The following is a 57,671-nucleotide window of genomic DNA, read 5'->3' as shown; positions in this document are numbered from 1 at the left end:
CGGCGTTGGCACAAGAGACGGACAGCGCGGTTCTCGAAGAAGTGGTCGTCACGGCCGATCGTGAACAGGTCGAAGCAGAGGGCTACCGGACTCGGCGGTCAGCGAGCGCCACCAAGACGGATACGCCGCTGGAGGAGGTTCCGCAGGCGGTCAGCGTCATCCCCGCCACGGTGCTCGAGGACCTGGACAGCCCGCGTATCGAAAAAGCCCTGGACTATGCAGGCGGCGTGGCTCGTCAGAACGACTTCGGCGGCTTGACCATGTACGAGTACAGCATTCGTGGGCTGACGACCTCGGAGTTCTACAAGGACGGCTTCAGCGTCAACCGCGGCTACATGAACCCGCAAGACCCATCCAACGTAGAGCGTATCGACGTGCTCAAGGGGCCGGCGTCCAGTCTGTATGGTCGCGGTGACCCGGGTGGCACCCTCAACATCGTCAGCAAGCGCCCGCAAAACGACCAGTTCGCTCGTCTTGACCTGAGCGCGGGCCGCTGGGATCGCTATCGCAGCAGCTTGGACGTCAACACGCCGCTGGATGACGAGGGCACGATGCTCTATCGCATGAATCTGGCAGTGGAGGACAACAAGAGTTTCCGTGATAACCGCGCCAGTGAACGGCAGTTCTTCGCACCGGCGTTCAGCTGGGAACTGACGCCTCAGACGCGCCTGCTGGTACAGGCCGATGTCATCCGCAGCAGCCAGGTATTCGACCGTGGTGTGGTGGCGCCGAACGATCACCTGGGCAGCGTCTCGCGTTCCGACTTTTTCGGAGAACCTCGGGACGGTGAAATCGACAACAACAACGAAAGCCTGCAGGCCGAGCTCGAGCATGACCTCAACGCCAGCTGGACCGTCCGCCTGGCCAGTCACTACAAGCAAGGGCGCCTAAGCGGTGGCGCGACCGAGGCGAGCACCCTTGCGGCGGACGCCCGAACCCTCAATCGCGAGTACCGCTACCGCGATTACGAGTGGCAGGACAGCATCACCCAGCTGGAGCTGCGCGGCCTGGTCTACACCGGCGACATCGAGCACAACCTGCTGATCGGAACCGAATACGAGCGCTATGCCAAGACTGAAGAAGTGCTGCGTACCCGGCCCATTTCTCAGATCGATATCTACGAACCCGTTTACGGTCAACCACGCCCGCCCTTCAGCATTGGCCCGGGCGGGCGTAGCACCGATCGCCACGAGTTGATCCACTCCAGATCGCTGAATCTGCAGGATCAGATGCGTTTCAGCGAAAAACTCTTCGGCGTCATCGGCGCGCGCTACGACCATTACGAGCAACGGCTGGATAACGAAGTAGCCGGCACGCGCGTGGAGCAGACCCATGAAAAGGTCACGCCGCGCATTGGGGCGTTGTATCAGCTGACACCTCAAGTCGGCGTCTTCGCCAATGCCTCGCAGTCATTCAAGCCCAATAGCGGCGCTGATGCTTCAGGCACGGCATTCGATCCAGAGGAAGGCGTCGGCTACGAAGCGGGCTTCAAATTCGACCTGCTCGACAGCCGCGTGGGCATGACCATCGCTGCGTTTCATCTCACCAAAGAAAACGTACTCACCGTCGATCCGGTCGACTCCGCGTACCAGATCGCCGCTGGCGAAGTGCGCAGCCGCGGCGTCGACCTGCAGCTGACGGGGCAGCTGACCGACGCAATCCGTGTGATCGGCGCCTACGCCTATGTCGATGCGGAAGTCACGGAAGACAACACGCTGGGGCGCGGCAGCCGCCTGCTCAACGTGCCCGAGCACAGCGGCAGCCTGCTGGGCGTTTACGAGTTTCTTGATGGCTCCCTGCAGGGCCTGGAACTGGGCGGCGGAGTCAATTACGTCGGCGAACGCTCCGGCAACGTGGCGGACAGCGGCTTCGAATTGCCGGGCTACACCACCGTGGACCTGCTGGCGCGGTACAAGGCCACGCCGGACCTGACGCTGGGCCTGAACCTCAATAACGCGTTCGACCGCGCCTACTACGAGCGCTCGTACAGCAACGTCTGGGTGATGCCTGGCGAGCCGCGCAACCTCAGCCTGAGCCTTTCGCTGAATCTGTAACGCATAGCCGGTTCGCCTCGGGCAGGCTCAATACTCCTCGATCCAAAGGATGAAAGATGAACAAGCACCACGCGAAATACGCCATGGCTTTGGTGGCTGCGTTGATGGCCGGTCAGGCCAGTGCCCACGGTATGTGGACTGAAGAGCGTCGCGGCAACATCGAAGTGATCTACGGTCACGGCGCCGAAGACGACGCCTTCGATCCGAAGAAGATCTCCGGCGCCTGGGCGACGGATCATCATGGCAGCCGAATCCCGGTCACCGTCGAGCGGCTCGAGGACCTTGCACGCCTCAAGCCGCTGGAGTCCGCGGCGGTGCTCAGCGTCGCGCTGGATAACGGCTACTGGACTCAGGCGCCGGACAAGCAATGGCTCAACGTTGGCGAAACGATGGTCCCCGGCGCGCTGGATTCCGGGCACTACTACAAGTACAGCCTGGCGGTGCTGCATGAGGGTGCGCAACTGCCCGCGCTGGACAAGTTGAAGCTGGTCATCGTGCCGCAGCGTGATCCCTTGGTGGTTGAAGTAGGCCAGGCGCTGGAGGTGCAGGTCCTGGTCGATGGCAAACCGGCCGCCAACGTCGAGTTGATCGCCGATTACGTGAACAACCCGGACGAGGTGGCTGCTACCACCGACAAGCACGGCAAGGCGAAGATAATCGTGCGTAACCACGGCCTCAACGTCATCGCCGCCTCCACCACCGTTCCGAGCGATGATCCGGATGCGCGCGTGCGCGGCATGTTCTCGTCACTGAGTTTCGTCAGCGCCAAGCACGAGCATTGAGGGCATCGTCCTCTCGCCAACCGAGACCGCGCGAACTCAGTCGTTGCGGATAACGTGGTGGTTCGTGACAGGGGCCGGGTAGCGCACGCACCCGTCAGCAAGCCTGCCCCGAAGCAGAAAGCCCCGGAGGCTTATCCGGGGCTTTTGCTTATGACAATGCCCTCAGGGGCGGGCGCGTTCATCGCCAACCCTTGTCACGACATTTTTCGGGCAACCTCTTCGGCCCTGCGCTGACGCTGACATTCACCGAATGAAACAATTATCGGTGGGCCGTCGCTCGGCGAAGCGGCTAGCGTGCCGGAAGCTGGCCGCCGGCCTTCGGTTCGATCAAAGGGAAGTCGGGATCGAACGTTTCCATCAGACCCAGCAGTTCGACCACCTTCTTGACGTCGCCTTCGACATGAATTTCGCCGTTTCGCAAAGCCTTCGGAAAGCTGCTTTCGCCTAGCAGGATGCTGTCGAGCGTCTGGCGCGTCAGCGTCAGCGCGGCGTCCGGGCTGCTGGCCTGGCGGTCGGCGAGCCAGGTCAACGCACTGTTTTGCAGATTGAGCCGAAAGCGCTCGTCCGTATCGGTGAATACCCAGTTGATCACGATGTGCTTGCCTTCCGCCTTGGGCCCGTTCAGGCGCACACCGAGCAGGTCGAAGAACATGCCCGTGTCCAGGGAGCGGAGCAGGTCGGCCCGCAGCTCGGGATCGCTGGGCGGGGTTTCGCGTGGTGCGCGCAGGTCCTGCGCTCCGGAGAGGTAAACGTCACGCCAGGGGCCGGCTTCCGCTTGGTAACCCAATTGTTCGAGCGCATCGGCCTGCAGCTGCCGGGCTGCGCGGTTGTCCGGCTCGGCGAATACGGCCTGGCTCATTACCGACGCCACCCAGCGATATTTGCCTGCGGCATAATCGGCGCGGGCTCGCTCGAGTACCGCCTCGATGCCGCCCATGTACTCGATGGTCTTGCGTGCCGCATCGACCGGCGCAGGGGGATCCAGATTGGCCGGGTTGCCGTCGTACCAGCCCAGATACCGCTGGTAGACCCCGCGTGCGTTGTGGCGAAGGGTGCCGTAGTAGCCACGGGCATACCAACGGTGGGCCTGGCTCGCAGGCAGTTGCAGCGTCTCGGCGATTTCCCCGGGGCGGTACCCTTGGTTCATCAGGCGCACTGTCTGGTCATGTATGAACTTGTAGAGGTCGCGCTGTCCAGCGAGGAATTCTTGAGCACGCGCGCTATCCCAGACCGGCCAATGGTGCTGCGCAATGACGACATCGCTGATCGGTCCGAAGCGATCCAGCGTCTCGTCGATATAGCGCGACCATTGGCTGGCATTCCGCACCTCGGCGCCCCGTAACGTATAGATGTTGTGCATCTGCTGAGAGGTGAGCTCGGCGGTATTCAGCACTCGCTGCGCTGGGAAATACATCATCATCTCGGCCGGGGCCTCGCTATCCGGGACGAGCTGGAAGTTGATGTCGACGCCGTCGATCCGGCGGGCACCGCTTTCGCTGATCAGGTCGGTCGGCTGGATGAGCGTCAAAGGACCGCGCGCGAGCCCCTTGCCGAGCCCCGTATCGATGTGGCCTTGCGGGTCTATCGGCAGGTCGGTGCCATACATGTAGCGAGCCCGACGGGTCATCGCGTTCCCTGCAATGACGTTCTCGCTGACTGCATGCTCCATGAACCGGTCGGCGCGTAGATGCGCACCGCGCCGGCATCCACTTCAGCCTGACTGACTACGCCCTTGACGCCCCCGAAGTGGTCTACGTGGCTATGCGTATAGATGACGGCGACCACCGGACGGTCCGGTCGGTGTTGGCGGTACAGCGCCAGCGCCGCCCGTGCTGTGGCGGGGGTGAGCAGCGGGTCGATGATGATCAGACCGGTTTTGCCCTCGACGATGGTCATGTTGGCCAGGTCGATCCCGCGTATCTGATAGATGTCGTCGGTGATGCGAAACAGGCCGTGAATGGCATTGAGTCGCGCTTGCCGCCAGAGACTCGGATTGACGCTGGGTGGCGTCTGCTCTTCGTTCAGAAAGGCGTACGGCTTGTTGCTCCAGGCGCGTTGTCCATTTTCATCGATCACCTCGGCGTCTGGCAGAGCGGCAATGAAGCCACGGTGGGCATCTTCGAAGGCTTGCTGGTCGCTGAAGTCCAGCTGGCGAGAAACGGCGGCGTTCGATTCGCGGGTAGCGTCCGTCGCGGGACCGGGACTGGCTTCGGCATGGATGACCGCCGCGAACGAAACGATTGCCGCGAGGCTACTGATGAGACACGTGGACATGGCAGCTCCTGAGGCAATGGAGATCAGGCCGATAGGCCTCGCTTGACGTTGTCACTGTGCCGAGGAGCTGTTGATAATTCCAATGCAATCAAAGACAGACTTCAATGCAGGAAGCGCATGAACGATCTTCGCCAACTGCGCCATTTCGTGGCGCTTGTGGACCATGGACACTTCTCCCGCGCCGCTGACGCCCTCCACTTGAGCCAGCCTGCGCTCAGTCGCAGCATTCAGGCACTGGAAGCTTCGCTTGGCTGTTCACTGTTGAACCGGCATAGCCGCGGGATCAGCCTGACGGCCCAGGGACGCTTGGTCGAGGCCCATGCCCGACGTCTTTTGCTGGGCAGCCGCGCCCTGATCGAGGCGGTGCAGCAGATCGACAACCTCGAAGCAGGGCAGCTACGGCTTGGCGCGGGCCCTTTCCCTGCGTCGCGCCTGGTGCCCGAAGCCCTCGCCAGGCTGGTCGACAGGCATCCTCGGCTGGCAGTCACCGTTACCGTCGGCGATTGGCGGACGCTGCGAGAAGCCTTGGTCGATGAACGAATCGAGCTGTTCGTGGCCGACATTCGCGAGCTGCACAGCGATCCGGCGTTGGAAATTGTGCCGCTGCCTATCCATCCGGGCACGCTGGTCTGCCGGCCGGGACACGCATTGCTTACCCAGCGCCAGGTCAGGTTCGAAGACCTCGCGCGCTACCCGCTGGCGGGCTCCCAATTGCCGGAACCCGTGGAACAGGCGGTTCTGGCTGAAACCGGACGCGAGATGCTCAGCATCCAGTGCGACAACTTCCTGCTCTTGATGAAGATGACCGAGCAGAGCGATGCAATTTGCTTGGCGCCACGCGATGTCGTTCAGGAGGCACTCGACGAAGGACGCCTGATAAAACTCGACCCGCTCAGCGATCGCTTGAGCCATCACTCCGCATACGGGCTGGTATACAGACGCGGTCATCAACTGTCGCCGGCGGGCGACGCGTTACGTGCGGAGATTTTGCGTGGCCGGTGAGCGGCAGATTTTAGGGTCGCTCAAGGACCAAGGCGCGCAACGCATCAGACGGTAGCGCATCGAGCTAGGCCGTTGTGGAGGGCGGTAGGGCAGCGATCTTCATAGCGGCGGGTGCCTTTTGCTGGCACCGGGGGCGACATGCGAGTCGTTTTGACAAACCCGGATGATCGAAAGGTGGCGCACCAGGCGGGATTCGAACCCACGACCCCTGCCTTCGGAGGGCAGTACTCTATCCAGCTGAGCTACTGGTGCGTTGCGGGGCGCAATCATACGCATGTCGTCTGCGGTCGTCCATGGCGCTTCGGCAGCTGCTCAGCGCGCGGCGCTATTGTTCTGATAGCCGATCGCGGCGCCATCAGGCCTGGTTATGGCGCGTTAATTTTTCCGAACAGGGTGTTGCCCGATATCAGCCGACAGGCCTAGCATGCGTTCGATATCTCAAACGCTTCCGTTAGCAGGAGGAACCCAGAGGTCGTCCCTCGCTCTGACTAAGTTCGAGCAGTTCCACTGCCAATCGCCTTTTCCAATCGGCCAGATGGCCTCGGTCCAATACCCGGCACCCTGCCGGCTCTCAGGAGACTGCCATGCAACTCAAAGACACCAAGCTGTTCCGCCAGCAGGCTTATATCGACGGCGCCTGGCAGGACGCGGACAGCGGCCAGACCATCAAGGTCAACAACCCGGCCAGCAACGAGATCCTGGGCAGCGTGCCGAAAATGGGCGCTGCGGAAACTCGTCGCGCCATCGAAGCTGCCGAGCGCGCATTGCCAGCCTGGCGTGATCTCACCGCCAAGGAGCGCTCGCAAAAGCTACGCCGCTGGTTCGAGCTGATGATGGAGAACCAGGACGACCTGGGTCGGCTGATGACACTGGAGCAGGGCAAGCCGCTGGCCGAGTCCAAGGGCGAGATCGCCTATGCCGCGTCCTTTATCGAGTGGTTCGCCGAAGAAGCCAAGCGCGTCTATGGCGACACCATCCCGGGCCATCAGAAAGACAAGCGCATCATCGTCATCAAGCAGCCGATTGGTGTCACGGCGGCCATTACCCCGTGGAATTTCCCGGCAGCGATGATTACCCGCAAGGCTGGCCCGGCGCTGGCGGCGGGTTGCACCATGGTGCTCAAACCCGCGAGCCAGACGCCCTTCTCCGCGCTGGCGCTGGCCGAGCTGGCGGAACGCGCAGGTATCCCGAAAGGTGTCTTCAGTGTTGTCACCGGTTCAGCAGGTGACATTGGCAACGAGCTGACCGCGAACCCGACGGTGCGCAAGCTTAGCTTCACCGGTTCAACCGAAGTGGGCGCGAAGCTGATGGAGCAGTGTGCCGCAGGCATCAAGAAGGTGTCGCTGGAGCTGGGCGGCAATGCGCCGTTCCTGGTGTTCGATGACGCGGACCTTGACGACGCAGTCAAAGGCGCCATGCAGTCCAAGTACCGCAACGCCGGCCAAACCTGCGTCTGCGTTAACCGCATCTATGTACAGAACGGCGTGTACGACGAGTTTGCGAAGAAATTCCAGGCTGCGGTCGAAAAACTGAAGGTTGGCAACGGACTCGACGAAGGCACCGACATCGGCCCGCTGATCGACGACCGCGCGGCGGCCAAGGTCAAAGAGCACATCGAGGACGCCGTCGCCAATGGTGCACAGGTACTCACCGGCGGTAAGGCGCACCAGATGGGCGGCAGCTATTTCGAGCCAACGCTGATGGTCAACGTGCCGCACAACGCCAAGGTGGCGAAAGAGGAAACCTTCGGGCCGTTGGCGCCGCTGTTCCGTTTCGAAGACGAGGCCGAGGGTATCGCCCTGGCCAACGACACCGAGTTCGGGCTGGCGGCCTATTTCTATGCGCGCGATCTGGGGCGGGTGTTTCGGGTGGCCGAGGCCATCGAGTCAGGAATGATCGGCATCAACACCGGGATGATTTCGACCGAAGTGGCCCCCTTCGGTGGGGTGAAGTCGTCCGGTCTGGGCCGCGAGGGCTCGAAGTACGGCATGGACGACTACCTGGAAATCAAATACCTCTGTTTGGGTCTGTAAAGCTCCCGTTCAGCTGCCTGGGGTGATGCATTCACCCCAGGGTTGCGGGTGCCGCGGCTGATTGCTGGGCTGTTACCTCTTATACCCTCCCAGGGCCGGGTGCCCAGCAGCCTGGAGCGACCGATCGTCAGGGAGCGCCGAGGGCATCGCGCAAGCGATTCGTCGCGGCGACGCTCCTTTACCGCTCTCTGTTCCCTGCCACCTCAATGGTGAGCCGCTTCCCACCTCCCATCCCATCTCGTTGCATTTTCTCCAATGAGCGTCGCCCCAGATCTCACTTATGTTTCGAGCGCTGTCGCGGTTATGGCGGTTGCCAGTCGAAGCGATTATTGACAGTCTCTCGACATGCGGAAATGACTCGACTATTCTGCTGTGCGAAACATGATTCCGTGAAATAACAAGTCCAATCATTCATTTCACAAGCGGAGGCCAGCCATGACGGACGTCGTACGGCTCGAAACTCAGGGTGACATCGCCCTGATCACGGTCAACAACCCACCGGTCAATGCGCTCGGGCACGCCGTGCGCGAAGGCTTGCTGCAGGCCTTTCAGAACGCCGAGGCGGACACGCAGGTGCGCGCCGTGGTGCTGGTCTGCGAGGGCAATACCTTTATTGCCGGCGCCGACATCAAGGAGTTTGGCAAGCCGCCGCAGGCGCCGAGCCTGCCGGAAGTGATCGAGGTTATCGAGGGCAGCAGCAAGCCGAGCGTCGCCGTCATCCATGGCACCGCTCTGGGTGGTGGGTTGGAAGTCGCGTTGGGCTGTCATTACCGCATCGCTCGTAAAGACGCGAAAGTCGGCCTGCCGGAAGTGAAGCTGGGGCTGTTGCCCGGCGCCGGCGGCACGCAGCGACTGCCGCGTCTGGCAGGCGTCACGAAGGCGCTGGACATGATCGTCAGCGGCACGCCGATCAGCGCGGCCGAGGCGGTCGAGCACAACATCGTCGATGAGTTGTTTGACGGCGAGTTGGCCGAGGCGGGTATCAGCTTTGCGCGCCGCCTGCTCAATGCCGACCGTGGGCCCCGTCGCAGTGGCGAGCAGACCCTCGGTCTGGAAGGCTCCGACAACGAAGCGCTGATCCGCGCCAAGCACGCCGAAGTCGCCAAGCGCATGCCGGGGTTGTTCTCGCCGCTGCGCTGCATTGCGGCCGTCGAAGCGGCAACCCAGCTGCCGCTCGCCGAAGGCCTCAAGCGCGAGCGTGAGCTGTTCGCCGAATGCCTGAACTCGCCGCAGCGGGGCGCGCTGATCCATTCCTTCTTTGCCGAGCGCCAGGCCGGCAAGATCAACGACCTGCCCGCCGATGTGAAGCCGCGTGCGATCAACTCCGCCGCCGTGATTGGCGGCGGCACCATGGGCGTCGGTATCGCGTTGAGCTTCGCCAATGCCGGGGTGCCGGTGAAGCTGCTGGAGATCAATGAGGGAGCCCTGCAACGCGGCCTGCAGCGCGCCCGTGACGCCTACGCGGCGAGCGTCAAGCGCGGCAGCCTGACCGAGGACGCGATGGAAAAGCGCCTCGTGCTGCTCACCGGTGCCACTGATTACGGGGCGCTGGCCGACGCCGACGTGGTGGTCGAAGCGGTGTTCGAGGAAATGGGCGTCAAGCAGCAGGTCTTCGAGCAGCTGGACGCGGTGTGCAAGCCGGGTGCGATTCTCGCCTCCAACACTTCGTCACTCGATTTGAACGCCATCGCCGCCTTCACCAAACGTCCCGAGGACGTGGTCGGCCTGCATTTCTTCAGCCCGGCCAACGTCATGCGCCTGCTGGAAGTAGTGCGCGGCGAGAAGACCAGCAATGAAGTGCTCGCCACCGCCATGGCCATCGGCAAGCAGTTGAAGAAGGTGTCGGTGGTGGTTGGCGTCTGCGACGGCTTCGTCGGCAACCGCATGGTCTTCCAGTACGGCCGCGAAGCGGAATTCCTCTTGGAGGAGGGCGCCACGCCACAACAGGTCGACGGCGCCCTGCGCAACTTCGGTATGGCCATGGGGCCGTTTGCCATGCGCGACCTGTCCGGCCTCGACATCGGCCAGGCGATCCGCAAGCGCCAGCGCGCGACGCTGCCGGCACACCTGGATTTCCCCACCGTCTCCGACAAGCTGTGCGAAGCCGGGATGCTCGGCCAGAAGACCGGCGCCGGCTACTACCGCTACGAACCCGGCAACCGCACCCCGCAGGAGAACCCCGACCTTGCGCCTATGCTGGAAGCAGCATCGCAAGAGAAAGGCATCGAGCGGCAGACGCTGGACGAGCAGTACATCGTCGAGCGCTGCATCTTCGCGCTGGTCAACGAGGGCGCGAAGATTCTCAAAGAGGGCATCGCCCAGCGCTCCAGTGACATCGACGTCATTTACCTGAACGGCTACGGCTTCCCGGCCTTCCGCGGCGGTCCGATGTTCTATGCCGACAGCGTCGGTCTGGACACTGTGCTGGCACGGGTCAAAGAACTGCACGCACGTTGCGGCGACTGGTGGAAGCCAGCGCCGCTGCTGGAAAAACTGGCCGCTGAAGGCCGCACTTTCACTGATTGGCAGGCCGGGCAATGAGCATCGTCCGCCGACAATCCGAACGCACCATGAGGACCTTCCCATGAACGTGAACTACACGGCCGAAGAGCTCGCCTTCCGCGACGAAGTGCGCGCCTTTCTGACCAATGAGCTGCCGGCGGACATCGCCGAAAAGGTGAAGCTCGGCAAGCACATGTCCAAACAAGACCACGAGCGCTGGCAGCAGATTCTGGTCAAGCGCGGCTGGTATGCGCCGGGCTGGCCGGTGGAGTTGGGTGGCACCACCTGGGGACCGGTGGAAAAGCACATCTTCGACGAGGAGTGTGCGGCCTTCGGCGCGCCGCGCAGCGTGCCCTTCGGCGTCAACATGGTCGCCCCGGTGATCATCAAGTTCGGCACCCAGCAGCAGAAGGATCATTACCTGCCGCGCATCCTCTCGGGTGAAGACTGGTGGTGCCAGGGCTACTCCGAACCGGGCGCCGGTTCCGACCTGGCGAGCCTGAAGACCCGCGCCGTGCGTGATGGCGACCACTACGTGGTCAATGGCCAGAAAACCTGGACCACCCTCGGCCAGCACGCCAACATGATCTTCTGCCTGGTGCGCACCGACCCCGAGGCCCAGCAACAGCGCGGCATAAGCTTCCTGCTGATCGACATGAGCACGCCGGGCATCAGCGTGCGGCCGATCATCACCCTCGACGGCGATCACGAGGTCAACGAAGTCTTCTTCGACAACGTCCGCGTGCCGGTGGAGAACCTCGTCGGCGAAGAAAATCAGGGCTGGACCTGCGCCAAATACCTGCTGACCCATGAGCGCACTGGCCTGGCCGGCATCGGCGCCTCGAAGGCAGCACTGGCACACCTCAAACGCATCGCCATGAAGGAAGTCTGCGAAGGCAAGCCGATGCTCGAAGACCCGCTGTTCCGCGCTCAGGTCGCCGAAGTGGAAATGCAGCTGATGGCCATCGAAATGAGCACCCTGCGCATCCTCGCCGCGGCGAAGGAGGGCGGCGTGCCCGGTGCCGAGTCCTCGATCCTCAAGGTCAAGGGCACCGAGATCCGCCAGGCGATCACTCACCTCTTACGCAAGGTTATCGGCCCCTACGCGTTGCCGTTCCTTGAAGAGGAGATGCAGCTGGACTACGACGGTGAGCTTTTGCACGCCGACTACAGCGCTTCGCTGGCCGGCGACTACTTCAACATGCGCAAGCTGTCGATCTTCGGCGGCTCCAACGAAATCCAGAAGAATATCGTCTCGAAGATGATTCTCGAGCTGTAAGGGGGCACCGCTATGGACTTCAAACTGACTGAAGAGCAGCAAATGCTGCAAGATACCGCGGCGCGCCTGGTGCGCGACGCCTACCCGTTCGAGCAGCGCGAGAAATTCAGCGAGTCGGAACTGGGCTTCTCCGCCGAGTTCTGGTCGCAACTGGGTGAGCTGGGCCTGACCGCCGTGCCGTTTTCCGAAGAGATCGGCGGCTTCGGCGGCGGCGGCGTGGAAACCATGCTGGTCATGACCGAGCTGGGTCGTGGCCTGACGCTGGAACCCTATCTGCAATCGGTGATCTTTGGCGGCGGACTGTTGAATCAGCTGGGCAGTGATGCGCAGAAAGAGGATCTGCTGCCGCAAGTGGCAGCCGGCTCGCTGCAGCTGGCCGTGGCGCTCGACGAGCCGCAGAGCCACTACAACCTCAACGACGTGCAGACCAAGGCCGAGGCGGCGGACGGTGGTTATCGTTTGAACGGTCGTAAAGCTGTGGTGATCGGCGGGCACAGCGCCGGGCAGATCATCGTCTCTGCGCGCACGGCCGGCGACAGCCGTGACGAAGCGGGCATCAGCCTGTTCCTGGTCGATCCGAGCGCTCAGGGCGTCAGCCGCCGCGTCTACCCGACCATTGATGGGCGTAAGGGCTGCGAGCTGTTCCTCGACAACGTGCAGGTGGGCGCTGACGCCGTGCTCGGCGAAGTCGGCAACGCGCTCCCAGCACTGCGTTACCAGCAGGGCCGTGCCATTGCCGCGCAGTGTGCCGACGCCCTGGGCAGCATGGATGAGGCCTGCAAGCTGACCCTCGACTACCTGAAGACCCGCAAGCAGTTCGGTGTACCGATCGGCAAGTTCCAGGTTCTGCAGCATCGCATGGTCGACATGCAGACCGAGCTGGAACAGGCCACCAGCATGTCGATCCTCGCCGCGACCTTTGCCGATGGCGAAGACAACGACGACCGCCGTCGCATCCTCGCCGCCGCCAAATACATCTGCGCGCGCGCCGCCCGCAAAGTGGCTGAGGAAGCGATCCAGCTGCACGGCGGCATCGGCATGACCTGGGAATACAACCTCGCCCACCACGCCAAGCGCCTGGTGATGATCGCCCACCAGTTCGGTGACGATGATCATCATCTGAAGGCGTACGCGAAGTTGATGCAGGTGGCGTGATCGCCCGAGATCAGCTGCAGTTGAACCCGCTCTCAGGAGCGGGTTTTTTTTTGTCGATGCAAGAGGCCGGTAAAGGCGGGCATTCGGCAGGGCGGATGGCGTCTTTTAAATCCGCGCGGATTGATTAGCACCGCGCTGCGGTGGGGCGTTAAAGCGTGATCCACCCTACGATTGCCGGCGTGACGCAAGCGGATCGCGGCTATCCTGGTGCGCCGGGCGGCGAAGCGGTTAGGTCGCCGTTGCCTGCGCAACAGCCTTGATCGGATGGTCCTGCTCCAGCGCCGGCAGCAGGTGCTCCGACCAGAGCGTTGACTTGAACGCATCGCGGAAGAAGCCGAAATGGCCGATGCGTTCCGCGCCGACTTCACTGGGCGCAATCCGTCGCATGGTTTTTGGCGAGGCGGTATAGAAGTCGTGGAGCGATTCGGTGTTGCGTGCCGACATCATCTCGTCATCGGTGAAGGACAGCGATATCAGCGGCGTCCGCACCGCCGAGAAGGCCTGGCGCATCGGCTCGCCTTCAACGCCGACTAGATAGTCGGGGTGCAAACACCAACGCCGCCACTGGCGAATGACACCGGCTGGCAGGTCGCCCACGGCGCCGATGCGGTCCCCCGGAAAGTACCCGGCGATGGCCGTGAGCGCTGGCGCCAGGCCGTGCCAGAGCAACCACGCCTTGCGCCGGATTTGCGGGCTGTTCTCGCGCCAGTAGCCGCTGCCCGCGGCGATGGTGACGATACGGCTCAACCGTTCATGACCTTCGACCAGTGGCAGGATCTGTGCGCCGACGCTGTGACCGACCCAGTAGATCGGCAGTTCGCCAGCGGCGCCGGCCACAGCACCGAGCACCGCGCTGCAGTCGTGGCGCGCCCAGTCGAGGATATCCACTTGAAGCTTGCGCAAGGGAATGCGGCGGGAGCGGCCCATGCCCAGATAGTCGAAGGTGACGACAATATAGCCCTGGTTGGCGAGCCAGCTGGCGAACGTTGCGTAGAAACCTTGCCTCACCCCCATCGCCGGTGCGATTACCACCGCGCCGCGTGACGCTCCGCTCGGTGGGTACCAGTAGCTGGAAAGCAGGTGACCGTTGCCGTTGTCGATTGAGCGCTCTTCGGCCTGTATTGTCGCCATCTGTTGTTCTCCGCTCTTTTGGGTTAGCCGCTGGCAAGGCAGTATACGAACAGTGGAAGATAATTCTAGAAAAATATTCTAGTAAACTTTGGGGGTCGAATGGCTCGCAGTAGCCGTAAACAGGAAATTCTGCAGGCCGCGCTCGCCTGTTTCACCGAGTGTGGGGTCGAGGCGACCACCATCGAGATGATTCGTGACCGCTCCGGCGCGAGCATCGGCAGCCTGTATCACCACTTCGGCAATCGCGAGCGGATCATCGCGGCGCTGTATCTGGAAGGCATCGGTGAATACGCCGCGTTGCTGGAGGCTGGGCTGATCGAGACGCTGGATGCCGAGGCGTGCGTGCGGCTGTTCGTGACCTGTTACATCGACTGGGTGGTGGCAAACCCCGACTGGGCGCGCTTCGTGCTGCACAACCGCGGCAGGGTTGAGGCCGGCGAGATGGGGGAGCGGCTGCGCGAGGTCAATCAGGCCCATGGCGAGCGGGTCAGCGCGATCTTGCGCAGGCACAGGGAAAGCGGGGCCTTTCGTCGAATGCCGGGCGACTGCTTTCTGGCCGTGGTGATCGGACCCTGCCACGACATGGCCCGCAATTGGCTGGCCGGGCGTTCGCGTACGGCGTTGGCCGATTGCCGCGAACTCCTTGCGGACATTGCGTGGGCCAGCGTCAGGGCCCAGTGATGTGTCACGAGGCTGCTGTAACTCGTTCACTGTTTACGCTAGAGGGCCTGGGGGGCTCGGACGCTCACTTTGACCTGGCTGGGCTGGCGATCAGACGCCCAGGCTCTCGATGTCGCGCGCGAGCATTTCCAACTGATGCGCCAGCGAACCGCGCAAGGTTTCTTCGCTGAGCTGGAAAGAGGGTGCGCCGCAAGTCAGCGCCATGATGCTGCCATCAGCCAAGTGCAGGGGTACTCCAGCGGCCATCACGTTACGGTCCCAGTCCCCAAGCGACAGGCAGAAGCCGTGCTGGCGGAACTCAGCGAAGGAGCCGTCCAGAGACTGCTTCATGTTTGCCCAGTCGTCTCCGTATTTGTTTTCCAGCGCCCCCATCAGGTGTTCGCGCTCCTTGTCCGGGGTTGCGGCGAGGAAGGCGCGGCCTGCCGCCGTGGTGGCCAGGGGCAGGCGTACACCGGCGTCCATGCGCAGCGTTGAAACCTCGGCCGGCCGGCAGTTTTCGATATAGATCATCGACAACCGGTCACGGCAGGTGAGCCCCACCGAGGTGTTGGTGCGACGCGAGAACTCGTCCATATACGGTTTGGCCAGCTGGCGCACGCGCAAGTTGGAGACGTAGGCATAACCGAGCGCCAGTACGCCTGAGTCGAGCTGATACTTTTCCAGCTGCGGTGAGTAGCTCAGGTAACCGAGCTTGGTCAGGGTATAGGTCATGCGCGACACCGTCGGCTTCGGCAGCCCGGTGATGCGTGCAATATCCTGGTTGCCCATGACCACCGAGCCGTGAGTGAAGGCACGCAGCACATCCAGTCCACGCGAAAGCGCTTCGACGAATTTGCGGTCCTTGGGAGTATCGGTGTCTTCGATGTTGCTCATGGTGGTGTCGGTCTGTCTGGTGGTAGGACGGCGGCGCGCACGATAGCAGATCGCCCATTGCTCGGCGGGCGGACTTTGCCAAGCGCGCAGGCCAGCCTTGGAAGCCGACTACGGCTAGGAGGTAAACGCCAACTTGGTCATGATAGCCGAAATTAACGGTCCTGCATTCCGCACAGTAAAACGTTGGTTCGCTTATGGTGAGATAATTAGCTGAAACTTGCTTTATCTAACACATTGCATACGGATAGGATTTGGCTTCAAACGGCCGCGACCCGTACGTATACGGAGCGGCGCTCGTGTGGACTTGGTCGTTCTGACAGTGATCCTATATCAGGGCGGGCAAGCACGCAGGCGACGAACGGTTTCTTCCGTCGAGCCTCGCCAGGCGTGGGGCGGGGGAGGAGTAGAGTCAGGAGCGGCCGACGCCGAAAAGTCACACCGCGCTTGTTGCTCAGGGGGCTTTCTGATATAAAGCAGCGCTCTTTTCTAGGGGCCCGGTTTCTTCGCTTGCCGCGTAGCCGGTAAGACCCCAATGAAACGTGGCGCTGAGCGCCAAATGACAATTGAATTCAAGCGGCCAACCCATGCCGGGTTGGGCATGTGGTTTTAGAGGGCTGAGGCATGTCGAGAGTCTGTCAAGTTACCGGTAAGGGTCCGGTAACCGGGAACAACATTTCCCACGCGAACAACAAAACCCGTCGTCGTTTTCTGCCGAACCTGCAGCATCACCGCTTCTGGGTCGAGTCCGAGAACCGCTTCGTACGTCTGCGCCTGACTGCCAAAGGCATGCGCGTTATCGACAAGCGCGGCATCGACGCCGTTCTGGCTGAACTCCGCGCTCGCGGCGAAAAGGTTTAAGGAGAACTATCATGCGTGACCTGATCCGTTTGGTGTCTAGCGCCGGTACCGGCCATTTCTACACCACCGACAAGAACAAGCGCACCACCCCCGACAAGATCGAAATCAAGAAGTACGATCCTGTCGTGCGTAAGCACGTGATGTACAAGGAAGCCAAGATCAAGTAATTGATCGGCCCTTGAAGAAAAACCCGCCACTTGGCGGGTTTTTTCGTTTTACAGCGCGATGGTCTGGCCTGGGTGCTCGGTTGCGAGTCTGTCTGTAAAGCCAGAGAAAGGAGCGCATCGTTCGGCCATGCGCCTTGCAGGACGAACGATTATGCCTCCGGCCAGCGCTTTATCAGCTGGCCTTGCGGATCGCGCCAGCCAGGCGCTCGATCATCGCGTCGATGTGTTCGCGCTCGACGATCAATGCCGGCGACAAGGCAATGGTGTCGCCGCTGGCGCGGGCCAGCAGGCCATCTTCGAAACACTGGCGGAACACCTCGTAACCGCGCTTTCCAGCGCCGTCGGCGTGCGCTGCGAACTGAATGCCGACGACCAGCCCGACCGTGCGAATATCGGTCACGTTCGGCAGCCCCTGCAGGCTGAACAGGGCGTCCTGCCAGTAACCTTCGATCTCGATGGCTTTCTGGAACAGATTCTCCCGCTGGTAGATTTCCTGAGTCGCCAGAGCGGCTGCGCAGGCCACCGGATGGCCGGAATAGGTGTAGCCGTGGAAGAACTCAATGGCGCTTTCCGGGCCCTGCATGAAGGCCTCGTGAATCTTCTCGTCGACCATCACCGCGCCCATGGGTATCGCGCCATTGGTCAGGCCCTTGGCACAGGTGAGGATGTCCGGCGTCACGCCCCAGCGCTGCGCGGCGAAGGCCTCGCCAACCCGCCCGAAACCGGTGATCACTTCATCGAAGATCAAGAGAATCCCGTGCTTGCGAGTGATCTCGCGCAAGCGTTGCAAGTAGCCAACCGGCGGCAGAATAACACCGGCCGAACCGGACATAGGCTCGACGATCACGGCGGCGATGTTTTCAGCACCATGCAAGGTGACCAGGCGTTCCAGCTCGTCGGCCCTTTCCACCCCATGCTCGGGCAAGCCGCGGCTGAACGCGTTGCGCTGCAGATCGAGCGTATGTGGCAGGTGATCGACGCCCGGCAGCAGTGTGCCAAAGGCCTTGCGGTTGTTGGTCATGCCGCCCACGGAGATGCCGCCAAAACCGACGCCGTGATAGGCCAGCTCCCGGCCGATCAGGCGGGTGCGGCTGCCCTGGCCGATCGCACGCTGGTAGGCCAGGGCAATCTTCAATGCCGTGTCGGCTGATTCCGATCCCGAGTTGGTGAAGAACACCCGGTTGAGTCCGGCGGGACTGATCTGTGCGAGCCGTTCGGCCAGTTCGAAGGGCAACGGGTGGCCCATCTGAAAGGTAGGGGCAAAATCCATATGGGCAATTTGCCGGCTGACGGCCTCGCTGATCTCGCGTCGCCCATGGCCTGCATTGCAACACCAAAGTCCCGCAGTGCCATCGATCACCTGGCGGCCATCGGTGTCTGTGTAGTACATGCCCTCGGCGCGCTCCAGCAGGCGCGGCCTGCCCTTGAACTGACGGTTGGCAGTGAAGGGCATCCAGAAATGTTCGGCAGATGTGGTGGGCTCGTGGGCCATGACTTGCTCCGGCAGGGCGACGGGTTCGACGGCTATGCTGTAGCGCGACATCACCCGAGCGCCCAGCGGTTTTGGCGAGTCTATGTTTAATAAAACGAACAAAACAAGGCTGGAAAAGGCTGCCGCGTAAAAAATATTGATAGGCCTGGTGCCGCTGGTTTAGGGTGCCTTTCTGATTATTCGACAGATTACTGAGGACGCCCCATGACCACCCTGACACTTGCTGACTGGCAACAGCGCGCCCGCGACCTGCGTATCGAAGGCCGGGCCTTCATCCAGGGCGAATACACGGCGCCCAGCGCCGGCGCCAGCTTCGACTGCATCAGCCCGGTCGACGGGCGGGTGCTGGCTCAGGTGGCGAGCTGTGACGAGGCCGATGCTGATCGCGCCGTGATCAGTGCGCGCATGGCCTTCGAGTCTGGCGTCTGGTCCCGGATGGCACCGGCCAAGCGCAAGGCCACTATGATTCGCTTCGCCAACCTGATCCAAGCCAACGCCGAAGAGCTCGCGTTGCTGGAAACCCTGGACATGGGTAAGCCGATCGGCGATTCGCTGAATGTCGACATGCCGGGCTCGGCCAATGCGCTGCGCTGGTCGGGCGAGGCGATCGACAAGATTTACGACGAAGTCGCAGCCACCCCCCATGATCAACTGGGCCTGGTGACGCGCGAACCGGTGGGCGTGGTGGCGGCCATCGTGCCGTGGAATTTCCCGCTGATGATGGCCTGCTGGAAATTGGGCCCGGCGCTGGCCACAGGCAACTCCGTGGTGCTCAAGCCCTCCGAGAAGTCGCCGCTCACCGCCATCCGCGTTGCGCAGCTAGCCATCGAGGCAGGCATCCCGGCGGGTGTCTTCAACGTGTTGCCCGGCTACGGTCACACGGTCGGCAAGGCGCTGGCCCTGCATATGGATGTCGATACGCTGGTGTTCACCGGTTCCACCCGGGTTGCCAAGCAACTGATGATCTACGCCGGCGAGTCGAACATGAAGCGCGTCTGGCTGGAGGCCGGCGGCAAGAGTCCGAACATCGTCTTTGCCGACGCCCCAGATCTGGCGGCTGCGGCCAAATCCGCTGCGAGCGCCATCGCCTTCAATCAGGGTGAGGTTTGCACCGCGGGTTCACGGCTGCTGGTCGAGAGTTCGGTCAAGGAGCGCTTCCTGCCGATGGTGGTCGAGGCGCTTAAAGGCTGGAAGCCCGGCAACCCGCTGGATCCGGCCACCAACGTCGGCGCACTGGTCGACACCCAGCAGCTCGATACGGTGCTTGGCTACATCGAAGCCGGTCGCAACGATGGCGCCAAGGTGCTGATCGGTGGCCAGCGGACCATGCAGGAGACTGGTGGGCTTTACGTCGAGCCGACCATCTTCGACGGCGTCAGCAATGCAATGAAAATTGCCCGTGAAGAGATTTTCGGGCCGGTGCTGTCGGTGATCACCTTCGATACGGCGGCTGAAGCGGTGGCCATCGCCAATGACACGCCCTACGGTCTTGCTGCCGCGGTCTGGACGGCTGATCTGTCTAAGGCGCATCTGACGGCCAAGGCGCTGCGAGCGGGTAGCGTGTGGGTCAATCAGTATGACGGCGGCGACATGACTGCGCCGTTTGGCGGCTTCAAGCAGTCCGGCAATGGCCGAGACAAATCACTGCATGCCTTCGACAAGTACACTGAACTGAAGGCGACCTGGATCAAGCTGTAAGGCCATCCGCAGGGTGGATGTCGCTTTTTACATCCACCTTGTTGCACCGCAAGGGTAGATCGATAAAGCGTGATCCACGCTGCGGTTTTTCAGTGTTCAGCTAGCTTTGCCCCCACTGCCCGCTACGACGCATGGCGCCCCACTGATGCTTGCGCCGTGAAAACCATTGCCAAAGCCCACGGCAGCGCCAAAGGGTGTTCAGTTGGCGGTATCCAAAGTTCTCCAGCACGGCCATGAGAAACAGCCGCAGCATGTCGCGGCGCCGGTCGTAGACGCGGAATGACAGGGTTTCCAACAGCAGGCCGTTAACCGAGAGCAGGATGCCCATGCCGATGGCGACCAGCAGAAAGGCGGTTAGCGCTGTGTAGGACACCACGCCAAAGATGAACCCGCCGATCATGAAGCCATAACCCACCAGCTCGATCAGCGGGCCCAACCATTCGAACAAGGCCATGAAGGGCCAGGCCAACCAGCCGGGGGTGCCACCGCGCAGGCTAAACGCGAGACGGGCGTGTCGGCCCAGGCTCTCGGCAAGCCCGCGTTGCCAGCGGCTGCGCTGACGGCCAAGGGTGCCGAGGTCTTCCGGGCATTCGGTCCAGCAGATCGGGTCGGGCAAGTAGCGGATGCGGTAGGGAATGCGCTTTTGCCGGTGATAGCGGTGCAGCCGCACCACCAGCTCCATGTCCTCGCCCACCGTGTCGGTGCGATAACCGCCGACGGCCATGACCCGCTCTTTGTCGAACAGGCCGAAGGCGCCGGAGATGATCAGCACGGCGTTCATCGGCGACCAGCCGAGCCGACCGAACAGAAAGGCTCGCAGGTATTCGACGATCTGAAAGCGGGCCAGCCAGTTGCGCGGCAATCCGGCGCGGATCAGGAAACCACCACGTACCTCTGAGCCATTGGCGATGCGCACCGTACCGCCCGCCGCCACGGTGCGTTCGTCTTCGAGGAACGGCTGGACGACGCGCAACAAGCTGTCGCGCTGCAGAATCGAATCGGCATCCACTCCGCAAAACAAGCCGTGCCGTGCGGCGTTGATTCCAGCATTCAGTGCGTCGGCCTTGCCGCCATTCGCCTTGTCGATCACCCGCAGATTGGCGTAACGCCGTGAACGGTAAATCGCCTGCACGGGTTGATGGGCCACGGCCTGGCGCAGCGGCTCGGGATGCGGAACGAGTTCGAACTCCTCGATAAGCACGGCAAGGGTGTTGTCCTTGGAGCCGTCGTTGATCACCAGCACTTCAAATTCGGGGTACTGCAACTGCAGCATCGAGCGCACCGAGGTGCGGATCGTAGCCTCTTCGTTGAACGCGGGCATCAGCACCGAGACCGGTGGCTCTACCCCGAGATAGGGTGCGATCTCACCGGTTTCGGCGCGCTGGCGGATATAGCCCATCAGGCTGATCATCGATAGCACGTTGAGCAGCAGATACATGCCGTTAAGCAGCAGGAAATAAACGATGAAGCCCAGTTGCAGCCACCACAGCCACTCGACAGTCACCGGCTGACCTCCGCCATGGCGCGACGCAAGGCGTCTTGCCCATAGCGATCCTGCACGTCATCGAGCATTGCCTGTAGCCCCTGGGAGGTGATCCCCGGCAAGGTAGCCAGGCTATCCGCGGCAGCCTGGCGTACCCACCAGCTGTGATCGCCCAGCAGGGGCAGGAACACTTGGCTGTCCTCGTTTCGAGCCTGCTTGTGCAAAGCCTGTAGCGCGGCAAGACGCACGTCCGCGTGCTCGTGATGAAGCGCCTTGAGCAGGCGTGCCCTGTCGCGCGGGTCGCCAAGCTCGGACAAGCAGCGTAGCGCCACCTGCAGCTGCTCTGGCGCGGCGTTCTCATCCAGCCGGGCGCGCGCCCAGGGCGCCGCATGGCGCGGATCTCCATGCACCAGCAGTGGAATCAGGCGCTCGCGGCGCGGGTCTTCGGAGCCGGTCAGGGCGATCAGCAGGGGCAGCGTCACCGCCTGTTCACCGGCCTGCTGGCAAAGATTGGCCAGGCGCGGGAGGGCCCAATCGGGCCGTATGACCGCCGCGGGTAGGATCAGCTGCATGGCACGTAGCGCGTCCATGGCGATCAGCGTCTGGGCAGCGGCCAGCGAGACCACCAGGTTGCGGTTCATCAGCAGCGGTTGCACGGCCTCCCAGTGATCAGGACTCGCCAGGTGGCGCAGGCAGGTCAGCCCGATCAGCTTGCTGCGCACCCGGCCGCGCAGCAGGGCTAGCGCCTGGCGATCCATGCCAAGGGCGATCAGGGCGTGGTTCATTCGCTCCCGGGCAGCACCGCGCAGTTGCAGCTGGGTGCGGTTCCATTGCAGGAGAAACCACAGCTGCCGGCCACGCGGAAGGAGCGGCGCCGGCACCGGTAGTTCGTCGCCAAGGCTGCACAGGGCGAAGAATGGTCGCCACTGGTCGTTGAACTGCTGGCGGCGCGTGGCGCGCCGGCGGGCGACCTCACCGAGCAGCATGACCTGCAGCATCACTAGCAGCGTTAGCATGCCCAGCCCCAGCGCACAGTACAGGGCCAGCTGCAGCATGGCGTCGTCCGGCCAGATCGACAGCCAGACCTGGCGCGGTGTCTCGCACAGCCAGGATGGGCAGGTTGGCAATCGCTCAGAAAGCATGCCGCAGGCCGATCTGCAGCCAGCGACGCGTGTAGTAATCGCCCTGGCGGTGGTGGCCGATTTCCCAACCCAGCGCCCAGCGCCTGGCGAACCAGTGACGGCCCTGCAGGCTGATGGCGTGCACGTCGCTGGTGATCACGCGTTGCTCCTCGACGGATTCTTCCTCGCCGACGGTCAGGCGCAGGCCGGCGTAACTCAAACCGTTGTAGAAATAGTCCAGCGCCAGGTCATGGCCGACCGGCGTACCGGCATTGGCCACGTCCGTGATGTTGAGGGTGTAGCCGGCGCGCCAGGCGCCCCAGTATCGCTCGCCACTGAGAGCCAGGCGGTCGACGCGCGTGCTGTCGTATTCGGTGCGGCGCACACTGGCAGCACCGAGAAAACCCGCCGGCAACCGCCGTTGCAGGCGTAGGTCAGCATGCCATTTGGGAAGAAAGTAGGACGACGGCTGGAAACCGACCTCGGGTTGCAGCGTCCAGTTTGTGGCCAGCGGGATCACCGCGCCGGCCTCGACGCCTTCGTCCCATTCGCCGAAGCGCTGTTCGCGTAGCAATGCTCCGTACCAGCCGAGGCCCTCTGGCTGGGTGGAAGTGTAGTCCAGGCGTTGGCTGCGCCAGTTGTCAAAGCCACTGTCCAGCCAGTCCTGGCGGGTTGAGAGCTCGAGCTCGTGGCGGCGCTGGGCCGGCGCGGCGGTGACCGGTGTGGTACCGGTCACCGGCGAGGTCAGCGCGGCACGTGCCTGCTGGATCACCTGCTTCACCTCGGTGTAGTCAGGGGCGAGCGTCGCGGCGCGCTCCAGCGAAACCAGCGCGGTCTGAGGCCGTCCGGCCCAGAGCAGCGCCTGGCCCTGACCGAAGAGGTAGTCGGCGTTGTCCGGCTCCTGTTGCAGCAGACGCTCATAGAGCGGTAACGCCTGCTCGGGACGGCCCTGCCAGGCGCGTACCCGGGCGAGCAGGAACTGGGCCTCGCGATCGTCCGGCTGCGCAGCGAGATGTGCGATGAGTGTGGTTTCGGCGGCGTCGAGTTGTTGCGCCTCAACCTGCCGCTGCGCCGCCGCTATGTCGGCGTGGGCCAGCGAGGGAGTGCAGACAACGGGGAGCGCCAGTACCAGGGCGCGCAGCCAGCTCATCGGGGTTTCCTCAACAGGCGGCGGATACGCGCCAGCAACTCCTCCGGCTGGAAGGGTTTGGTCACGTAGTCGTCCGCGCCCAGCTCCAGGGCGCGGACGATGTCCACCTCGCGCGCCTTGGCGGTGAGCATCAGCACCGGCACGGCTTCCCAACCGGGTTGAGCGCGCAGCCTTTCGATCAACTCAAGGCCGTCGTGGTAGGGCAGCATGATGTCCATCAGCGTCAGCGCCGGCGGGCTGGAGCTGGTGATCTGCTCGATGGCTTGGCGGCCGTCGGCGGCGTGGTCGACGACGAAGCCGTGCCGCTCGAGCATGAAGCGGATGAGAAAGGCGATGTCCTCCTCGTCTTCCACCATCAGGATGCGCGGGTTGGCGGGCTCGCTCATGTATTCGCCTCTTCAATGGAATGAGCCTGGCCGGGCGGCCAGTGTTGCAGCAGTTGCTGGATCAGTGCGGCCAGTTCGCTGCCGTTGTGTCGTGACTTGACCAACTGACGCAAGGCCAAACGGCTGTCGTGCACCGGCGCGTCCAGCGCGGAAAAGATGATTACCGGCGGCGGAGGCTCGCGCCGAGCCAGTTCGTCGAACAGCTCGCTGCCGTCGCCGTCGGGCAGCATCAGGTCGATGATCGCAAGGTCGAAGTGCTGCTGCTCAAGCAGTGCACGTGCCTCGGCCAGGCTACCGGCGCCGTCCAGGTCGATCTCCAGCGGTGCGACCAGCCGCGCCAGCAGCGCCTGCAGGTCTTCGTCATCCTCGACGTGGAGGATGCGTGGGCGCGCGCCGCGACTGACGAGGCAGGTGCGCACCACGTCCATGACCCGCGACGGGTCGATCGGCTTGTGCAGCCAGTCGATCACCCCGACCGCGCCCCCGCGCAGCATGCCATCGTCGTTGTCGCGGCGCTGCGGCTGCAGGCTGACGATGAGCACCGGCAGGCGGCGAAAAGCGCTCTGGCTGCGCAGGTTCTGCAAGAAGGCGATGCTGTCTTCGTCGCTCAGCACGGGGCTGAGGGTTAGCGCTTGGATGCTGAACTCGGCCAGCAACTCACGCGCTGCCGCCGCGGTGTCGGCGATAAGGGTCTGATAGCCCTGATGCTGCAGTGCAGTAGCCAACTGGTCGGCCGCTAAGGCGTCGGGTTCGAGCACGAGGATGCGTGCCCGCGACGACGGTTGCGCCACGCCGGGTTGCGCCTTGGCTGCAGGGGAGGCGTCAGCTTGCTGGTGGGCCAGCGGCAATCGCAGCCAGAACCGCGCGCCCCGGCCTTCCTCGGACTCGAAGCCGATTCGTCCGTGCATCTGCTCCACGAGCGAGCGGGTGATTGCCAACCCCAGCCCGGTGCCGCCGCGCTTGCGAGCATCGGAGGAGTCGGCCTGGGCAAAGCGCTCGAAAATCCGCGCGCGGAAGTTCTCCGGGATGCCCGGCCCCTGGTCTTGGACACTGATCTCCAGCCCGTCGCCGGGGTTGCTCAAGACCACGCTGACATTGCCGCCGGCGGGCGAGTGCTTGATAGCATTGGATAGCAGGTTGGCCAGTACCTGAGTGAAACGATCCGGGTCGAGGTTGACCTCGGTACGCGTGGGCCCGTCCGCGACATGCCATTCGAGGCGGACGCCGTGTTCATCGGCATAGGGCTTGAGGTCGACCAGCGCCTGCTCGGTCAGCGTCTGAGCATCGCAGCGGGCGAAGTGGAACGACAGGCGCCCGGCTTCGAGCTTCTCGATGTCGAGGATGTCGTTGATCAGGCGCACCAGACGCTCGCTGTTCTTGTGTGCGATGTCCAGCAGTGGGCGTGCGCCGTCGTCGATCACCCCAGCAACGCCGCCGACCAGCATGCCCAGCGCACCGCGAATGGCGGTCAGGGGCGTGCGCAGCTCATGGCTGACGGTGGAGATGAACTCGGTCTTCATTTGTTCCATGCGTCGGCGCAGCGACATGTCCACCGCGACCGTGACCACATGGCAGGCGCCGTTGAGCATGGTCATTGGCCGCTTGACCACTTGCAGCCAGCGCTCGTCACCCTGGCTGTCGACCAGTCCTACTTCGTTGAGCCGCAGTTCGCCGCTCCCGCACAGCAGCTCGGCCTCGCCCTGCAGCAACGGCAAGAGCCGCTCGGCGCCGGCGATGTCTTCGCTGCGCCGGCCCTCGATGGCACCTGGCGGGCAGTCGAGCAGGGCGGCGAAGGCGCTGTTGCAGAGCAGGAAGCGACCCTGTTCATCGCGTACAAAAATGACGTTTTCGTCTGTGTCGACAACCCGTCGCAGGAACACTTGCTGGTCCTCAAGGCTGTCACGGCTGCGCTGCAACTCGGTAATGTCACGGGCGATGGCCAGGTGATCGCCCAACCCGGTCGGTGCCAAGCGGACCTCGAAGGTGCGTCGATGGTCCAGCTCGCACCAGGTGGTCTGGCTGCGCCGTTGCGCCTGGTCGGCTTGCTGGACCAGCTCGGCCAGCAGCGGCTCGATGGCCGCGGGCGCCGGTCCCCGGCTATCGCTTGGGTGGGTCAGGGCCGAGACCTGTCGCTGGTTGTCCACGGCGTAAAGGGTATCTGGAATCGCCTGCAGCAGCGCACCCAGTCGGGCTTCGCCAGCCTGTGCCTGCTGCGCCAGCGCCTGGCGGATCTGCAGGTTGCGGCGGATGGCCCAGAGCGAGGCGAGGAACAGCAACGCGACGAGCAGCCCGCCGACCACGACCAGCTGGCGGCTATGTGTCAGGGTGTCCGCCACAGCGCGATTGGCGGCAGCCAATTGCTGGCGCTCGTAGCCTTCGGCGGCGGCCAGCAGCGCTCGCAGACGGTCCATGATTTCCTTGCCGCCGGCCTGCTCTAGGTGCTCGGCGGCCCCGTCCAGACCAAGGTCTCGGCGAGCCTGGATGTTACCGGCGGCAATCACCAGGCGTTCGGCGACGTTGCGGTCGAGTTGCGCGAACCAGCGCTGGTCGGGAAACGCCCGACCATCGAGCAGTGCTTGCAGTTCGCGGCGCTGTTTCTCGATGGCGCGCAGGCCGAATTCGTAGGGCTCCAGGTAGGCCCGCTTGCCAGTAAGCACGAAACCGCGCGAGCCGGTCTCAATGTCCTGCAGCGAGGACAGCATCGATTGGGTCGCGGTGATGATCTGTAGGCTGCGGCTGACCGATAGATTGCTGTCCAGCACCGCTTGTTGCGTCCGCTGGCCCTGCCAGCCAAGGGCGACGAGCAGGGTGAAGGCGATCAGCAGGGCGAACCAGTGCCAGTTGACCTGTGTTCTTGAGGGCAAACCGGTACTCCTTTCGCCGGTTGACGGAATGGGCGACGACACTGGCATGGCGAAGCAGGCCGGACAAGCGCTCGTCGACGTGTCGCAGTGTAGTTGGAGTCCACCGGCCTGCGGCGGTTCGTTTGTTCTTTCCGGGGTGCCGTTCGTCAGGCCTGTGCGGCGACCTGCACCTGGTTACGGCCCTGATGCTTGGCCAGGTAGAGGCCCTGGTCGGCGCGTTCGAGCAGCTCGCCGCCGCCGGCCCTGCCATCGGTCTGGCTGATCCCGGCGCTAAGCGAGACGCTAAAGGTGCGCCCGGCGGCATGAAAGCTGAGGGCGGCGAAGCGCTGGCGGATTTCATCGAAAATCCGCTCCGCCTGCTCGGCGGGGCAGTCGGGTAGCACTGCGACGAATTCCTCTCCGCCGTAGCGGCCGATGCTGTCGATGCGGCGCAGACGCTGGCGCATGAGATTGGCCAGTGCACGGATCACGTTGTCCCCGGCGGCGTGGCCGTAGCGATCGTTGACCTGCTTGAAATGGTCGAGGTCGAGCATCACCACGCTGGTGGGCTTGCCACTGCGTTGCGCGCGCTCCACTTCCAGCGCCACCTGTTCCTTGATGTCGGCGTGCTTGAGCAGACCGGTCAGGCTGTCTCGCGACAGCGCCATGCTCAGCGCTCGCGCACGCTGAACCCGAGAGAACACCGCGGCGGTCAGTGCGTTGTCGCTGATCGGCTTGGTGATGAAGTCATCACCCGCCTTGAGCAGGGCGGCCATCTGCCGGTTGATATCAGTTTCGGCCGAGAGGTAGATGATCGGCACGCGCAGCCACTCGTCGTTCAGGCGGATCATCTGCGCCAGCTCGATGCCGGTGAAGTCTGGCATATTCATGTCGAGCAGGACGATTTCCGGGTCGAAGCTGCGCATCACCTCGAACAGCTGGCGCGGGTTGCTGAGGGTCTGTACCTGCATCTGCGAGTTGCGCAGCACCAAGCTGTAGCGTGCGGCGAGGTCTTCGTCGTCGTCGACGATCAGCACCCGGTAGGGTTCGCTCAACTGCAGGTTGAGCACGTTCTCCAGGGTATTTTCCAGCTGCGTGATATCCAGTGGGCGAACAAAGAAACCCTTGGCGCCGGCACGCACCGCCGCCAGCTGGCTGTCGAAGTCGGCGCGGTGGGCGATCACGAACAGCGGCAGCGGCGATTCCAACCCCTGTTGCAACGTGCTCACGGCCTCCAGTTCGCCGTCATGCTGGCTGATGATCAGCGCGTCGGGCTGCAGGCCCGTGATCGCTGCCTGCAACAGTCCCAGTTCGGGAAACAGCAGCACTTCGTAGCCAAAGGTGCCCAATGTCTGGCGCATCTGCTCGCCGACCTCAATGTCGCATTCGAGCAGGTAGACGCGGCTGCCCGCAGGGAGCGATTCTTGAGCCGGGGCCGCAATGCCCGGTTCGGACCGACCGCTGCGCTCGGTGGCGACCATCTGACGAATCGCCCGGGTAACGGCGGCCAGCGCCTGGCTGCTTGGCTGGGCTGCTTCAAGCCAGCGCTCGGCTCGCTGCTCCAGCAGGCGCGCCTGTTCGCCGAGCACGTTAAAGCCGAACGTGCCGGCGGTCCCGGCCAGACGATGCAGGCGCTGGTGCAGATCGAGCATCAGGTGGCGGCGATGCTCCTGATCGCGGCTCTGTTGCAACTGTTCGGTTCCCTGTTCGAGGGCAGTCAGCTCATCGGCCAGGCGCTCGGCAAACTTTTCGTTGAGGGCTCGCAATTGGCTCTGCAGCGCATCGTTGGCGCCTTCATTCATGCTCGGTAATCCATAGGTCGTTCAGTTGCGTTGCCAATTGCAGCGGGTCGAAGGGTTTGTGCAGCAGTTTGCGCACTCCCAGCCGGCGCAGCTCTTCGGGCGAGGCCGGGTCGTCCGGTTGGCCGGTCAGGAGCACCACCAGGGTCTGCTGCAGGTCAAGCTGCGGTGCGAGGCGCCGAAGCAGCTCGATCCCCCCCATCTGCGGCAGCATCACGTCGAGCAGGATCAGGTCCGGTTTGAAGCCCGGCGCCTGCTCCAGCGCGGCCTGGGCAGACGAACAGCTGAGGACCTGGAAACCGCCGAGCTTTTCCAGCGCGATGCGCGTTACCACTTGGATCGATGGGACGTCTTCGACATGCAGGATACGCTGCAATGGCCTCATGCGTGGCCCTCGTGCAGCGGTGTGCAAGGCAGCTCGAACCAGAAGCAGGCCCCGGCGCCGGGCGTCGAGTCGAAGCCGATCACGCCGCCCATATGCTCGACCAGCTCTTTGCTGATCGCCAGGCCCAGGCCGGTGCCGCCCTGCTGGCGTGTATCGGAGGAGTCAGCCTGGGCGAACTTGCTGAAAATGCGTTCACGAAAGGCCTCGGCGACTCCCGGGCCACGGTCGCAGACGCTGACCCGTATCCGCTGCGGTTCTACCAGACTTGCACCGAGGGCGATGCGCTCGCCGCGCGGCGAGTATTTCGCCGCGTTGGACAGCAGGTTGCTCAGCACCTGCTCCAGACGCATCGTGTCTATCGTGATCGCCACCTCCGGGCAGGTGCCCAGCTCGATGCTGACGGCATAGCTTTCGGCATAGCCCTGGTTGCTGCGCACGGCCTGCTCGAGCAGCGGTTGCAGCGGCTGCTGGCGCATCTCGAAGCGCATCTTGCCGGCGTAAAGCTTGTCGATGTCGAGCAAGTCGTCGATCAGCGCGCTCAGGCGCTTGCTGTTCAGCTGGGCGATGTCCAGCAGCTCCTGCAGGTGCTCGGGGACCTCGCCCATCACGCCGCCGCAGATCAGCCCCAGCGAGGCGGTGATGGACGTCAGCGGCGTACGCAGTTCGTGGCTCACCGTGGAGACGAAGTCGCGCTGCAGGATCTCGATCTGCTTGCGCTCGGTGATGTCGTGCAGCACCACCACCGCGCCGTTCTGCTGACCGTTAGAGGCGAACATCGGATCGGCGTTGGCCAGCACATAGCGCGGCGTGCCATGCAGCACGATGGCCATCTCCAGGTTACGGATGTGCTCGCCACGCAAGGCGCGTATCAACGGAAGCTCATCCATCACCATCGGTGTAGCGCCGTCCGCATGATAGAGATGATAGGCATCCGGCCACTGCTCTGGCGCAATCTGCTCGGCATCAAGGCCGTGCCAGCGGCGGGCGGTGTGGTTGAACAAGGTGAGGTTGCAGTCAGCGTCGCAGGCCACCACCCCTTCGGACAGGGCCTCGAGCAGACGTCGATTGATTTCCTGTTGCTTGTCCAGTTCCAGCTGCGCGGCCTTGCGCTCGGTGACATCGGTCACCAGCCCGTGCCAAAGCACCGAACCGTCCGCTTGACGCATGGGCGTGGCGCGGGCTTCGACCCAGATTATGCCTTTGCGAGGATGGTCGATCCGGTGCTCGAAGTGCCAAGGCGTCAGGGTCGAAGCGGCTTGGCGGATGCTCGCCAGTACATGCTCGCGGTCCTCGGGGTGCACTCGCTCGTAGATCGGCCCGATGCTGGGCGCCATTTCCGCGGCGCTCAGGCCGTAGATGTCTTCGACCCCTTCACTGAGGTAAGGGAACGAACTGTTGCCGTCGGGTCGCCAGCAGAACTGGAACAGCATGCCGGGAACCTGCGCCGCGATCTGTTGCAGGCGCAGTTGCAGGTGTTCCTGGTGGGCCAGGTCATAGGCACTGACGATGTAGCCGCGCAACAGCTCGCGCTCATCGTGGATCGCCGAGACATTCAGCAGCACCGGCACGCCACTGCCGTTGCGATGCAGCAGACGCCACTCGCGCATTTCGCGGCGGCCTTCGAGCAGCGGTGCGGTGAGCACGGCGAATCCCGGTTCGATGGGTTCGCCCAGCGCATTGCCGAGAATGGTCGCGCGGCGCTGCAGCGCTTCCTGCGGGAACAGCACTGAGGTCAGCGGCTGGCCGATCAGCATCTGTTCGGGATAACCGAACAGGCGCTCGGCGGTGGGGTTGACGCCCGATATGTGTCCGTCGTCTGTGGTTACCAGCATCGCGCTCGCGGCGCTGTTGAGCAGAGCCTGTTGCAGCGCCGCTTGCTCGGCGTAGCGGTGGGCCTGCAGGCGTTCTTCGAACAGCCGCATGATCTGTCTACTGAGGCGTACCAATGCCCCGCGTTGCGCTTCGCTGAGCTGTCGCGGCTGACGGTCGATGACGCAAAGGGTGCCGAGGTTGTAGCCGTCCGGTGAGATTAGCGGCGCACCGGCATAGAAGCGGATGTGCGGGTCGCCGGTGACCAGCGGGTTATCACAAAAACGCGTGTCCCGATGCGCATCCTCGACTTCGAAGACGCCCTCGCCTTCGATGGTGTAGGTGCAGAACGAGAGCTCTCGCGGGGTTTCGCTGACATCGAGGCCGAGGCGACTCTTGAACCACTGGCGATGGTCGTCGACCAGCGAGATCAGCGCGATGGGGGTGTCACAGATGTAGGCAGCCAGCTCGGTGAAATCATCAAAAGCGGTTTCATCAGGCGTGTCGAGAATCTCGTAGCGTAGCAGCGCGGCGAGTCTGGACAGCTCGCGGGGCGGGGAGGGGGCGGGTATCGCTTTCGATGACTCCATCTGGCTGGGCTCTCTCGGACTCAGGGCCAACGGCTTACTTGCCGCCCGCCTCCCAGATGGCCTGGATCTGGCTGGCCAGGCGCATCGGATCGAAGGGTTTGACGATCACATCGCAGGCACCGAGGTTGCGCAGGTGCTCAATCTCGCTTGGCTGTACCTTGGCGGTCATGAACACCACCGGGACCTGTGTCAGATCGATCCGCTCGCTGAGCCGGGTGAGGGTTTCGGGGCCGCCCATTCCGGGCATCATCACGTCTAGCAGGACGAACTGTGGGGCGAAGGCTTCCACCTCTTCAAGCGCCTGGTGGCCGGACGAGCACGACTGCACCTGATAGCCCCCGATCGCTTCCAGAGAGACTTTGACCACCGCCTGAATGGACGGATCGTCCTCGACATGCAGAATCCGTTTCAGCTCGCCCATGCGAGACCTCCAACAAAAGCGTGCCTGGCGCGCTCGAAAGTGAACAGTTTGCCAGCTTGCTCATCGGCTGACGCGGCACACTAGAAAAATAGTCGCTTAACGGGCTTCCTGCATTGGCAGCTCGAACCAGAAGCGTGCGCCCTTTTCCCGCTCCGAGTCGAAACCGATGCACCCGTTCATGTGCTCGATCAGCTCCTTGCTGATGGCCAGGCCGAGGCCGGTACCGCCCTTTTGGCGGGTATCAGACGAGTCGGCCTGGGAAAACTTCTGAAAAATTCGCTGCCGGAAGCTCAGGGGAACGCCGGGGCCGGCGTCGTCAACGATTACGCGGATGTGATCACCATGGCGCTGGCTGCTTAAGGTTACGACTGCGCCTGACGGGGAGAATTTCGCCGCGTTGGACAGCAGGTTTGCCAGGACCTGCTGCAGGCGGTGCGCGTCCACGCTAACGGTTGCTGCGGCTTGCTCGCCCAGCTCGATACGCACTCCGAGCTGTTCGGCATAGGCCTGATTCGAGTGCAATGCCTCTTCCAGAATCGGCGCGAGAGGCTGCGGCTGAAGCTGAAAACTCATCTGGCCAGCAATCAGCTTTTCCATATCCAGCAGATCGCCGATGAGTAATCCGAGGCGTTGGCTGTTCTGTTGCGCGATGCCGAGCATTTGCCCCATGGCCGGCGGAACCTCGCCAACGGCGCCGCCAAGGATCAGGCCCAGTGCCCCGGAAATCGACGTCAGCGGCGTGCGCAGCTCATGACTGACAATGGATACGAATTCGCTCTTCATGAGATCGACGCGCTTACGCTCGGTGATGTCGCGCACCAGCCCAATGAACTTACGCTCACCGCGATGGCTGATCTCCGAAACACGCAGCTCGATGGTGAACAGTTCGCCATTACGGCGAACCGCCTGCAATTCGCGGTTCTGCTCCAGGCTGCGGCCTTCCCCACGTCGTTCATAGGCCTGTAGGTAACCATCATGGGCCGCACGGTGGGGCTCGGGCATGAGAATCGACAGGTTACGCCCAAGCACTTCCTCCTCGCTGTAGCCGAAGGTGCGTTCCGCGGCGTGGTTGAAGGTTTCGATCAAGCCGCGCTGGTTGATGATGATGATCGCGTCGATGACATTGGCGATCAGTAGGCGTACGTAGCTCTCGCGCTCATGGGCTTCGCGTTCGGCCAGTGCGCGGGCGGTGACGTCGCCGATGAAGCCGTCGTACCACTGCACCCGGCCATCGGCATCGCGCAGCGCGCGACGGTTCTCTTGCACCCAGAGTGTTTCGCCCTGGGCGTTGATCAGCCGGTAGGTGCGCTCGAACGGGTCCGCGCCATCGTCCTCTAGACTCACGCAGTCTTCTGGGTGGATCAGGCTGCTGTACTGCCGTGTGCCTGGCGCGACGAAGTCACTGGCGGGGTAGCCGGTCAGGCGCTCGATGCCGTCGCTCAGATAGCTGAACGTGCGTTCGGTATCGACGCCGCGGCGGTAGACCACGCCCGGCAAATTGCTGACCATGCTGCGGAAGCGGCTTTCGCTCTCACGCAAGGCGAGCGTCGCGCTCATCAGCGGGGTGATGTCAGCGATGAAGCCATGCCAGAGGACGGACCCGTCGCGCAGTCGCTCGGCGTTTGCGCGCACTTCGACCCAGATCAGTCCCTTGCTTGGATTTTTGATGCGGTAGCGCGTAGCACCACTGCCCAAAGTGACTACCGAGCGTTCGATCGCGGCTCTGAGATTGGGGCGGTCAGCGTCATACACGGCGGCAAAGGCAATATCCGCGTTTTCGACCAGCTGATCCGGGCTGATTCCGTACAGTTCGCGTGCACCTTCACTGGCATAAAGGAAGCTGTAGCTGCCGTCGCCGGAGCGCTTCAGTTGGTAGACCATGCCCGGCAGCAGGCTGGTGATTTTCTGGCCACGTTCGAGCAGGCGACGGCGGGCGCGCTCCTGCTGTGTGGAACGGATTTGATGAACGCGCTGCACGATGCCGCGGCGGTGCAGCATGAACCCCAGCATGAGCAGCAGTGCTTCGGCGATGAGCCACGCCAGGCCCCATTTCAAGAGCAGGCGGCGTTCGGCCTGTTGCTGCTCACGAAGTGCCAGGGTGATGTCGCGCCAGACCAGCGCAACCGCCATGGGCAAGCGACCGGGACTGTACTGGGCCCGGACGTCATGCAGTGGAATCTGGTTGAGCAAAAAGCTGCGACCGTTTGATTCAAGCATGCGCAGCGCTTGCCCTGCTTCGGGTGCCGGGAGCGACTGCTGCTGCGCCCATTGCAGGATCTGGGGTGCCGAGTAGGTATCGAGCAACCAACCGCTTAAGCCCTCAAGTTGGATGCCGACGGGGCGCGCCCAGAGCACTTCTTCCAGTTCGGCACGGTTGACCAGCAGACCCAGACCGGCATTCAGCTGATCGCCAAGTTCGGTTAGATCCGGAAGAATCTCGAACCCCACCTCCAGCGCGCCGATTACTTCGCTTTCCAGGCTGCTGCTGGCGCGTATTGGAACGATCGCGCGGTTACCGGCGCTGTGTTGGCCGATGTCCAGCCCAGAGACGATCTGTCCCTGGGACAGGGCCTTGTAGAGCAGCGGCCGGCGGTCGGCCACCGCGTCACCAAAGGCGTCCAGGTCCTGCATGCGCAGCAGGGCGATCCCTGCCTCGCCCCAGTAGAGCTGCAGTTGACGGGCACCGTGGGCCTGCATCGCCGTCCAGGTGGGCATCAGCGACTGGATCAATTGCTGGCGTATGCGCGCCATGCGCGGGCCGTGCCATTGGGCCCCCGCTGTGATGGCCCGGTCTGCCTGGCGCACCAGGCGCAAGGTTTCGGGATTGGCACTCAGTGTTCGGGCAATCAGCCGGGCCTGTTTTTCCAGGCCTTGCTGGGCGCTGCGCAAGGCCATCGCCTGCAGCTCGCCCTGTTGCGCCGTTTGCAACGACCAGAGGGTGTCCCGGGCCTGAAAATCATTGAAGGCCAGGCCGCCGAAGAGCACGGCCAACAGCAGGCTGCCGATGCCAAGTAACCATCGAGGACGGGTGGAAAGCGGGTGGGGGCTCATGGTTCTGTTCTGGGCAAAGATCGGTGCGCCCACGCGGCTTAGCGTAGGACAGGCGTCCGAGCGGACTGAAATAAAGTGATGGCGATATGACATCGCGTAAGCGCAGTCCATTGCTCTTGCGTATCGGCCGCGCGGGCTTTTTCTGTCAGACCCTGAAACGAAAAAGAAACGCTGAACGACAGGCGGCGGCTAATCCAGGCAGGCAGGGTGGATAATGCAGCCAGGTCCGCGTTTGCGGATCGGTTTTTCTACACCGCGAGGCAGCGACACTATGTGGTACACCGGTTTTCTCGACCTTTCCGCCTGGCAGGTGGTTGCGACCACTCTCATTCTTACCCATGTCACCATCGTTGCGGTCACCGTTTATCTGCATCGTTACTCCGCTCACCGCTCACTCGAACTGAATGCGGTGCTCAAGCATTTTTTCCGCTTCTGGTTGTGGCTGACCACGGCGATGAATACCCGCGAATGGACTGCTATCCATCGCAAGCATCACGCCAAATGCGAAACCCCGGATGATCCGCACAGCCCGGTGCAGAAGGGCCTGGGCACCGTATTGCGTCGCGGCGCCGAGTTGTACATGGAAGAGGCGAAGAATGAGGAGACCCTGCGGATTTACGGGAAGAATTGCCCGGACGATTGGATCGAGCGCAACCTGTATTCGCGCTTCCCCAACCTCGGCATCGTGCTGATGCTCGGCCTCGACCTGGCGCTGTTCGGCGTGATCGGACTGACCGTATGGGCCGTGCAGATGATCTGGATTCCGCTGTGGGCCGCGGGTGTCGTGAACGGGTTGGGGCATGCGGTGGGCTATCGCAATTTCGAATGCCGCGATGCCGCGACCAATCTGGTGCCCTGGGGCATCCTCATCGGTGGAGAGGAGCTGCACAACAACCATCACACCTACCCGAACTCGGCCAAGCTCTCGGTGCGCAAGTGGGAGTTCGACATGGGCTGGGCCTGGATCAAGCTCTTCAGTTTGTTCGGTCTGGCCAAGGTTAACCGCACCGCACCCATCGCCCACCGCGTTACGCCCAAGCATCAGCTGGACATGGACAGCGCCATGGCCATTCTCAACAACCGTTTCCAGATCATGGCGCAGTACCGCAAGCTGGTGATCAAGCCGCTGGTACAACTCGAACTGCAGCGCGCCGATGCCTCCGTGCGGCATCAGTTCCGCCGCGCCAAGCGGTTGCTTTCGCGTGAGCCGAGCCTGCTGCAGCATGATCAGCAGGTGCGTATCGAGGTGATTTTGGAACAAAGCCAGCCGCTGCGGGAAATCTATGAGCAGCGCCTGGCCCTGCAACAGATCTGGAGCCGCACCAGTGCCAACGGCCACGACATGCTGGCCGCGATCAAACAGTGGGTACAGGACGCCGAAGCCAGCGGTATCCAGTCCTTGCGTGAATTCGCGGGGCACCTGAGAACCTACTCGCTGAGACCGGCTGTCGTCCAAGCTTGACCTCTGATCGGCGCGACCTGTGACTGGCGCGCCGGCCGGAACTTTGCCTTCTTGCCACTCTCTCAACTGCATTCTGGTGTTATCGCGACAGTGACCCAGCGGGTCTCCGCCGGTGCCTGACGCCAATATTTGGAAGCAGGTATGAATCTGGTGAAGCAGCGAAGCGACACGGGTGTCGGGATTCTTCCGCCGACCGAGGCGCAAACTCTTTTGGCATTGATGCACGCGCGTGCCCAGGTCGAGCGCTTGAGCGAACGCGAGCAGTTGTTCAGCACCCTGATGAGCGGGGTCAATGCTGTGCTCTGGGCGTTCGACTGGCAGGCTCAGCAGATGATCTACGTCAGCCCTGCCTATGAGCAGATCTTCGGCCGCTCGGCCGCGTTATTGCTGTCCGATTTCGGCGAGTGGCGCAACAGCATCTACCCAGACGATCTGGATTACGCCCAGCAGAGCATGCTCGATGTACTCGACAAGGGCGCGGTCGAAGAGCGTGAGTACCGCATCATTCGCACCGATGGGCAGCTGCGCTGGCTCAGCGACAAATGCTTCATTGCGCGCAATGCAGACAGCACGCATGGACCGATCATCGTCGGGATCGCCGAAGACATCACTGAAAAGAAGCAACTTGAAGGCGAGCTGCAGCGTCTGGCTACGATCGACGTGCTGACGCAGAGCAGCAACCGGCGGTACTTCTTCGAATGCGCCCAGCGCGAGTTCGATCTTGCCCGGCAGTACGCCACGCCCCTGGCGTTCCAGCTACTGGATATAGATGATTTCAAGCGCATTAACGACACCCATGGCCATCAGATGGGCGATCAGGTGTTGCAGCGGGTCGCCCAGTGCGGTTCGTCGGTGCTGCGCCGCGGTGATCTGTTTGGCCGGATCGGCGGTGAGGAGTTTGCTTTGCTGCTTCCAGGCTGTCAGCCGGACCTGGCCGAGCAGATTGCCGAACGCTTGCAGCGAGAAATCCAGCGATTGGTCTTCACCAGCCCAGACGGGCAGCGTTTCGGCGTCACCATTAGCCTGGGCGTTACCTACCTCAGAGCCAGCGACCCCGATCTCAGCGCCATGTTCACCCGAGCCGATGCTGCCATGTACACCGCCAAACGCCTTGGTAAGAACCAGGTAATCGTCGGCTGAAGCGATTGCGCTGCAAAAAAAAACCGCTGCGTAGCCTAGGGCTGGCAGCGGTTTTTAGTTTCGCCGGAGTTCAGCCTTTGTGTGTCAGCGTCGCGATTGGCTGTTGCTGGGTGATGCAGTGGATGTTGCCGCCACCCAACAGGATTTCACGACCGGGCACCATGACCACCTGATGTTGCGGAAACAGCCTGGACAGGATGGTTTCGGCTTCGGCGTCCAGCGGATCATCAAAGGAGGGCGCGATGATGCCGCCATTGACGATCAGAAAGTTCACATAGCTGCCGGCCAGGCGAATCGACGGGTCGCGCGGCTGACTGCCAACCAGCGGAGCCACGCCAGCGCATTCCGCGTCCGTGGCATGCAGTGGCCCTGGAATCGGCATTTTGTGCACGATCAGCTGACGGCCCCAGGCGTCGGTCGCCGTCTTCAGCACTTGCATGGCGGCCTGACAGCGCTCGTAGTTGGGATTGTCGCGGTCGTCGGTCCAGGCCAGCAGCACTTCGCCTGGGCGAACGAAGCAGCAGAAGTTGTCCACGTGTCCGTCGGTTTCATCGTTGAACAGACCATGCGGCAGCCAGATCACCTTGTCGATGGCCAGGTAGTCGGCCAGCACCGCTTCGATGTCACCGCGTGACAGGTGCGGGTTGCGGTTGCGATTGAGCAGGCATTCTTCAGTGGTAATCAGCGTGCCTTCGCCGTCGACGTGAATCGAGCCGCCTTCCAGCACGAAACCTTCGGTGCGGTAGCGATCGCAGCGTTCGAGTTCGAGAATCTTCTGCGCCACCTCATCATCGCGCTGCCATTCGCTGTACAGCCCGCCGTCGAGGCCGCCCCAGGCGTTGAAAGTCCAGTCGACGCCGCGTAGCCCGCCCTTGCCATTGATCAGGAAGGTCGGTCCTGTATCGCGCACCCAGGCGTCGTCGGTGCTCATCTCCACCACGCGTATGCGCGGATCGTCCAGCTGCGCACGGGCGGCGAGGAAGTGCTGGGCTGTCGCGCAGACGGTGACCGGCTCGAAGCGAGCAATCGCTTTGGCGACCGCTGTAAAGGCCGCCTGCGCTGGCGTGGCCTGCTCGCGCCAGTTGTCCGGGCGCTGCGGCCAGACCATCCAGGTCTGACTGTGTGGCGCCCACTCGGCAGGCATGTGGAAATCGTCGGCACGCGGTGTCGTGGTCAGAGTGGTCATCGGTTTACCTAGGGGCGGCAATCTATCGTGGCCGGTTGCGAACGGCCGTTCATTAGCGGCGATATATCTGACCACGGCGGACGACGTTCAGCCGCAACGCGTGGTGCGACTGAACGCTTTGCCGATCAAAGGCCAGACTCAGGACTCCAGCGAGCCGTCCAGCGTTTTGATCGGGCTATACAGGTTTGGACGGCGATCACGGAACACGCCCCAGGCGCTGCGGATGTGCTCGAGTTTATCCAGATCAAACTGATGGACCAGCACGCCCTCGCTGGTTTCGTCCAACTCCTCGACCTTGGCGCCAAACTGGTCGGCAATGAAGGATGAGCCGTAGAAGGTAATGTCGTAGCCGTCCTGCTCTTCGCGGCCTATGCGGTTGCTGGCGATCAGCGGCATCAGGTTGGCGCCGGCATGGCCTTGTTGCACACGCTGCCAGTGATCGCGCGAGGTGATGCTCGAATCGTGCGGCTCGCTGCCAATTGCCGTCGGGTAGAACAGCAGCTCAGCACCCATCAGCGCCATGCTGCGCGCAGTTTCGGGGAACCACTGGTCCCAGCAGATGGCCACGCCGATCTTGGCGTAACGGGTATTCCAGACCTTGAAGCCGGTGTCCCCCGGGTTGAAGTAATACTTCTCGTGGTAACCAGGGCCGTCCGGGATATGGCTCTTGCGATAGACGCCCAACACCTTGCCGTCAGCATCGATGATGGCGATCGAGTTGAAGCGCGCACGTCCGGACAGCTCGAAGAAGCTCACCGGCAGCACCACTTGCAGCTCCGCCGCGACCTTTTGGAAATGCTGGACGGCCGGGTTGTCTTCAACCGAAGTGGCCAGCTGCAGGTATTCAGGATTCGGCTTCTGGCAGAAATACGGCGTCTCGAACAGCTCCTGAATCAGGATGACCTGTGCGCCCTTGGCTGCAGCCTCGCGGACCAGCTTCTCGGCATTGGCGATATTCGCTTCGCGATCCCAGGAACAGGCCATCTGGGTGGCGGCAACGGTGACGATACGGGACATGGAAAACCTCGCGGATGCTGGCGTAAGGGCGGCCCAGGTCGGGCATGGCGAAACTTATTCGATAGTTATCCGGAATAAAAGCACTTAATGCAGGTATGGCGCATAAATAATTGAATTAATCAGATTAATATCGGTTAAATCGATGCGGCGCGCTTCGGCAGGAATGCTGGCAGGTACAGCCCGAGGTACGCGTCGAATACCCGCATGCCTTCTTCGGCCATGCGTGGCGTGATGGCGCCATGCAGGTGCACCGAACGCGCATAGACCCGATCGCCAAGTTCCATTGCCAAGGCGAACACATCCACTTCGCTGGGCAGCACCGGCAGTTCGAAGTGCCGTTCAAAAAGGACCTGCATCAACCCGGCGAGTTCGATGTCGTGTTGACGGTCAGCCTGGGTGACTTCCGCCAGGCCATGCTGCGCCAGGATCAGCTGGCGAGCCGCAGCGTCGTCCTGATAGATGGCCAGCATGCGTTGCTCGATCAGCCGCGAGAGGTCATGCCAGCTCCTGAGAGCGTTGTGGTCCACTGGCTCCTGCAGGCTGGCACGGAAGGCTGCATGGATATCTGCAGTGAGCGCCTCGAGCAGGGCCGGCACGCTGGCAAAGAAGTGATACACCGAAGAGGGGGGTATTGCCGCCCGCTCAGCCACGCTGTAAATAGACAGCCCGCCGACGCCCTGTTCGGTCAGCAACGCGCGGGCGGCGGCGAGAATCTGCGCGATGCGCGCCTGACTGCTTGCGCGCGGTCGGCGCGCGGTTGTGGGTTTGCTATCGTCATGTTTGGTGGTCATGGCGGCCATTGGAAGCCATGGCGCAGTCTGATGCAATCACCTGTTTGGATGCCGCCGCGACGAGCGGTCCGGACTATTCGAAGCCGATTTGTCCGAGGGGTATCAGTCACGGCGCGTGAGCGATTCGCGCTGAGCGATGGTCACAGTATCGACAGGTATGCCGTGTGCGGCACTGATAATCAGCAGGGAGAACGTTTGCATTGACGTCCGAGTCGCCTTTGTCCGTTGCTGTGGATTGTGCTCAGGAGCCTATCCATATCCCGGGGACCATCCAGCCGCACGGGCTTTTGCTGGCGTGCACGCTGCCGGATTGGAACATCGCTCATGTGTCGGCGAACGTCGCGACCTTTCTGGCAGGCGCTGATCCGCAGGCGCTGCTGGGCCGACCATTGGATCATGTGCTGCCAATCGAAACCGTGCATTCGCTGCGTAACCAGCTGCAGACCGCCATGCTGTCCGGCACGGCCGAACGGCTGGATTGCCTTTCGCTCGACAACGGCGCTCAGCGCTATGACCTGACGGTGCACATGGTGGCTAGCCTCGCGGTGATCGAGGCCGCGCCCGCTGTGATGGGGGCTGGCGCTCATGGGGTGACCTTGTTGCGAGGACTTGCGGGCCGTCTGCGGCGGGCTACCACCGTGACGCGGCTGCTGACCCTCGCGGCGCAACAGGTGCGGGCCGTCACCGGCTATGACCGTGTGATGATCTATCGCTTTCTTCCCGATGAGTCGGGCGAGGTCGTGGCCGAAGCCGTCAGGCCTGGTACCGAGTCCTACCTGGGGCTGCGCTATCCGGCCACCGACATTCCGGCCCAGGCTCGTGCGTTGTATCGCCGCCAGCCACTGCGGCTGATTCCCGACATCGACTACGAACCGGTCCCTTTGCTTCCTACGCGCGGCCCCGACGGGCTGCCGCTGGACCTGAGCCTGGCCTCGCTGCGCAGCGTATCGCCGGTACACATACAGTACCTGCGCAATATGGACGTACGTGCAACCTTGACCGTGAGTCTGATGCGCGGCGATCACCTCTGGGGCTTGATCGCCTGCCATCATATGGAGCCGCATTACCTGAGTGGCGCGCTGTGCTCGGCCGCCGAGCTATTTGGGCAAATGCTGTCGTTACAGATTGACGTGCGCGAGCAGCAGCAGGAACAGCAGCGGGTCTCCGATGCCCAGCATGCGCACGATCAACTGCTGGCCGCCATGTCCCCTCGGGACACTGTCTTCGAGGACCTGAGCCGGTACTCCGACATGCTCAACAGTATGATCGGCTGCGACGGGATGGCCGTCTGGTCCAATGGCCAGCTTCGTGGCCAGGGCGTATTGCCGCCCGAGTCGGCGGTCACAGAGCTGATTGCGTACCTTGAGCAGAAGCCGGTCGATCAGATCTATGCCACGGCGTCGCTGAGTGAGCATTTTGCGCCGGCCGCCAGCTTTGCCGAAACGGCCAGTGGTGTGCTGGCGATCCCCATTTCCCGTATGGCGAAAGACTATTTGCTGTTCTTTCGCCGCGAGCTGATTCAGACGGTCACCTGGGGCGGCAATCCCGACAAGGCTGTCCAGCGCGATCCGAGTACCGGGCAGCTCCACCCAAGGAGCAGCTTCGCCGCTTGGTGCGAAACGGTGCGAGGCCACGCGAAGCCTTGGACGAGCGGTGAGCTGCGGGTCGCCGAAACGCTTCGTGTCGCGTTGCTGGAAGTCGTGCTGCGGCGCTCCGAGCTGATCGCCTCCGAGCGGCAGGTTGCGCAGGAAAGCCAGTCACTGCTTATCGCGGAACTCAACCACCGGGTTAAAAATGTGCTCAGCCTGGTACTCGCCACAACTCGTCAGAGTGCGCAACAGGCTACATCGGTAGAGTCTTTCACGGCCGAGCTTGAACGTCGCATCCGCGCATTGGCAACCGCGCACGATCAGATCAACGCGCCGACAGGAGGCTCGACCTACTTGCGCGCCTTGCTTGAGTCCGAAGCACGGGCCTGGCAAGGCCAGAATGACACTGACGGGCGCATCCAGCTCAATGGTCCCACCATCCTGCTCGATGTACGCAGCTATCAGACCCTCGCGTTGGTCTTTCATGAACTGATGACCAACGCGGCCAAGTACGGTGCGCTCAGTGTCGCGACTGGCGTGTTGACGGTCAGTTGGCGGATGGACGCTGAATATGGGTTGAGAATCGAGTGGAACGAGAGCGGCGGTCCTGAGGTGCAGGCTCCCACCCGGCGTGGTTTCGGCAGCATCGTCACGGAGCGAACCATTCCTTTTGAGCTGCAGGGCGAAGCGGGGGTGGAGTATCGCCCGGAAGGTCTCTTCGCCTGGTTCCGGGTGCCCCATGAGCACGTGTCGCCTGGCCCCGAGCCACTCCAGCGGCCTGTCGCCGAACAGCAACGCAACATCAGCTCTGTTGCCGGGCTGCGGCTGTTGCTGGTGGAGGACAGCATGATGATCGCCCTGGATGCCCAGGCCATGCTCGAGGAGGCCGGGGTGCAGGTGGAGATTGCCGGTTCGCTGGAGGACGCGCGGCGTGCCTTGCGGCTAGACACCTTCGATCTGGTGGTGCTGGACGTCAATTTGGCTGGTGAAACCAGTCTAGGTATGGCGCAGGAACTTGAAGCCGAACAGTATCCTTTCCTGTTCGCCACCGGGTATGGCGCCCGGACGGCGATTCCGGAGCGCTTTGATCAGGTGCCAGTGGTAACCAAGCCTTACAACCTCAGTGCACTGGGTTACGCCATCGGGCAGCTGCCCGGGATCGATAGGCGGCGTTCGTCTTTGCATTAGCGATCATGCTGATGGGCCCCGCATGCCGTGCGGGGCCGTCGTTCAGACCGTATGCAGGTACCAGTTGTACTCGAGGTCGGAGATCGAGTGCTCGAACTCCTCCAGCTCGCTCTCCTTGCAGGCCACGAAGATGTCGGTGTACTGCGGGCTGATGTAGCGCGCCATGATCTCGCTGTCGTCCAGCTCGCGCAGCGCATCACGCAGGTTGGAGGGCAGGCTTGGCTCGACCTGCTCGTAGGAGTTGCCCTCGATCGGTTCATCCGGCGCGATCTTGTTGGTCAGGCCGTGGTGAATACCGGCCAGAACGCTGGCGAGCAGCAGGTAGGGGTTGGCGTCGGCACCGGCGACGCGGTGCTCGATGCGCACGGCATCGGGGCTGTCAGTGGGGACGCGCAGCGCCACGGTGCGGTTGTCCAGGCCCCAGCAGGGCGCGTTCGGCACATAGAACTGGGCACCGAAGCGGCGATAAGAGTTCACGTTGGGACAGAGGAAGGCCATCGACGCCGCCATGGTCTGCTGGATGCCGCCAATGGCATGGCGCAGCGTTTCGCTTTCCAGCGGGTTGCCGGTGGCAAAAATATTGTTGCCGTTCTTGTCCAGCAGTGAGATATGCACGTGCAGACCGTTGCCGGCCTGGCCCGGGTAGGGCTTGGCCATAAAGGTCGTGTCCATCTCATGGTCGTAGGCGATGTTCTTGATCAGCCGTTTGAGCAACACCGCATAGTCGCAGGCCTTGATCGGATCGGCGACGTGATGGAGATTGACCTCGAACTGCGCCGGGGCGCTTTCCTTGACGATGGCATCGGCGGGAATGCCCTGTTCCTTCGCACCTTCGAGAACGTCCTGCAGGCAGTCGACGTATTCGTCCAGATCATCGATCAGGTAGACCTGGGTCGAATGCGGTCGCTTGCCCGAGATCGGTGAGCGTGGTGGTTGCGGGCGACCGTTTACGTTCTCCTGATCGATCAGGTAGAACTCCAGCTCAAATGCGGCGCAGATGGTCAGGCCCAGCTCATCGAACTTGCTCACGACCTGGCGCAGCACTTCCCGTGGATCGGCGAAGAATGGCGAGCCGTCACGCTCGTGCATGGTCATCAACAGCTGGGCGGTGGGGCGTTTCTGCCAAGGCTCGTTGCTGAGCGTGTTGGGAATGGGGAAACAGGTCCTGTCGGAGTCACCGATGTCCATCCCCAGGCCGGAGCTCTCCACAGTGATGCCATTGATGTCGAGGGCGAACAGCGAGGCCGGCAGATTGATGCCTTTTTCATACACCTTGTGCAGGCTGGCGCGCTCGATGCGCTTGCCCCGGACGACCCCGTTCATGTCTGCGATCAGCAGGTCGACGTACTGGACCTCCGGGTGTTCCTTTAGAAATGCGTTCGCTTCGTTGAGCTGAACGGCACGCGGCGGCGGAAGCATGATGAAGCACCTTAATTGTTAAAAATTTCAATCATCAAACAGCTTGTCTTGGAGTCAATCGAAAAGCCCTGTCGCTGTCAATAGCGCCTCGAAATGCCTCATCAAGGCCCACAGTGGGCGTTTTCGGGGCAGTCAGGGAGACAATCTCGAAACGCTGACATGGCTTTGCGAAGCGGTAACCCTCGGCTATTGTCTATAAAAACGAACAAGACTACTCTCCGACGAGCCCTATCTGGAAAGACGAGTATCCCATGCCTCGCGTGCCATTGATCGGCGTTTCCGCCTGTACCAGGCAGATCGGCCACCACAGTTTCCACATAGCCGGTGATAAGTACCTGCGCGCGGCGGCTGTAGCCGGCATGCCGTTGGTCATCCCAGCGCTCGGCGATCTGATCGACCCTGCTGCGCTATTGGATAGCGTAGACGGCCTGCTCTTTACCGGCTCGCCATCCAACGTCGAGCCGCACCATTACGGTGGCCCGGCCAGTGCCGAGGGCACCGACCATGATCCCTCTCGTGATCAACTGACGCTGCCGCTGATCCGTGCGGCGGTTGATACGGGTGTTCCGGTATTTGGTGTGTGCCGCGGGTTTCAGGAAATGAACGTGGCCTTCGGCGGCAGCCTCCACCAGAAGGTTCACGAGGTAGGGCCTTATGCCGACCACCGTGAGCGCGCCGAGGATCCCGTCGAGGTGCAGTATGGTCTAAGTCATCCGCTGCACGTGCAGCCGGGTGGTTTGCTGCAGCGTCTCGGATTGCCTGCTCAGATAGAGGTCAACTCGGTGCATGGCCAAGGTGTCGAGCGGCTCGGCGAGGGTTTGCGTATCGAGGCGTTGGCACCCGATGGGCTGATTGAGGCGTTTTCCGTCGAAGGTGCGCGCAGCTTCGCACTCGGCGTGCAGTGGCATCCGGAATGGAAGGTGCATGAGCATCCTTATTACCTGGCATTGTTCCAGGGCTTTGCCCGGGCATGCCAGGAACGCGCAGGACGGCGCTGAGCGCGGGCCGGCACGGCGCTCGTTTCATTAATTTCTGAGGTCGATATGTCCAGCAAGCTCGACCAGCTCACCGGCTGGCTGAAAGAACGCAAGATTACCGAGGTGGAATGCCTGATCAGTGACCTGACCGGCATCGCCCGCGGCAAGATCTCGCCCACCAACAAGTTCCTTGATGAAAAGGGCATGCGCCTGCCGGAGAGCGTGCTGCTGCAGACCGTGACCGGTGACTACGTCGAGGACGATATCTATTACGAGCTGCTCGATCCCGCCGACATCGACATGTTCTGCCGGCCCGACCCGGACGCCGTGTTTCTGGTGCCCTGGGCCATCGAGCCAACTGCGCAGGTCATCCACGACACCTACGACAAGATGGGCAATCCCATCGAGATCTCGCCGCGTAACATCCTCAAGCGCGTATTGAAGATGTATGCGGACAAGGGCTGGCAGCCCATTGTCGCGCCGGAGATGGAGTTCTACCTGACCAAGCGCTGCGAAGACCCGGACCTGCCGTTCCAGCCGCCGATCGGGCGCTCGGGCCGACAGGAAACGGGGCGACAGTCGTTCTCCATCGACGCCGCCAACGAGTTCGACCCGCTGTTCGAAGACATGTACGACTGGTGCGAGGCTCAAGGCCTGGATCTGGATACGTTGATCCACGAGGAAGGCACCGCGCAGATGGAAATCAACTTCCGTCACGGCGAGGCACTGCACCTGGCCGATCAGATTCTGGTGTTCAAGCGCACCATGCGCGAGGCAGCACTCAAGCACAACGTGGCGGCCACCTTCATGGCCAAGCCCATGACTGGCGAGCCGGGCAGCGCGATGCACCTGCACCAGAGCGTCGTGGATCTGGAAACCGGGCGCAACATCTTTTCCAACAGCGACGGCACCATGAGCCAGCTGTTCCTGCACCACGTCGGTGGCCTGCAGAAATACATTCCCGAGCTGTTGCCGCTGTTCGCGCCAAACGTCAACTCGTTCCGCCGCTTCCTGCCGGACACCTCGGCGCCGGTGAACGTCGAATGGGGCGAGGAAAATCGCACAGTTGGCTTGCGGGTGCCTGATTCCGATCCGCAGAACCGCCGCGTCGAGAACCGCCTGCCGGGCGCTGACGCCAACCCTTATCTCGCCATCGCCGCCAGCCTACTGTGCGGCTATATCGGCATGGTCGAAGAGTTGCCGCCGAGTCAGCCGGTCAAGGGCCGCGGCTATGAACGCCGCAATCTGCGCCTGCCCCTTACCCTTGAAGCGGCGCTGGAGCGCATGGAGACCTGCCGACCGCTGGAGAAGTACCTGAGCCCCAAGTTCATCACCGGCTACATCGCAGTCAAGCGCGCCGAGCAGGAGAACTACCACCGGGTCATCAGTTCCTGGGAGCGGGAATTCCTGATGCTCTCTGTGTAACGAACAGCCGTAGGGTGGATGAAGCTTCTTTCATCCGAGACCAAACAAACACTACCAAGAGGTGATTGATGAGCGATTCGCAAACCCTGCAATGGCAAGCCCTGAGCCGCGACCATCACCTGCCGCCGTTCACCGACTTCAAGGCGCTCAACGCCAAGGGCACGCGCATCATTACGCGGGGGGAGGGCGTCTACCTCTGGGACAGCGAAGGCCACAAGATCCTTGATGCAATGGCCGGCCTCTGGTGCGTCAATCTTGGCTATGGCCGTGAAGAGTTGGTCGAGGCGGCCAGCCGGCAGATGCGCGAGCTCCCTTATTACAACCTGTTTTTCCAGACCGCTCACCCGCCGGCGCTGGCACTGGCCAAGGCCATCGCCGAGATCGCGCCGGAAGGCATGAACCATGTGTTCTTCACCGGCTCCGGCTCGGAAGCCAACGACACCGTGCTGCGCATGGTGCGTCACTACTGGGCTATCAAAGGGCAGCCACAGAAGAAAGTGGTGATCGGTCGCTGGAACGGCTACCACGGCTCAACCATCGCCGGCGCCAGCCTGGGTGGCATGAAGGCCATGCACGAGCAGGGCGACGGGCCGATTCCGGGCATCGAGCACATCGACCAGCCCTACTGGTTCGGTGAGGGAGGTGACCTTGACCCGGACGAATTTGGCGTTCGCGTGGCGCAGCAGCTTGAGCAAAAGATTCTGGAGGTCGGCGAAGACAAAGTCGCCGCTTTTATCGCCGAGCCGATCCAGGGCGCCGGCGGCGTGATCATTCCGCCGGACAGCTACTGGCCGAAGATCCGTGAAATCCTCGCCCGCTACGACATCCTGTTTATTGCTGACGAAGTTATCTGCGGCTTTGGCCGTACCGGCGAATGGTTCGGCAGCGACTACTACGGCAATGCGCCTGACCTGATGCCAATCGCTAAGGGCCTGACGTCCGGTTATCTGCCCATGGGCGGCGTGGTGGTGCGCGACGAAGTGGTGCACACCCTTAACGAAGGCGGCGAGTTCTACCACGGCTTCACCTATTCCGGGCATCCGGTGGCGGCCGCGGTAGCGCTGGAAAACATCCGCATCCTACGCGAGGAAAAGATCGTCGAGCGGGTGAAAAGCAAGACGGCACCCTATTTGCAGTCCCGCTGGCGTGAGCTGGTCGAGCATCCGCTGGTGGGTGAGGCTCGAGGCGTCGGAATGCTTGGCGCGCTGGAGCTGGTGAAAAACAAGAAGACCCGTGAGCGTTTCGCTGACCCAGGCGTGGGCATGCTCTGTCGTGAGCACTGCTTCCGTAACGGTCTTGTGATGCGCGCTGTGGGGGACACCATGATCATTTCCCCACCGTTGGTGATCAATGAGGAACAGCTCGACGAGCTGATCGGCAAGGTCCGGCTGTGCCTGGACGCGACGTTGAAGGATGCGCGGGGTTGAGAACTGGCGCCGACAGGATGCTTCCGGCGCCAATTAGCGACTTGGAACGCGTCCGCGCGGAGCGCAGGCAAGCTGTTGAAAAACAGTCAGCGACCTTGCCAGACTGCGCGCGTGCTTTGGCCTGACTTACCGAGGGTGTGTCGATGCCGGCACACCATGAGCTGCCCACAGCCCAACAGATGACTACAACAGGAGCTGCACGGATGAAAACCTTTGCCAAGACCCTACTTGCAATGACGCTGGCTGGCGCGGTCGCCAGCGCCGCCCAGGCCGAAGACAAGGTGCTGCACGTATTCAACTGGTCCGACTACATTGCCGAAGACACCTTGGACAACTTCACCAAGGAAACCGGCATCAAGGTCGTCTACGACGTATTCGACAGCAATGAAGTGCTGGAAGCCAAACTGCTCGCCGGCAGCTCCGGCTATGACGTAGTCGTACCGTCCAACCCCTTCCTGGCGAAGCAGATCAAGGCCGGGGTGTTCCAGAAGCTCGACAAGAGCAAGCTGCCAAACTGGGAAAACCTCGACAAGGATCTGCTAAAAGCGCTCCAGCCGAGCGACCCGGACAATCTGTACGCGGTGCCGTACATGTGGGGCACCATCGGCATCGGCTACAACCCTGAGAAGGTCAAGGCTGCGCTGGGCGAAGACGCTCCGGTCGATTCCTGGGACCTGGTGTTCAAGCCGGAAAACATGGAAAAGCTGAAATCCTGTGGCGTTTCCTTCCTCGATTCGCCCACCGAAATCCTTCCCGCTGCGCTGCATTACCTGGGCTACAAACCTGACACCACCAACAAGGACGAGCTGAAGAAGGCTGAAGAGCTGTTCATGCAGATCCGTCCGAACGTGGCCTATTTCCATTCCTCGAAGTACATCTCCGATTTGGCCAACGGTAACGTTTGCGTTGCCATCGGTTACTCCGGTGACATCTACCAGGCCAAGGCGCGTGCCGAAGAGGCCGGCAACGAGGTTCAGGTCAAGTACAACATTCCCAAGGAAGGCGCAGGCACCTTCTTCGACATGCTGGCGATCCCGGCTGATGCGAACAATGTCGACGAGGCTCATGTCTTCCTCAACTACCTGATGAAGCCTGAGGTGATGGCTAACATCACCAACTATGTGCAGTTCCCTAATGGCAACGCTGCCGCCACGCCGCTGGTGGATGAAGCGATTCGTACCGACCCGGGTGTCTACCCGAGCCAGGCTGTGCTGCAGAAGCTCTACACATTCCCGGACCTCGATCCGAAGACCCAGCGCACCATGACGCGCAGCTGGACCAAGATCAAATCCGGCCGTTGATTCACCCGTCTCGCCAGGCCTCCTCGTGGGCCTGCGCGAGCTTCAGAAACCCTTTTAGGGGCGAAGTACCGACCCGCAACCCTGGCTTGCGATTCGGCTGCGGTGCCTCCGACGGGCATGACCGTCTCGTCTGTTACGCCTTGCCAGTTGATTTTTAGAGGTTTTTCCAATAAACAGCCCGCCTTTCGCCCACTGATCGCGCGGTCTGCACCAAGAGGACACTCTCATGCGCTCGACATTGAAGTCGCTTCTTATAGCCGCTGCGGTCAGCGGTGCTGCATCCGCTCAGGCTGCCACGGTGCATATCTACAACTGGTCCGATTACATCGGCGAAACAACACTGGAAGAATTCGAAGAAAAGACGGGCATCAAGCCTGTCTATGACGTGTTCGATTCAAATGAGACCCTTGAGGGCAAACTGCTCGCTGGCCGGACTGGCTATGACGTGGTGGTGCCTTCGAACCACTTCCTCGGCAAGCAGATTCGCGCTGGCGCTTTCCAGAAACTGGACAAGAGCAAGCTGCCCAATTGGGAACACCTGGACCCCGCGCTGCTCAAGCAGCTCGAAAAGAACGATCCGGGCAATGCCTATGCGGCGCCCTATCTCTGGGGCACCAATGGCATTGGCTACAACGTAGAAAAGGTCACGGCTGCGCTGGGCATCGAGAAGGTCGATTCCTGGGCGGTACTGTTCGAGCCGGAGAACGCCAAGAAGTTGGCCGGCTGCGGCATTGCCTTGCTCGACTCGCCTGATGAAATGATCCCGGCAATGCTCAACTATCTGGGCCTGGACCCCAACAGCACCGACCCCGACGATTACGCCAAGGCTGAAGCGAAACTGCTCGAAATACGCCCCTATGTCCGCTATTTCCATTCATCCAAGTACATTTCGGACCTGGCCAACGGCAACATCTGCATCGCCGCAGGTTTCTCCGGGGATATCTTCCAGGCGGCGGCGCGCGCCGATGAAGCCGGCAAGGGCATCGACATCGCCTATACGATTCCTAAAGAGGGCGGCAATCTCTGGTTCGACATGCTGGCCATTCCGGTCGATGCGCAAAATGTCGAGGAAGCCCATGCCTTTATCAACTATCTGCTCGAGCCCGAGGTGATCGCGTCGGTCAGCGATTACGTTGGCTACGCCAACCCCAATCTCAAGGCGGGCGAGCTGATGGACCAGGAGGTGCGTAACGATCCGTCTGTCTATCCCCCACAAGCGGTGCTGGATCGTCTGTACGTCTCCGCCGAGCTGCCACAGAAGATCATTCGCCTGATGACCCGTACCTGGACCAAGGTCAAGTCCGGTCAATAGTCTCACCGGGTAAGGCGGGAGTCGCTGCTGGTCTTCCGTCCTGCCCTTGCAACATGTCGTTTCCCGGCGCCGTCCGGGCCCATCATTCCAATCGGGAGTTCGCGCATGGCCGTTGCCTCCAGCGCCTACAAAAAGGCCCTCACCGGTGAGAGCCAGAACAAGCAGGTGCTGCTGAAGATCGACCGCGTCACCAAGAAGTTCGACGAAACGGTGGCGGTCGATGATGTCTCATTGAGCATTCACCAAGGCGAAATCTTTGCCCTGCTTGGCGGGTCCGGCTCGGGCAAGTCCACCTTGCTGCGCATGCTGGCCGGTTTCGAGCGGCCCACCGAAGGGCGGATATTTCTCGATGGCCAGGACATCACGGACATGCCGCCTTACGAGCGGCCGATCAACATGATGTTCCAGTCATACGCGCTATTTCCGCACATGACCGTGGCGCAGAACATCGCTTTCGGTCTGAAGCAGGATGGGCTGTCGAAGGACGAAGTGCAGACCCGCGTCGACGAGATGCTCACCCTGGTGCAGATGAGCCAGTACGCCAAACGCAAGCCGCACCAGCTCTCGGGCGGTCAGCGTCAGCGTGTGGCGCTGGCCCGCTCGCTGGCCAAGCGGCCAAAGCTGCTGTTGCTGGACGAACCCATGGGCGCGCTGGACAAGAAGCTGCGCTCGCAGATGCAGCTGGAACTGGTACAGATCATCGAGCGTGTCGGCGTGACCTGCGTGATGGTCACCCACGACCAGGAAGAGGCCATGACCATGGCCGAGCGCATCGCCATCATGCATCTGGGTTGGATCGCCCAGGTCGGCAGCCCGATGGACATTTATGAAACGCCAGCGAGCCGCCTGGTGTGCGAGTTCATCGGCAACGTCAATCTGTTCGACGGTGAGCTGATCGAAGACTTGGAAGACCATGCCGTGATCGCCTGTCCTGGCCTGGACAATCCGATCTACGTCGGCCACGGCATCAGCACCCGTGCTCAGGACAAGCAGATCACTTACGCCATACGGCCGGAAAAGCTGCTGATCGGCACCGAGCTGCCTGACCTGCAGCGACCCGGTTATAACTGGGCCAAGGGCGTCGTCTACGACATCGCCTATCTGGGCGGCCACTCGGTCTATTACATCCAGCTGCCGTCCGGCGGCATCCTGCAGGCGTTCATGGCCAACGCCGAGCGACATGTAAAACTGCCGACCTGGGAGGAACAGGTGTTCGTCTACTGGTGGGACGACAGCGGCGTGGTGTTGCAGGCATGAGCCGCTCACGCCTGAACCCTGGTCGTCGACTGGTCATCGGCGTTCCCTTCCTCTGGTTGGCGCTGTTTTTCCTGCTGCCGTTCGTGATCGTGCTGAAAATCAGCTTCGCCGAAGCCGATGTGGCGATACCGCCCTATACGGAGGTTTTTGCCTACGCCGAGCAGCAGTTGCAGATCATCATCAACCTGGGAAACTACGTCTTCCTCAGCGAGGACGATCTGTACTGGGCGGCTTACGCCGGTTCGCTGCGCATCGCCTTTTTCAGTACGCTGATTTGCCTGCTGGTCGGCTATCCGATGGCTTATGCCATCGCTCGGGCACGCAAGGACCTGCAGACCGTGCTGCTGCTGCTGATCATGATGCCGACCTGGACGGCGATCCTGATTCGCGTCTACGCCTGGATGGGCATCCTCAGCAGCAACGGCATTCTCAACGGCCTGCTGCAGGGCCTGGGCCTGATCGATGAACCGCTGCGCATCCTCAACACCGACCTCGCCGTCTACATCGGCGTGGTGTATTCCTACCTGCCGTTCATGATCCTGCCGCTCTATGCCAACCTGGTGAAACACGACCTCAGCCTGCTGGAGGCCGCGTCCGACCTGGGCGCGCGCAACCTGACCAGTTTCTGGAAGATCACCGTGCCCCTGTCCAAGAACGGCATCATCGCTGGCTGCATGCTGGTATTCATTCCGGTGGTGGGCGAGTTCGTCATCCCTGAGCTGCTCGGCGGACCGGAGACGCTTATGATCGGCAAGGTGCTGTGGCAGGAGTTCTTCAATAACCGCGACTGGCCGGTAGCGTCTGCACTGGCGGTGGTGATGCTGGCGATCCTCTTGGTGCCGATCATTCTGTTCAACAGGAACCAGACCAAGGAACTGGAGGGCAAGCTATGAAGCGTTACAGCTTTTCCAACCTGATCCTGATACTCGGGTTGTTGTTCATCTACCTGCCGATGGTGCTGTTGGTCATCTATTCCTTCAACGCGTCACGGCTGGTGACGGTGTGGGGTGGCTGGTCGCTGAAGTGGTACGCCGGGTTGCTGGACAACACCCAACTGATGGGTGCAGTCATGCGATCGTTGGAGATCGCGTTCTACACCGCTATTGCCGCAGTGGCGCTGGGCACCATGGCTGCCTTCGTGCTGACGCGGATTCCCAACTTCCGGGGCCGCACCGTGTTTGGCGGTCTGGTCACGGCGCCGCTGGTGATGCCCGAGGTGATCACCGGTTTGTCCTTGCTGCTGTTGTTTGTGGCCATGGCGCAGCTGGTCGGCTGGCCTGCACAGCGCGGCATCGTCACCATCTGGATCGCCCACACCACCTTCTGCTCGGCTTATGTCGCGGTGGTGGTGATGGCGCGTCTGCGCGAGCTGGATCAGTCCATCGAGGAAGCGGCAATGGATCTGGGCGCGCGCCCCTGGAAGGTGTTCTTCCTGATCACCATGCCGATGATTGCGCCGTCTCTGGCGGCTGGCGGCATGCTGTCCTTTGCCCTGTCGCTGGACGATCTGGTTCTGGCCAGCTTCGTCTCCGGTCCAGGCGCAACGACGCTGCCAATGGAGATTTTCTCGGCGGTGCGCTTGGGCGTGAAACCCGAGATCAACGCCGTCGCCAGCCTGATCCTGCTGGTGGTGTCGCTGGCAACCTTCATTGCCTGGTACATCGGCCGTCGCGCCGAGAAGCGCCGCGTGCGTGCGATGCGCCAAGCAATGGACGAAACCGACACCAGCCCGACCTGGCGTCAGGTGATCGACAGTCGCAAGGTGATGACGCCGCCCTCGGCGCACAGCTGAGCGGCGTTGCTGGCAGTCAGCGGTTAACCGCTGACTGCTGGTTCGCTGCAGTTTCAATGGCGGGCGCGGGCCCCCAGTCACAGAAACAACCCACCGCGAGTGAGTGCGTCACCCTGACCTGGCGGCCAGCCAGTACCGCTTCGAGGATTGGCTCGATGAAACTGTTGTCGGAGCTGCACACGGCCCCTTCGCTGTAGGGGCCAATGTAGATCAGCCGTCCACCGCCATCCCAGATCCCGACTGCCGGACTGGCGGGCAGACTGCTGGATCCCGGCAGGTCCGTGAGCGGCTGCAGGCCGGCCAGCTGATCAGGCAGATGACCTTGGCTGCCCGGCTTTTGCAACGCATAAAAGCTCACGCCCCGCCCACCGAAGCGCTGCACCAGCTCGGCCAGGTGTTGCTGATTGCCGGCGTTGCAGGGGCACGCAGGATCCCAGAAGTGCACCACCCGAACCGGCCCAGCACCGCTCAGCGAATCGGGCAATGCCAGCTGGTCGCCGGAGAACAGCTCGGCCCGCTCGGTCTCGAAGGGTCGCAGGTAGCGTGCCTCGAACCACCAGAAGGCGGCCAGCATGGCGCCACCCCAGAGCAGGGCAACGAGTGCCGCGATCAGATACTTGTTGCGTACGGACATGACGGAGCTCTTGGATGGATGCGCCAGCTTGCCACGTCGCGCTGCAGAGCTGAATATCCCGCTTACCGCTAGCAAGAAAACCGCTCATGCCTTCGCGAATCAATCCCGACGCGCTCCGCGCGCAATTAAGCCCGCTTCGTCCCGCCGCCGAGCTGACCGCCGATGCACGTTTCTACCAGGCCTACTACGGGCTGGATCTGCCTCACCACAGCAGTATCCAGCGGCGCCTGGGGCGCTTTCAGGTGCACGGCTATGACGTTGTGGCTCAGGCCTGGTACCCCGAACAGTCGGTGGCGACGTTGCTGGTGCTGCACGGTTACTACGACCACATGGGCTTGTACCGGCACGTGGTGGATTGGGGGTTGCGCATGGGCTTCGCTGTGCTCGCCTGCGACCTGCCGGGTCATGGGCTGTCCAGCGGGCCACGCGCCAGCATCAATGAATTCGAGGAATACCAGGCGGTGCTGCAAGGCCTGCTGCACGAAGCTGCTGCGATGGAGCTGCCGCAACCCTGGCATCTGCTGGGCCAGAGTACGGGCGCGGCCATCGTGCTGGATTACCTGCTCTGCCAGCCGGTGCACCCTGCGCTGGGACAGAGCATTCTGCTGGCGCCCTTGGTGCGGCCGCGGGCCTGGGGATGGTCACGTTTCAGCTATGAGGTGATGCGGCGCTTCGTCAAACAGATTCCGCGGCGCTTTAGTGAAAACTCGGGCGATCCGGCGTTTCTCCAGTTCATCCAGTCCAACGATCCCCTGCAGCCGAATATCCTGCCGACCGCCTGGGTGGGCGCACTGTCACGCTGGATTCAGCGTATCGAAGCGGCGCCCGCTAGCCCGCACAGTCCACTGATCGTGCAGGGGGAGGCCGATATGACGGTCGACTGGCAACACAACCTGCCGGTCCTGCAGGAAAAATTCGCCGCCCCGGAAATTCTTCGGCTGCCGGCGGCACGGCATCACCTGGTCAACGAACAGGAAGCCCTGCGCCGTGAATATTTCGGTTTTCTCAGCGAGCGCTTGAAATAGCTTGGCGCGCCCGCTGAGGAGCCGCTTAAGCCTGAGTTTCGTTGCCGCTCAAGCCGACTGCTAGCCCGGCTCGCAGGGCTTGCAGCGCTGCGCTGTAGTAGCGCTGACCGACTTCCGACTGGGCGAATTGGACGAACTCCTCCAGTTCGGCGTCGGAGAGGTCTCGATAGATGTACAGCAGCGTGTTGTCGAGATCGCTCTCCACCTGCTGTTGCAGGCGCTCGCGTTGGCTGTCCAGCAGCCCCTGCGCCTGGCCACCGCCGAGCAGGCCCGGAATCATCTGGCTGAGGCTGTCCGCCGCGACGCCGGCCAAGGCCAGGCTGACCTCCGCACCGGCTTCGGCGGCGGGTATCGCCTGAGCCAGATGGCGGATCAGCAGCTGCCGGTTGCTGCCGGCGTCGATGCGCGGAATGTCGTTTTCATAGCGAGCCAACTGCTCGCGGCGACCGGCCAAGGTCTCGGCGGCCACCACCTTGTGGCCTAGCGGCGACTGGAAAAAATCCAGCGCGGGTTGCGGATCATCGAGGTTATCACGCAGCGCCTGCTTGGCCCGCTGATCGATGGCGTTGACCGCGAAGCGGCGGTTGCTGTTGGTTACCAGCGCCTGGTAAACCGCCGGCGGCAGGGTGTTCTTGTAACGTTGTTGGGCGGCAGTCAGGGCATCGCTGAAATTGGCGCGTTGTTCGGTCCAGCCGGCGGTTTCGTACAGCTCGTCGTAGGTGTCGGCGAGGGTGCTGCAGCTGAAGGCAAGTAATACACAAGCGATTAAAGCGCGCATGGAAGCTCCTGTTGGCGGGCAGATTATTTTCAGCGCCCTGACGGCTGCTGTCGAGGCGCGAAAGCGCTGCTGCTAGACTCCGAAACAATCCTTTCGGAGTCTCTTCCTTGCAGTTCGATCCCATCATTGACGACCTCGCCGAGCATGGCTGGGCGCTACGTCATTCGTTCCTGTCAGACGATCTGACCCTCGGTTTGGCAGCGGAGTGCCGCAAGCGTGAGGCACAAGGCGACCTGGCCCCGGCGGGAATCGGCCGCGGCGACGCGCTGACCATTCGCGAAGGCATCCGTGGCGACCAGATTCAATGGCTCGAGCCAGGCCAGTCGCCCTTATGTGACCGCTATCTGGAGTTGATGGATGGACTTCGACAGCGCATGAACCAGACGCTGTTTCTCGGCCTGGAAGAGTTTGAATGCCATTTCGCCCTGTATCCGCCGGGAGCCTTCTATCAGACCCATCTGGATCGCTTCCGCGATGATGACAGCCGCTGCGTCACCGCCGTGGTCTATCTCAACCCGGACTGGCAACCGGCTGATGGTGGAGAGCTGCGCATGCATTTCGCTGACGGTTCTCGGCGCGACATCCCGCCGCTTGCGGGCGATTTGCTGGTTTTCCTGTCGGGTGACTTCCCTCACGAAGTCTTGGTTACCCATACCGACCGCCTTTCGTTGACGGGGTGGTTTCGCCGGCGTCCTGCGGATGTGCTCGCGCTGTAACGCAGGCAAAAAAAAAGCCCGGCGAGAGCCGGGCTAAAGGGAACGGTTTGATCGACGAGCGTTACATGCCAAGCAAGTTTGGCAGCGCCAGCGAGATCGACGGCACGTAGGTGATGATCATCAGGAAGCTCAGCAGCAACGCGAGCCACGGCATCACGGCACGGATCACCTGAGTCACTGGCATGCCCGTAACTGCCGAGGCGACGAACAGGTTCA

At 62.3% G+C, this 57,671-nt stretch carries 46 protein-coding genes and 1 tRNA gene (2 of these 47 only partly in view); 24 read left to right on the top strand and 23 right to left on the bottom strand.

From position 1 onward, the window contains the following. Positions 1 to 2,054 carry the 3' portion of a TonB-dependent siderophore receptor gene (locus AAGW23_RS03025; RefSeq protein WP_342404885.1) on the top strand. It extends 67 nt beyond the left edge of the window, so only the last 2,054 of its 2,121 coding nucleotides appear in the window; its start codon lies beyond the left edge, outside the window; the stop codon is at positions 2,052 to 2,054. A gap of 56 nt (positions 2,055 to 2,110) precedes the next feature. Beyond that, positions 2,111 to 2,836 (top strand): DUF4198 domain-containing protein, encoded by a 726-nt coding sequence (locus AAGW23_RS03020; RefSeq protein ID WP_342404884.1) that lies wholly within the window; start codon positions 2,111 to 2,113, stop codon positions 2,834 to 2,836. A 289-nt stretch (positions 2,837 to 3,125) separates the two neighbouring features. On the opposite strand, the gene AAGW23_RS03015 is transcribed toward AAGW23_RS03020, so the two are convergent. Both AAGW23_RS03015 and AAGW23_RS03010 read right to left on the bottom strand, forming a co-directional pair. Further along, positions 3,126 to 4,463, bottom strand: a complete 1,338-nt coding sequence (locus AAGW23_RS03015) for an alkyl/aryl-sulfatase (protein ID WP_342404883.1) — start codon at positions 4,461 to 4,463, stop codon at positions 3,126 to 3,128. Continuing rightward, on the bottom strand, positions 4,460 to 5,110 hold the full coding sequence (locus tag AAGW23_RS03010) for an MBL fold metallo-hydrolase (RefSeq protein ID WP_342404882.1): 651 nt from the start codon (positions 5,108 to 5,110) through the stop codon (positions 4,460 to 4,462). Before AAGW23_RS03010 ends, AAGW23_RS03015 begins: the two co-directional genes overlap by 4 nt. A 117-nt stretch (positions 5,111 to 5,227) precedes the next feature. Between AAGW23_RS03010 and AAGW23_RS03005 the strand changes: the two genes are divergently transcribed. Continuing rightward, positions 5,228 to 6,112, top strand: a complete 885-nt coding sequence (locus AAGW23_RS03005; RefSeq protein ID WP_342404880.1) for a LysR family transcriptional regulator — start codon at positions 5,228 to 5,230, stop codon at positions 6,110 to 6,112. A 175-nt stretch (positions 6,113 to 6,287) separates the two neighbouring features. Here the strand turns inward: AAGW23_RS03005 and AAGW23_RS03000 are convergent. Continuing rightward, positions 6,288 to 6,364 (bottom strand) — tRNA-Arg (locus AAGW23_RS03000). A 332-nt stretch (positions 6,365 to 6,696) separates the two neighbouring features. Here AAGW23_RS03000 and gabD point away from each other — a divergent pair. The 4 genes from gabD (at position 6,697) to AAGW23_RS02980 (ending at position 13,081) form a co-directional block, all read left to right on the top strand. After that, a complete protein-coding gene (gene gabD / locus AAGW23_RS02995; RefSeq protein ID WP_342404878.1) occupies positions 6,697 to 8,145 on the top strand; it encodes an NADP-dependent succinate-semialdehyde dehydrogenase in 1,449 nt (482 codons plus the stop codon). Positions 8,146 to 8,580: 435 nt separating this feature from the next. After that, complete coding sequence (locus tag AAGW23_RS02990) at positions 8,581 to 10,686, top strand: 3-hydroxyacyl-CoA dehydrogenase NAD-binding domain-containing protein (RefSeq protein WP_342404877.1); 2,106 nt, start codon at positions 8,581 to 8,583, stop codon at positions 10,684 to 10,686. Between the two features lie 43 nt (positions 10,687 to 10,729). Further along, entirely contained in the window at positions 10,730 to 11,926 is a 1,197-nt protein-coding gene (locus AAGW23_RS02985) for an acyl-CoA dehydrogenase family protein (protein ID WP_342404875.1), read from the top strand. A gap of 12 nt (positions 11,927 to 11,938) precedes the next feature. Then, positions 11,939 to 13,081, top strand: coding sequence for an acyl-CoA dehydrogenase (locus AAGW23_RS02980; protein ID WP_342404874.1), 1,143 nt, complete (start codon positions 11,939 to 11,941; stop codon positions 13,079 to 13,081). 228 nt (positions 13,082 to 13,309) lie between these two features. Here AAGW23_RS02980 and AAGW23_RS02975 read toward each other — a convergent pair whose 3' ends face one another. Beyond that, positions 13,310 to 14,212, bottom strand: coding sequence for an alpha/beta hydrolase family protein (locus tag AAGW23_RS02975; protein ID WP_342404873.1), 903 nt, complete (start codon positions 14,210 to 14,212; stop codon positions 13,310 to 13,312). A 99-nt stretch (positions 14,213 to 14,311) separates the two neighbouring features. On the opposite strand from AAGW23_RS02975, the gene AAGW23_RS02970 reads away from it, so the two are divergent. Next, positions 14,312 to 14,893: a TetR/AcrR family transcriptional regulator gene (locus tag AAGW23_RS02970; RefSeq protein ID WP_342404871.1), complete on the top strand. Its 582-nt coding sequence runs from the start codon at positions 14,312 to 14,314 to the stop codon at positions 14,891 to 14,893. Between the two features lie 90 nt (positions 14,894 to 14,983). Here the strand turns inward: AAGW23_RS02970 and AAGW23_RS02965 are convergent, their stop codons facing one another. Continuing rightward, positions 14,984 to 15,766, bottom strand: a complete 783-nt coding sequence (locus AAGW23_RS02965) for an IclR family transcriptional regulator (RefSeq protein WP_342404870.1) — start codon at positions 15,764 to 15,766, stop codon at positions 14,984 to 14,986. A 621-nt stretch (positions 15,767 to 16,387) separates the two neighbouring features. On the opposite strand from AAGW23_RS02965, the gene rpmB reads away from it, so the two are divergent. Further along, complete coding sequence (gene rpmB, locus AAGW23_RS02960) at positions 16,388 to 16,624, top strand: 50S ribosomal protein L28 (RefSeq protein WP_019339373.1); 237 nt, start codon at positions 16,388 to 16,390, stop codon at positions 16,622 to 16,624. 11 nt (positions 16,625 to 16,635) lie between these two features. Beyond that, positions 16,636 to 16,791, top strand: a complete 156-nt coding sequence (rpmG, locus tag AAGW23_RS02955) for a 50S ribosomal protein L33 (protein WP_045423166.1) — start codon at positions 16,636 to 16,638, stop codon at positions 16,789 to 16,791. A gap of 172 nt (positions 16,792 to 16,963) precedes the next feature. On the opposite strand, the gene AAGW23_RS02950 is transcribed toward rpmG, so the two are convergent. Further along, positions 16,964 to 18,283, bottom strand: a complete 1,320-nt coding sequence (locus AAGW23_RS02950) for an aspartate aminotransferase family protein (RefSeq protein WP_342404948.1) — start codon at positions 18,281 to 18,283, stop codon at positions 16,964 to 16,966. 204 nt (positions 18,284 to 18,487) lie between these two features. Here AAGW23_RS02950 and AAGW23_RS02945 point away from each other — a divergent pair, with 204 nt between their 5' ends. Then, on the top strand, positions 18,488 to 19,981 hold the full coding sequence (locus AAGW23_RS02945) for an aldehyde dehydrogenase (RefSeq protein ID WP_342404865.1): 1,494 nt from the start codon (positions 18,488 to 18,490) through the stop codon (positions 19,979 to 19,981). Positions 19,982 to 20,081: 100 nt separating this feature from the next. Here AAGW23_RS02945 and AAGW23_RS02940 read toward each other — a convergent pair whose 3' ends face one another. The 10 genes from AAGW23_RS02940 to AAGW23_RS02895 all read right to left on the bottom strand — a co-directional run bounded on the left by AAGW23_RS02940 (position 20,082) and on the right by AAGW23_RS02895 (position 35,019). Continuing rightward, positions 20,082 to 21,485, bottom strand: a complete 1,404-nt coding sequence (locus tag AAGW23_RS02940) for a glycosyltransferase (protein ID WP_342404864.1) — start codon at positions 21,483 to 21,485, stop codon at positions 20,082 to 20,084. After that, positions 21,482 to 22,606 carry a HEAT repeat domain-containing protein gene (locus tag AAGW23_RS02935; protein WP_342404863.1) on the bottom strand — a complete coding sequence of 375 codons (1,125 nt, stop codon included), beginning with the start codon at positions 22,604 to 22,606 and terminating at the stop codon, positions 21,482 to 21,484. Before AAGW23_RS02935 ends, AAGW23_RS02940 begins: the two co-directional genes overlap by 4 nt. After that, positions 22,596 to 23,735 (bottom strand): YaiO family outer membrane beta-barrel protein, encoded by a 1,140-nt coding sequence (locus tag AAGW23_RS02930; protein ID WP_342404862.1) that lies wholly within the window; start codon positions 23,733 to 23,735, stop codon positions 22,596 to 22,598. Before AAGW23_RS02930 ends, AAGW23_RS02935 begins: the two co-directional genes overlap by 11 nt. Next, positions 23,732 to 24,121 (bottom strand): response regulator, encoded by a 390-nt coding sequence (locus AAGW23_RS02925; protein ID WP_342404860.1) that lies wholly within the window; start codon positions 24,119 to 24,121, stop codon positions 23,732 to 23,734. The genes AAGW23_RS02930 and AAGW23_RS02925 overlap by 4 nt, the downstream gene beginning before the upstream one ends. Further along, positions 24,118 to 26,985, bottom strand: coding sequence for an ATP-binding protein (locus AAGW23_RS02920; protein ID WP_342404858.1), 2,868 nt, complete (start codon positions 26,983 to 26,985; stop codon positions 24,118 to 24,120). Before AAGW23_RS02920 ends, AAGW23_RS02925 begins: the two co-directional genes overlap by 4 nt. Before the next feature lie 146 nt (positions 26,986 to 27,131). After that, positions 27,132 to 28,766 (bottom strand): diguanylate cyclase, encoded by a 1,635-nt coding sequence (locus tag AAGW23_RS02915; protein ID WP_342404857.1) that lies wholly within the window; start codon positions 28,764 to 28,766, stop codon positions 27,132 to 27,134. Continuing rightward, positions 28,759 to 29,148, bottom strand: a complete 390-nt coding sequence (locus AAGW23_RS02910) for a response regulator (protein ID WP_342404856.1) — start codon at positions 29,146 to 29,148, stop codon at positions 28,759 to 28,761. The genes AAGW23_RS02915 and AAGW23_RS02910 overlap by 8 nt, the downstream gene beginning before the upstream one ends. Continuing rightward, positions 29,145 to 31,547, bottom strand: a complete 2,403-nt coding sequence (locus AAGW23_RS02905) for a PAS domain S-box protein (RefSeq protein WP_342404855.1) — start codon at positions 31,545 to 31,547, stop codon at positions 29,145 to 29,147. Before AAGW23_RS02905 ends, AAGW23_RS02910 begins: the two co-directional genes overlap by 4 nt. 34 nt (positions 31,548 to 31,581) lie before the next feature. After that, positions 31,582 to 31,968, bottom strand: coding sequence for a response regulator (locus AAGW23_RS02900; protein WP_342404854.1), 387 nt, complete (start codon positions 31,966 to 31,968; stop codon positions 31,582 to 31,584). 96 nt (positions 31,969 to 32,064) lie between these two features. Then, on the bottom strand, positions 32,065 to 35,019 hold the full coding sequence (locus AAGW23_RS02895; RefSeq protein WP_342404852.1) for a PAS domain S-box protein: 2,955 nt from the start codon (positions 35,017 to 35,019) through the stop codon (positions 32,065 to 32,067). Positions 35,020 to 35,290: 271 nt separating this feature from the next. On the opposite strand from AAGW23_RS02895, the gene desA reads away from it, so the two are divergent. Next, positions 35,291 to 36,481 (top strand): delta-9 fatty acid desaturase DesA, encoded by a 1,191-nt coding sequence (gene desA / locus AAGW23_RS02890; protein WP_342404851.1) that lies wholly within the window; start codon positions 35,291 to 35,293, stop codon positions 36,479 to 36,481. Between the two features lie 141 nt (positions 36,482 to 36,622). Continuing rightward, positions 36,623 to 37,621: a sensor domain-containing diguanylate cyclase gene (locus AAGW23_RS02885; protein ID WP_342404850.1), complete on the top strand. Its 999-nt coding sequence runs from the start codon at positions 36,623 to 36,625 to the stop codon at positions 37,619 to 37,621. A gap of 70 nt (positions 37,622 to 37,691) precedes the next feature. Here the strand turns inward: AAGW23_RS02885 and aguA are convergent, their stop codons facing one another. The 3 genes from aguA to AAGW23_RS02870 form a co-directional block, all read right to left on the bottom strand. Continuing rightward, the gene (aguA, locus tag AAGW23_RS02880; RefSeq protein ID WP_200640153.1) at positions 37,692 to 38,807 is read right to left on the bottom strand and encodes an agmatine deiminase; all 1,116 of its coding nucleotides are present in this window, start codon (positions 38,805 to 38,807) and stop codon (positions 37,692 to 37,694) included. A 138-nt stretch (positions 38,808 to 38,945) separates the two neighbouring features. After that, the gene (gene aguB / locus AAGW23_RS02875; RefSeq protein ID WP_342404849.1) at positions 38,946 to 39,824 is read right to left on the bottom strand and encodes an N-carbamoylputrescine amidase; all 879 of its coding nucleotides are present in this window, start codon (positions 39,822 to 39,824) and stop codon (positions 38,946 to 38,948) included. Positions 39,825 to 39,958: 134 nt separating this feature from the next. Next, positions 39,959 to 40,615: a TetR/AcrR family transcriptional regulator gene (locus AAGW23_RS02870; RefSeq protein WP_342404847.1), complete on the bottom strand. Its 657-nt coding sequence runs from the start codon at positions 40,613 to 40,615 to the stop codon at positions 39,959 to 39,961. Positions 40,616 to 40,833: 218 nt separating this feature from the next. Here AAGW23_RS02870 and AAGW23_RS02865 point away from each other — a divergent pair, with 218 nt between their 5' ends. Continuing rightward, positions 40,834 to 43,392: an HWE histidine kinase domain-containing protein gene (locus AAGW23_RS02865; RefSeq protein WP_342404846.1), complete on the top strand. Its 2,559-nt coding sequence runs from the start codon at positions 40,834 to 40,836 to the stop codon at positions 43,390 to 43,392. 42 nt (positions 43,393 to 43,434) lie between these two features. Here AAGW23_RS02865 and AAGW23_RS02860 read toward each other — a convergent pair whose 3' ends face one another. Then, positions 43,435 to 44,811: a glutamine synthetase family protein gene (locus AAGW23_RS02860; RefSeq protein ID WP_102836442.1), complete on the bottom strand. Its 1,377-nt coding sequence runs from the start codon at positions 44,809 to 44,811 to the stop codon at positions 43,435 to 43,437. Between the two features lie 251 nt (positions 44,812 to 45,062). Between AAGW23_RS02860 and AAGW23_RS02855 the strand changes: the two genes are divergently transcribed. The 8 genes from AAGW23_RS02855 to AAGW23_RS02820 all read left to right on the top strand — a co-directional run bounded on the left by AAGW23_RS02855 (position 45,063) and on the right by AAGW23_RS02820 (position 54,302). After that, positions 45,063 to 45,809, top strand: coding sequence for a gamma-glutamyl-gamma-aminobutyrate hydrolase family protein (locus AAGW23_RS02855; RefSeq protein WP_342404845.1), 747 nt, complete (start codon positions 45,063 to 45,065; stop codon positions 45,807 to 45,809). Between the two features lie 45 nt (positions 45,810 to 45,854). Further along, a complete protein-coding gene (locus AAGW23_RS02850) occupies positions 45,855 to 47,213 on the top strand; it encodes a glutamine synthetase family protein (RefSeq protein ID WP_102836444.1) in 1,359 nt (452 codons plus the stop codon). A 68-nt stretch (positions 47,214 to 47,281) separates the two neighbouring features. Continuing rightward, the gene (locus AAGW23_RS02845) at positions 47,282 to 48,640 is read left to right on the top strand and encodes an aspartate aminotransferase family protein (RefSeq protein WP_342404844.1); all 1,359 of its coding nucleotides are present in this window, start codon (positions 47,282 to 47,284) and stop codon (positions 48,638 to 48,640) included. 203 nt (positions 48,641 to 48,843) lie between these two features. Beyond that, the gene (locus tag AAGW23_RS02840; RefSeq protein WP_342404843.1) at positions 48,844 to 49,941 is read left to right on the top strand and encodes a polyamine ABC transporter substrate-binding protein; all 1,098 of its coding nucleotides are present in this window, start codon (positions 48,844 to 48,846) and stop codon (positions 49,939 to 49,941) included. Positions 49,942 to 50,167: 226 nt separating this feature from the next. Further along, entirely contained in the window at positions 50,168 to 51,253 is a 1,086-nt protein-coding gene (locus AAGW23_RS02835) for a polyamine ABC transporter substrate-binding protein (protein WP_342404842.1), read from the top strand. Positions 51,254 to 51,358: 105 nt separating this feature from the next. Then, a complete protein-coding gene (gene potA / locus AAGW23_RS02830) occupies positions 51,359 to 52,510 on the top strand; it encodes a polyamine ABC transporter ATP-binding protein (RefSeq protein ID WP_342404841.1) in 1,152 nt (383 codons plus the stop codon). Then, positions 52,507 to 53,403, top strand: coding sequence for an ABC transporter permease subunit (locus AAGW23_RS02825; RefSeq protein ID WP_019340812.1), 897 nt, complete (start codon positions 52,507 to 52,509; stop codon positions 53,401 to 53,403). Before potA ends, AAGW23_RS02825 begins: the two co-directional genes overlap by 4 nt. Further along, positions 53,400 to 54,302 carry an ABC transporter permease subunit gene (locus AAGW23_RS02820; protein WP_342404840.1) on the top strand — a complete coding sequence of 301 codons (903 nt, stop codon included), beginning with the start codon at positions 53,400 to 53,402 and terminating at the stop codon, positions 54,300 to 54,302. Before AAGW23_RS02825 ends, AAGW23_RS02820 begins: the two co-directional genes overlap by 4 nt. A 16-nt stretch (positions 54,303 to 54,318) precedes the next feature. Here AAGW23_RS02820 and AAGW23_RS02815 read toward each other — a convergent pair whose 3' ends face one another. Further along, entirely contained in the window at positions 54,319 to 54,936 is a 618-nt protein-coding gene (locus AAGW23_RS02815; protein ID WP_342404838.1) for a DUF6436 domain-containing protein, read from the bottom strand. 86 nt (positions 54,937 to 55,022) lie between these two features. Between AAGW23_RS02815 and AAGW23_RS02810 the strand changes: the two genes are divergently transcribed. After that, positions 55,023 to 55,961 (top strand): alpha/beta hydrolase, encoded by a 939-nt coding sequence (locus AAGW23_RS02810; protein WP_342404837.1) that lies wholly within the window; start codon positions 55,023 to 55,025, stop codon positions 55,959 to 55,961. Positions 55,962 to 55,986: 25 nt separating this feature from the next. Here AAGW23_RS02810 and AAGW23_RS02805 read toward each other — a convergent pair whose 3' ends face one another. After that, positions 55,987 to 56,739: a hypothetical protein gene (locus tag AAGW23_RS02805; RefSeq protein ID WP_342404836.1), complete on the bottom strand. Its 753-nt coding sequence runs from the start codon at positions 56,737 to 56,739 to the stop codon at positions 55,987 to 55,989. Between the two features lie 107 nt (positions 56,740 to 56,846). On the opposite strand from AAGW23_RS02805, the gene AAGW23_RS02800 reads away from it, so the two are divergent. Beyond that, positions 56,847 to 57,455: a 2OG-Fe(II) oxygenase gene (locus AAGW23_RS02800; RefSeq protein WP_342404835.1), complete on the top strand. Its 609-nt coding sequence runs from the start codon at positions 56,847 to 56,849 to the stop codon at positions 57,453 to 57,455. A gap of 61 nt (positions 57,456 to 57,516) precedes the next feature. Here AAGW23_RS02800 and dctM read toward each other — a convergent pair whose 3' ends face one another. After that, a protein-coding gene (gene dctM / locus AAGW23_RS02795; RefSeq protein WP_342404834.1) for a C4-dicarboxylate TRAP transporter large permease protein DctM crosses the window boundary here: on the bottom strand, positions 57,517 to 57,671 show its end. 1,126 nt of this gene lie beyond the right edge of the window; the window shows 155 of its 1,281 coding nt (coding positions 1,127-1,281); its start codon lies off the right edge, out of view; it ends in the stop codon at positions 57,517 to 57,519.

Origin of the sequence: Stutzerimonas chloritidismutans, assembly GCF_038562055.1 — a bacterium.
Classification (GTDB): Bacteria; Pseudomonadota; Gammaproteobacteria; order Pseudomonadales; family Pseudomonadaceae; genus Stutzerimonas; species Stutzerimonas chloritidismutans_A.
This window is presented reverse-complemented; position numbering and strand designations above follow the sequence as displayed.

Excerpts from the sequence above, each read along its gene's own strand:
- AAGW23_RS02855 (WP_342404845.1), top strand. The coding sequence starts at position 45,063 with ATGCCTCGCGTGCCATTGATCGGCGTTTCCGCCTGTACCAGGCAGATC.
- AAGW23_RS02950 (WP_342404948.1), bottom strand. The coding sequence starts at position 18,283 with ATGGCCCACGAGCCCACCACATCTGCCGAACATTTCTGGATGCCCTTC.
- AAGW23_RS02905 (WP_342404855.1), bottom strand. The coding sequence starts at position 31,547 with ATGGAGTCATCGAAAGCGATACCCGCCCCCTCCCCGCCCCGCGAGCTG.
- AAGW23_RS02825 (WP_019340812.1), top strand. The coding sequence starts at position 52,507 with ATGAGCCGCTCACGCCTGAACCCTGGTCGTCGACTGGTCATCGGCGTT.
- AAGW23_RS02860 (WP_102836442.1), bottom strand. The coding sequence starts at position 44,811 with ATGCTTCCGCCGCCGCGTGCCGTTCAGCTCAACGAAGCGAACGCATTT.
- aguB (WP_342404849.1), bottom strand. The coding sequence starts at position 39,824 with ATGTCCCGTATCGTCACCGTTGCCGCCACCCAGATGGCCTGTTCCTGG.
- desA (WP_342404851.1), top strand. The coding sequence starts at position 35,291 with ATGTGGTACACCGGTTTTCTCGACCTTTCCGCCTGGCAGGTGGTTGCG.
- AAGW23_RS03015 (WP_342404883.1), bottom strand. The coding sequence starts at position 4,463 with ATGACCCGTCGGGCTCGCTACATGTATGGCACCGACCTGCCGATAGAC.
- AAGW23_RS02965 (WP_342404870.1), bottom strand. The coding sequence starts at position 15,766 with ATGAGCAACATCGAAGACACCGATACTCCCAAGGACCGCAAATTCGTC.
- AAGW23_RS02970 (WP_342404871.1), top strand. The coding sequence starts at position 14,312 with ATGGCTCGCAGTAGCCGTAAACAGGAAATTCTGCAGGCCGCGCTCGCC.
- AAGW23_RS02870 (WP_342404847.1), bottom strand. The coding sequence starts at position 40,615 with ATGACCACCAAACATGACGATAGCAAACCCACAACCGCGCGCCGACCG.
- gabD (WP_342404878.1), top strand. The coding sequence starts at position 6,697 with ATGCAACTCAAAGACACCAAGCTGTTCCGCCAGCAGGCTTATATCGAC.
- AAGW23_RS02845 (WP_342404844.1), top strand. The coding sequence starts at position 47,282 with ATGAGCGATTCGCAAACCCTGCAATGGCAAGCCCTGAGCCGCGACCAT.
- AAGW23_RS02805 (WP_342404836.1), bottom strand. The coding sequence starts at position 56,739 with ATGCGCGCTTTAATCGCTTGTGTATTACTTGCCTTCAGCTGCAGCACC.
- AAGW23_RS02810 (WP_342404837.1), top strand. The coding sequence starts at position 55,023 with ATGCCTTCGCGAATCAATCCCGACGCGCTCCGCGCGCAATTAAGCCCG.
- AAGW23_RS03010 (WP_342404882.1), bottom strand. The coding sequence starts at position 5,110 with ATGTCCACGTGTCTCATCAGTAGCCTCGCGGCAATCGTTTCGTTCGCG.
- AAGW23_RS02815 (WP_342404838.1), bottom strand. The coding sequence starts at position 54,936 with ATGTCCGTACGCAACAAGTATCTGATCGCGGCACTCGTTGCCCTGCTC.
- AAGW23_RS02975 (WP_342404873.1), bottom strand. The coding sequence starts at position 14,212 with ATGGCGACAATACAGGCCGAAGAGCGCTCAATCGACAACGGCAACGGT.
- AAGW23_RS02850 (WP_102836444.1), top strand. The coding sequence starts at position 45,855 with ATGTCCAGCAAGCTCGACCAGCTCACCGGCTGGCTGAAAGAACGCAAG.
- rpmB (WP_019339373.1), top strand. The coding sequence starts at position 16,388 with ATGTCGAGAGTCTGTCAAGTTACCGGTAAGGGTCCGGTAACCGGGAAC.
- potA (WP_342404841.1), top strand. The coding sequence starts at position 51,359 with ATGGCCGTTGCCTCCAGCGCCTACAAAAAGGCCCTCACCGGTGAGAGC.
- AAGW23_RS02900 (WP_342404854.1), bottom strand. The coding sequence starts at position 31,968 with ATGGGCGAGCTGAAACGGATTCTGCATGTCGAGGACGATCCGTCCATT.
- AAGW23_RS02895 (WP_342404852.1), bottom strand. The coding sequence starts at position 35,019 with ATGAGCCCCCACCCGCTTTCCACCCGTCCTCGATGGTTACTTGGCATC.
- AAGW23_RS02915 (WP_342404857.1), bottom strand. The coding sequence starts at position 28,766 with ATGAATGAAGGCGCCAACGATGCGCTGCAGAGCCAATTGCGAGCCCTC.
- AAGW23_RS03020 (WP_342404884.1), top strand. The coding sequence starts at position 2,111 with ATGAACAAGCACCACGCGAAATACGCCATGGCTTTGGTGGCTGCGTTG.
- rpmG (WP_045423166.1), top strand. The coding sequence starts at position 16,636 with ATGCGTGACCTGATCCGTTTGGTGTCTAGCGCCGGTACCGGCCATTTC.
- AAGW23_RS02980 (WP_342404874.1), top strand. The coding sequence starts at position 11,939 with ATGGACTTCAAACTGACTGAAGAGCAGCAAATGCTGCAAGATACCGCG.
- AAGW23_RS02930 (WP_342404862.1), bottom strand. The coding sequence starts at position 23,735 with ATGAGCTGGCTGCGCGCCCTGGTACTGGCGCTCCCCGTTGTCTGCACT.
- AAGW23_RS02935 (WP_342404863.1), bottom strand. The coding sequence starts at position 22,606 with ATGCTTTCTGAGCGATTGCCAACCTGCCCATCCTGGCTGTGCGAGACA.
- AAGW23_RS02925 (WP_342404860.1), bottom strand. The coding sequence starts at position 24,121 with ATGAGCGAGCCCGCCAACCCGCGCATCCTGATGGTGGAAGACGAGGAG.
- AAGW23_RS02985 (WP_342404875.1), top strand. The coding sequence starts at position 10,730 with ATGAACGTGAACTACACGGCCGAAGAGCTCGCCTTCCGCGACGAAGTG.
- AAGW23_RS02840 (WP_342404843.1), top strand. The coding sequence starts at position 48,844 with ATGAAAACCTTTGCCAAGACCCTACTTGCAATGACGCTGGCTGGCGCG.
- AAGW23_RS02990 (WP_342404877.1), top strand. The coding sequence starts at position 8,581 with ATGACGGACGTCGTACGGCTCGAAACTCAGGGTGACATCGCCCTGATC.
- AAGW23_RS03005 (WP_342404880.1), top strand. The coding sequence starts at position 5,228 with ATGAACGATCTTCGCCAACTGCGCCATTTCGTGGCGCTTGTGGACCAT.
- AAGW23_RS02835 (WP_342404842.1), top strand. The coding sequence starts at position 50,168 with ATGCGCTCGACATTGAAGTCGCTTCTTATAGCCGCTGCGGTCAGCGGT.
- AAGW23_RS02820 (WP_342404840.1), top strand. The coding sequence starts at position 53,400 with ATGAAGCGTTACAGCTTTTCCAACCTGATCCTGATACTCGGGTTGTTG.
- AAGW23_RS02945 (WP_342404865.1), top strand. The coding sequence starts at position 18,488 with ATGACCACCCTGACACTTGCTGACTGGCAACAGCGCGCCCGCGACCTG.
- AAGW23_RS02885 (WP_342404850.1), top strand. The coding sequence starts at position 36,623 with ATGAATCTGGTGAAGCAGCGAAGCGACACGGGTGTCGGGATTCTTCCG.
- AAGW23_RS02910 (WP_342404856.1), bottom strand. The coding sequence starts at position 29,148 with ATGAGGCCATTGCAGCGTATCCTGCATGTCGAAGACGTCCCATCGATC.
- aguA (WP_200640153.1), bottom strand. The coding sequence starts at position 38,807 with ATGACCACTCTGACCACGACACCGCGTGCCGACGATTTCCACATGCCT.